This is a genomic window from Cryobacterium sp. Hh38 (assembly GCF_004403235.1).
Classification (GTDB): Bacteria; Actinomycetota; Actinomycetes; order Actinomycetales; family Microbacteriaceae; genus Cryobacterium; species Cryobacterium levicorallinum.
The window spans coordinates 173,015-229,616 of record NZ_SOHD01000042.1 but is presented as its reverse complement, the minus strand read 5'-3'; the positions used below and the strand labels follow the sequence as shown (position 1 = coordinate 229,616).

Below are 56,602 nucleotides of genomic sequence, written 5' to 3'. Positions count from 1 at the left end.
ACCACCCGAGAGCCGTCCGGCCTCCATATCGCTGCCCTGCGATCGAATGTCGAACTCCGCAATTTTCTCGGCGGCGAACCTCGCTCGAAACCCCAGCTGCAGGTTGCCCGCCTTCACGAACGGCGCTCCGGAGCTGCGGTCGAGCATGAGATTCTCGGCGATGCTGAAGTCGGCGATGAGGCCGTCTTCGGTGCGGTCTTCGGGCACGAAACCGACTCCGGAATCGAGGATGTGCCGCACGCTGTAGCCGCGCAACGGCTTGCCGTCGAGTTGGATCGACCCGGTGACGTGCTGCTGTAGTCCAAGCAGCGCTTCGGTGAGTTCGGTTTGGCCGTTGCCTTGGACGCCGGCGATGGCAAGTACTTCACCAGCCTGGACGTCGAAGCTCACGTTGTTGACGACGATCTGGTTGCGGGCATCGATCACCGAGAGGTTTTTCACCGACAGGGCGGTTCCACGCAACTCTGGCGCGTTCTTGTGTACGGTCAACTCGACAGCGCGCCCGACCATGAGCGAGGCCAACTCCGCGTTAGTCGCGGCCGGCGACGCCTCACCGACGACGGTTCCCAAGCGGATGACCGTGATACGGTCCGCGACGGCGCGCACCTCCCGCAGTTTGTGCGTGATGAACACGATCGAGGTGCCAGACTCGGCGAGCTGGCGCATGATGGTCATGAGCTCATCGGTCTCCTGCGGGGTGAGCACCGCCGTCGGTTCGTCGAACACCAGCACCTTGGCGTCCTGGGACAGTGCCTTGATGATCTCGACGCGCTGCTGCACGCCGACCGGCAGGTCTTCAATGACGGCATCCGGGTCGATGTCGAAGCCGAACCGGTCAGAGATCTCCCGCACCTTGGCTCGGGCCGCACTGAGGTCGAGGCGGCCGCCGAAGGTGGTCTGTTCGTGGCCGAGAACGACATTCTCAGCAACGGTGAACACCGGAACGAGCATGAAATGCTGGTGCACCATACCGATCCCGGCTTTCATGGCGTCGCCCGGACCGGCGAATTTCTGCACCACGTTATCGAGCAGGACCTCGCCCTCTTCGGCGACGTACAGGCCATACAGCACGTTCATGAGCGTGGACTTACCAGCGCCGTTCTCGCCCAGGAGGGCATGAATTTCACCCGACTCGACGACGAGCGAAATGTTGTTGTTGGCGACCAGCGCACCAAAGCGCTTTGTGATGCCTCGAAGTTCGAGCTTCATTGATCCTGAATTCCTGGGTCGAGCGCGACGGGGGAAAAGCGCGGGGGAACTGAAATGGGGAGGCCGACAATCCGGCCTCCCCAGGTCACTACAGCGTATTACTGCTTCGGCGAGGAAGGCGATTCGACCGTGATCGAACCGTCGATGATTCCTGCTCTGATGGCGTCGAGCTCGTCGGCCAGGGTCGCGGGGACCTTGGATTCGAAGTCGTGGAACGAGGCAATGCCCACGCCGTCGTTGTCCAGAGTTCCGATGTACGGGGTGGCGTCGAAGGTGTCGTCGGCCGCGCCGGAAACGACGTCGAAGACGCTGACCTTGATCCCCTTGAGGATGCTGGTGAGGAACAGACTCTTGTTCGTCGCGTCGGTCTCATAGAGGTCAGCGTCAACGCCCAACATGGCGATGTCCTTGCCCGAGCTCTTGATCGCTTCAATCGCGCTCAAAAAGATCGGTCCACCAACGGGCAGCAGCACGTCGGCATTCTGGTCGATGAGGCCTTGCGCATTGGCAAGCGATTCGACGCCGGCGGCGAAGCCACCCGTGAACGAACCGGTCTGCGAGGCGACGTCCCAGCCGATGGTCTTGACGGAGGTGCCGTTCTGCTCGTTGTAGTACGCAACGCCGTCAGCGAAGCCATCCATGAAGATGGTGACGGTCGGAAATTGCATTCCGCCGTAGGTTCCAACGACGCCGGTCTTGCTGTAGCCGGCTGCCGCATAGCCGGCCATGAAGGCGGCCGGGGCGGTGTCGAAGATGATCGGCTTGATGTTCGGGGCGTCGACCTTGCCGTCGAAGTCGAGGTCGGCATCATTGTCAATGATGGCGAAGTTGACTTCGGGGTTAGCCAAGGCAGACTCAACGGTCGCCGCGGCGAGGTTGAATCCGACGGTCACGATGAGGTTGCAGCCCTGGTCGACAAGGTTCTGCACGTTGGACTGGTAGTCGGTCTCGGACGTTGACTCCACGGTTTTCGGCGTCACACTGAGTTCGGCCGCAGCCTCAGTGAGGCCCTCGAAGCCGAGCTGGTTGAACGACTTGTCGTCGAATCCACCGGCGTCCGACACCATGCAGGGCAGAAAGTCGCTCGCGGCGGCGGAGCTGGTGTCGTCGGTCGTTGCGGGTGCCTGAGCACAAGCGGCGAGCATCGCCACGGTACCGAACATTGCAAGACCGGCAAGTACGGTCTTACGGGTCGAAATTGTCAAGATGACCTCCAGGGTGCTGCCCAGCGAGATCGCACGGGCGTGGTGCGATCCACGTTACCCAATGAGACGCTGCGCAGATGAGCATTGTGCGTGCGCGACCGAGTCGTTACCAAGCCGCGACATTGGCGAAACAAATTTTCCCTATTGGGGTGAACTGGGGCCGGTCACTGTGATGATCCCCGCTATAATCGCGGCACGAATCTGTTCGAGTTCGTCCACCAATTCGGCTGAGACCAGGGCGGACTGATCGTGGAAATCGGCGATCTCGACGCCGCCGTTCTTGAGCGTGCCGACGAAGGCCTCGTTGTCAAAGCTGCCCTCGAGGTCAGCCCCGATCGTCTCGACGACCGCCGCTGACGTGTTTTTCAGCACGCTGGTGAGCACGACCGACTGAAACTGGGCCGGCAGGGTGACATACCCGTCGTTGTCGACCCAGATGATCGATACGCCCGGGTTCTCGATGGCAGCGGCCGCCGCGCCCTGGCCGACCTGACCGGCCACCGGCAGAATGATGTCCGCGCCCTGATCGATCAGCGTCTGGGTCAACGACTTGCCCTTGTTCACGTCCTCAAAGTCGCCGGTGAAGGAGCCGTCCTGGGTGTCCTTGTTCCAGCCGAGTACCTCAACCGTCGTCTCGTGCTTGTCGTTGTACATGGCTACACCATCGACGAAACCGTCCATGAACAGCGTGACCGGTGGCTGGTTGCCGCCGCCGAATGTTCCAACCTTGCCGGTTTTGGTGACGCCGGCCGCGAGGTACCCGGCTAGGAACGAGGCCTGGGCGGTATCAAACACGATCGGCTTCACGTTCGGCGCGTCAACGAACTCGTCAACGATCGCAAAGTGCACATCGGGATTTTTGGTGGCTTCGGCGAGGGTCGCATCGGCGAGCTCGAAACCGACGGTGAGCACGAACTGGCATCCGGTCGCTACGGCCTGGCTCACGTTCGGTGCGAGGTCGGTCTCCGCCGTCGACACGATCGCGTCGGTGTCAATGTTGTACTTCGTCGCCGCTTCCTGCAGCCCCTCCCAGGTGGACTGGTTGAAGGAGCGGTCGTCGAGACCGCCCGAGTTTGTGACCATGCGCGCGCAGTACTCCGGCTCCGTCACATCCGGTGTCGCGGTCGGTGTCGGTGCGGGCGCGCAGCCGACCAGCAGCACAGCGGATGACACGAGGGCAAAAACGGCAATCAAGCGGCGCATAGACACTTCCTTTAGCATGAACTGGAATTCTAGTCAGGTTGGGCCTAGAGCACGTCGCTCGAACCCGACAGCTTGAGCGCGTCGACGACCGCCTTGACCTTCTGGGCATTGGCACTCGTCGTCACCAGCAGGGCGTCGGGGGTGTCGACGACGACGATGTCCTCGACGCCGATCAGCGCGATCATGCGCCCGGTGTGGCTGACCACGATGCCGCTCGACGAGTCGGCGAGCACCCGGGCACCCTCACCCAGGATGGCGAGGTTGGCTTTGCGTCCGCCGGAGTGCAGCTTGGCGATCGAGGCGAAGTCGCCCACGTCGTCCCAGTCGAACTGGCCGGGAATGACGACGAGTTTGCCGGCGGCGGCGGCGGGTTCGGCCACCGAGTAGTCGATGGCGATCTTCTTCAGGCGTGGCCAGACCTGGTCGACGACGGCGCCGCGGGCCGGTGTGTCCCAGGCCTCGGCGAGTTGTATGAGGCCGGCGTGCAGTTCCGGCTCTGCCGCTTCGATTTCCGCGAGCAACCGGTCGGCGCGGGCAATAAAGATGCCGGCGTTCCAGAGGTAGTTGCCCTCGGCGAGGTAGCCTTCGGCGATATAGGGGCTGGGCTTCTCCACGAAGGAGTCGACGGCGAGAGCGGTCGACGCACCTTCAATATCGAGCGAGGCTGCGCTCTTGATATAGCCGAAGCCGATTGCAGCCTCGGTCGGCTGAATGCCGATGGTGACGATGTAACCGGCGTCCGCCGCGGCGACAGCCTCGGTCACAGCCGACCGGAACTGGGCATCGCCCTTGATGACGTGGTCAGCCGGAAACGACCCGATGATGACGCCGGGTTCGCGCAGCTGCAAAATCGCGGCCGCGAGGCCGATCGCAGCGGTCGAGTCGCGCGGTTCGCTCTCCAGCACAACATTCGGGTCGGCCAGTTCGGGCAGCTGCAGCTCGACGGCGGCGCGGTGGGCGCGCCCGGTGACGACCATGATGCGCTGCTCCGTGGAGAGCGGAACGAGGCGATCCCAGGTATCGCGCAGCAGGGTATGACCGGAACCGGTGAGGTCATGCAGAAATTTCGGGGCATCCGCTCGTGACAGCGGCCAGAGCCGGGAACCGATGCCGCCGGCGGGGATCACGCTGTACAGGCGATCGAGGGGCTCACTGGACGTAATCATCGCCCCAGACTATCGCTGAGGTCGCTACGACTGTTCACCCACCGGCCACCCGACGGCAACGCCCGCGGCCTACTTTCGAACCATGCGGATCGCAGTCATCAGCGAAAGTTTCCTCCCCACCATCAGCGGGGTGACCACGAGCGTCTGCAAGGTGCTCGAGCACCTCGCGGCCACCGGGCACGAGGCTATGGTGATCGCACCCTACGGCGCCCCGGCGGAATACGCGGGCTTTCCCGTGCACACCGTTTCAGCGCTCAACTACCGCCAGTTTCCGGTCGGTATCCCCAGTCCCCAGGTGCAGAAACTGCTCGCCGATTTTCGGCCGGACGTGCTGCACGCGGCCTCCCCCTTTCTGCTCGGAGCACAGGGCATCAGCGCCGCGAATCGGCTCGACATTCCCTCGGTCGCGATTTTTCAAACGGATGTCGCCGGTTACGCCCACCGCAATCACCTCGGCCCGGCCACCGCGCTCGCCTGGCGCTTCGTGAAGTGGGTGCACGAGGGCGCCACTCGAACTTTGGTGCCGTCGTCGTCGTCGATGGCCGCCCTGCTGCGGCTCGGCGTACCACGCCTGGCGATGTGGACCCGTGGCGTTGACCTCAACGGGTTCCACCCGAACGTCAAGAACGACCCGGCCGTCGCGGCGCTGCGCGAACGCATTTCGCCAACGCCCCCCATCGGCGCACGGCGCGACGTGATAGTCGGCTACGTCGGTCGGATGGCTCCGGAGAAACAGGTCGAGCGGTTGCGCGCCCTGCGCGGGCTGCCGGGCATCCGTTTGGCGCTGGTCGGTGACGGGCCGAGCGTACCGTCTATAGGTCGAGCGCTGGCCGGCATGTCCGTGACCTGGCTGGGCCGGCTCTCGGGCGCAGAGCTGGCCGTTGCCTACGCGAGCTTCGACCTGTTCGTGCATGCCGGTACCGAAGAGACCTTCGGGCAAACCATCCAGGAGGCCCACGCCGCCGGGCTGCCGGTGGTCGCGCCCTACGCCGGTGGGCCGATCGACCTGGTCGCCCACGGAGAAAACGGCTACCTGTTTCGGCCGGACGACGACCGGGACCTGAGACACTGGGTATCTCAGCTGGTCGGCGACCCGGCGCTGCGGGCGCGCATGGGGGAAGCCGGGCGCCGCGCCGTGCTCGGACGCTCCTGGCCGACGGTCTGCGCGGACCTGGTCGACTACTACGAACAAGCCATTGACGAGCGTCGTGCGGTGCGGGCCCACACGCATGTACCCCCGTCTATGCAGCGTTAGGGTAACCTAACCGGCACGATGTGGCGGCGCACTTGTAGACTAACGCTATGTGCTCACAGCACATTCTCGGTCTCACTAAAGAGCCATAATTCAGCCAGGGAGGGTTGTTCATGCCACAGAAGGCAGGAACCCTAGATTCTCAGCAGAAGACGACATCACGTCGCCCCGCCGGCACCCTGTATCGGGGTAACACGGGCATGTGGTCTTGGGTCTTACACCGCATCACCGGTGTCGCGATCTTCTTCTTTCTGCTCGTCCATATTCTCGACACGGCACTCGTGCGGGTCAGCCCCGAAGCGTACAACGCGGTCATCGGGCAGTACCAGACGCCGATCATGGGTCTCGGTGAGGTCGCACTCGTCGGCGCCATCGTGTTCCACGCCTTCAACGGGCTGCGCATCATTCTGATCGACTTCTGGAACGCCAAGTACCAGCGCGTACTGTTCTACGTCGTCATCGGCCTGTGGGTCGTCACCATGCTGGCCTTCGTGCCGCGCCACCTCATCAACGTGTTCAGCCACTAGGGGGCGATCGACATGACTTCAACAATCGAAGCTCCCCGCAGCCCGTACACCCGTTCTACCAGGAAGAGCGGCGTCAACTGGGAAAAGTGGGGCTGGATCTACATGCGCGTTTCCGGCGTCGTGCTGGTCGTGCTCATCTTCGGCCACCTGTTCGTCAACCTCATGATCGGTGAGGGCGTCAGCGCCCTGAACTTCGCGTTCGTCGCCGGTAAACTGACCAACCCGTTCTGGATGGTCTGGGACATCATCATGCTGTGGCTCGCCCTAATTCACGGCGGCAACGGCATGCGCACCCTCGTCAATGACTACGCGACGTCACGGATCAGCCGCGGCATCCTGAAAGTCGCGATCCTGGTCAGTGTTGTTTCGCTGATCGTGCTGGGCACCCTCGTGGTGTTCACCTTCGATCCCTGCCCCGCCGGTGCGCCTGCCGACCTCGTGGCCTCGTTCTGTAAGTCCCTATAGGAGCTGCACACAAAAAAATGACATCCTCCACAGCACCCGCCGGCGCAAACCCGGAGTCCACCGTCGTAGACGGTGTGCACTACCACCAGCACGACATCGTCATTGTGGGAGCGGGTGGAGCTGGCATGCGCGCCGCCATCGAAGCCGGCCCCCATGCCAGCACGGCTGTCATCTCCAAGCTCTACCCGACGCGTTCGCACACCGGTGCGGCCCAGGGCGGCATGGCCGCGGCGCTGGCCAACGTCGAGGAAGACAACTGGGAATGGCACACCTTCGACACGATCAAGGGTGGCGACTACCTGGTTGACCAGGATGCCGCCGAGATCCTGGCCAAGGAAGCCATCGACGCGGTCATCGACCTCGAGAACATGGGCCTGCCGTTCAACCGCACCCCAGAGGGCAAGATCGACCAGCGGCGTTTCGGTGGCCACACCCGCGACCACGGCAAGAGCCCGGTGCGCCGGGCCTGCTACGCCGCGGACCGCACCGGCCACATGATTCTGCAGACGCTGTACCAGAACTGCGTCAAGCGCGGCATCAACTTCTTCAACGAGTACTACGTGCTGGACCTCGTCATGACCAACGTCGACGGCGTCGACCAGCCGTCGGCCGTGGTCGCCCTCGACCTGTCAAGCGGCGAGCTGCACGTGTTCCAGGGCAAGGCGTTCATTTTCGCCACCGGTGGTTTCGGAAAGATCTACAAAACCACCTCGAACGCCCACACCCTCACCGGTGACGGTGTCGGTATCGTCTGGCGCAAGGGCCTGCCGCTGGAGGACATGGAGTTCTTCCAGTTCCACCCGACCGGCCTGGCCGGGCTGGGCATCCTCCTTACCGAGGGCGCCCGCGGTGAGGGAGCAATCCTCCGCAACGCCTCCGGTGAACGCTTCATGGAACGCTACGCGCCGACCATCAAGGACCTCGCCCCGCGTGACATCGTCTCACGCTGTATGCTCAAGGAGGTCGCGGAGGGTCGCGGTGCCGGTCCGGAGAAGGACTACCTCTACCTGGATTGCACCCACCTCGGCAAGGAACTGCTCGAGACCAAGCTGCCCGACATCACCGAGTTCGCCCGCACGTACCTCGGCGTCGACCCGGTCACCGAGCCTGTCCCGGTCATGCCGACCGCGCACTACGCGATGGGCGGCATCCCGACCAATGTGAAGGCCGAAGTCTGGCGCAACAACGAGGTCGTCGTCCCCGGGCTGTACGCCGCCGGCGAATGCGCCTGCGTCTCGGTGCACGGCTCCAACCGCCTCGGCACCAACTCGCTGCTAGACATCAACGTGTTCGGCAAGCGCGCCGGTATCAATGCGGTCGAGTATGTGAAGACGGCGTCATTCGTTCCGCTGCCGACAGACCCGGCCGGGGAAGTGCGCGAACTGCTGGAAGGCATCCGTTCATCGACCGGAACCGAACGCATCGCCGTGCTGCGCAAGATTCTGCAGGAGGAGATGGACAAGAAGGCTCAGGTGTTCCGCACCGACGAGTCCCTGGCCGAGGTCACCGAGACCATCCACCTGCTGCGTCAGCGCTACAAGAACATCGGTGTGCAGGACAAGGGCCGCCGCTTCAATACCGACCTGCTCGAGGCCGTCGAACTCGGCTTTCTGCTCGACCTGGCCGAAGTTGTCGTCTATTCCGCCCGCAACCGCAAGGAAAGCCGCGGCGGCCACCAGCGTGAAGATTACCTCGTTCGCGATGACGAGAATTATCTGAAGCACACCATGGCGTACCTCAAGGGTGACGCGATGTCGGCGGACGCCGCCGACCACATCAAACTCGACTGGAAACCGGTTGTCATCACCCGTTACCAGCCGATGGAGAGGAAGTACTAGTGAGTACCGCCACGATCGACAACAAGCCCATCGTTCCCGAAGAGATCAAGTCGTTCACCGCCACGATAATCGTGCGTCGGTTCAACCCCGAGGTCGACGACGAACCGCACTGGCAGGACTTCGACGTGCAGCTCTACCCGACCGACCGGGTGCTCGACGCGCTGCATAAGATCAAGTGGGAGCAGGATGGTTCACTGACCTTCCGTCGTTCCTGCGCGCACGGGGTCTGCGGTTCGGATGCGATGCGCATCAACGGCCGCAACCGCCTGGCCTGCAAGACGCTCATGAAGGACCTCGACGTCACGAAGCCGATCTACGTGGAGGCCATCAAGGGCCTTCCGCTGGAGAAGGACCTCATCGTTGACATGGAGCCGTTCTTCGCGTCGTTCAAAGAGGTGCAGCCGTTCCTCATGAACAGCGTCACCCCGGTCAAGGGCAAGGAACGCATTCAGACCGTCGCCCAGCGCGCGCGCTTCGACGACACGACGAAATGTATTCTCTGCGCCGCCTGCACCTCGGCCTGCCCGGTGTTCTGGACCGACGGCCAGTACTTCGGCCCAGCCGCCATCGTGAACGCCCACCGCTTCATCTTCGATTCGCGGGACGATGGCGCCCAGGTGCGCCTCGACATCCTCAATGACAAAGAGGGCGTGTGGCGTTGCCGCACGACCTTCAACTGCACGGATGCCTGCCCTCGCGGCATCCAGGTGACCCAGGCTATCGCCGAGGTCAAGCAGGCCATCATGCGCGGCAAGGCTTAACTGCCTTCTTATAGGAAAGACACCCCCGTCACTTCGACGGGGGTGTCTTTGGTTAAGCTGACACTGTGAAAGAGCTTGTAGCCCGCATCCTCACCTGGCGACCCGTGCGGGTGGTGACCCACTTCAACAACGTGGGTGGCAGCATCCTCGCCGCTGGAATGTCCTATCAGGCGATCTTCGCCATTTTCGCGGCTGTCTGGGTGGGCTTTTCGATTGCGGGGCTCTTTCTGACCGCGAATCAGGGTCTGCTGAACGCGCTCTACGCGATCATCAACCAGTCGATTCCGGGACTGATCGGCACCGACGGCATTATCGACCCCGAGCTACTCGCCACCGCCGGCATTCTCACCTGGACCGGAGCAATCGCCCTGGTCGGACTGCTGCTGACCGCGCTCGGCTGGCTGTCGGCGACGGCGCAGGCGGTGCGCACCGTCTTTGACATGCCGCAGCAGACGACGTTCTTTTTGCTGGTCAAGCTGCGCGAGCTCGGCCTCGGGCTGGTCTTCGGCCTGGCCCTCGTGTTGTCGGCGATCGTCTCGCTCGCGAGCACCGCGCTGCTCGGCCTGCTCTTTGGCATCTTTCAGATACCGCAGGACTCGTTCTTCTACGAAGCCTCGGCCCGCGCCATCGGCCTGGCCGTCGTGCTCGTCATCGATACTTTCACCCTAGCGGCCCTGTTCCGGGTGTTGTCGCGGGTACGCATTCCGGTACGGCGGTTGTTCGCCGGCGCGCTGCTGGGCGGGTTGGCGCTCGGCCTACTCAAAATTCTCGGTGGTGCGCTACTCGGCGGCGCCAGCCGCAACCCGCTGCTGGCGACCTTTGCGGTAATCATCGGGCTACTGATCTGGTTCAACCTGGTGAGCACGGTCACGTTGATCGCGGCGTCGTGGATTGCGGTGGGGATGGACGATGCGGGGATTCCGCCCCACACGCTCAGCGCCGATGAGGCGGCGGAAGACCAAGCGCAGCGGATGCACGATGCCCTGAGGCTGACCGCGCAGGCCGAGCTCACCGCCGCCAGAGCGGATCGCGATGCCTCGCCCTGGTATGCCCGGTGGGGTGCCCGGCGGCGGCTCAGGGCTGCCGAAGCTGTCGTCGAAGGCTTTGCCCGGGCAGATGCGGCGGACACCCCAAACTAGACTTGACCCATGTCTGCAGCCAAACCTCTCCGCATTGCCAGCATCAACACGAACGGGGTACGAGCCGCGTACCGCAAGGGAATGGGCGACTGGCTGAATGCCCGTGACATCGACATTCTGGCCATCCAAGAGGTGCGTGCCTCCACCGAAGACCTCGAGGGGCTACTCGGTCCGGACTGGAATATTCTGCACGACGCCGCCACCGCCAAGGGCCGCGCCGGGGTTGCCCTGGCAAGCCGCGCGGGGGCATCCATTCATCGCGTTGCCCTCGGTGCTGAGGAATTCGACAGCGCCGGCCGCTGGCTCGAAGCCGACTACGAGGTCAACGGCCAGATCATCACCGTGGTGAGCACGTATGTGCACTCCGGCGAGACGGACACTCCCAAGCAGGTGGAGAAGTACAAGTTTCTGGACGCCATGATCGCTCGGCTGCCGGAGCTGAGCACGCACAGCCCGCTCGCGCTCGTGCTCGGCGATCTCAACGTCGGGCACCGCACGCTCGACATTAAGAACTGGCGCGGCAACAAGAAGCATGCCGGTTTTCTGCCGGAGGAGCGTGAGTATTTCGACCGTATTCTCGGCGCTGAAGGCGACGATTTGTACAACGCGGGCGCCGGACTCGGCTGGGTGGACGTCGGACGCAAGTGGGCCGGCGAGGTTGAGGGTCCATACACCTGGTGGTCTCAGCGCGGCCAGGCATTCGACAACGACACCGGATGGCGATTGGACTACCACCTGGCCAGCCCGGAGCTGGCGGCATCCGTGGTGTCGTATGCGGTCGACCGGGCCGCAGCGTACGACCAGCGTTGGAGCGACCACTCCCCCGTCGTTGTCGACTATGACCTTTCTGGAGCGTTGAACTCATGACCAAACCCCGCCTCTATTCGGGCATGCAGCCCTCCGCCGAGTCCCTGCAGATCGGCAACTACATTGGCGCGCTGCTGAACTGGAAGTCGCTGCAGCAGACCCACGACGCGTTCTTCAGCATCGTCGACCTGCACGCGATCACCGTCGCGCAGGAGCCTTTGAAGCTGCGGGAGAACACCCGCGGCACGGCGGCGCAATACATTGCGGCCGGGATCGACCCGTCGGCGTCGACGCTGTATGTGCAGTCGCATGTCGCGGCGCACGCGCAGCTGGCCTGGGTACTGAACACCATCACCGGGTTCGGTGAGGCCAGCCGCATGACCCAGTTCAAGGACAAGTCCGCGCGGCACGGCGCCGACGCGACGACGGTGGGCCTGTTCGCCTACCCGACACTGATGGCGGCGGATATTCTGCTCTACCAGACCACGGTGGTGCCGGTCGGAGAGGACCAGCGCCAGCACGTTGAACTCACCCGCGACCTCGCGCTGCGCTTCAACTCACGGTTCGGCGACACCTTCACGATTCCCGAGGTGGCGATCGTGAAGGAGACCGCGAAGATCTACGACCTGCAGAATCCCACGTCGAAAATGTCGAAGTCGGCCGAGTCGCACGCCGGAGTGATCTGGCTGCTCGACGAGCCCGGGGTCACCAGGAAGAAGATCATGCGGGCCGTGACGGATGCCGACGGCGGCGTGGTCTTCGACCGCGAGAACAAGCCGGGCGTGGCGAACCTGCTCACGATTTACTCCGTGTTGGCCTCCCGCACGATCGAGTCGCTGGAGAACGAGTACGCCGGGCGAGGCTACGGCGATCTGAAGAAAAGTCTCGTCGAAGTTGTACTCGGCACCTTCGACCCGATTCGCGAGCGCGTCGCCGAGCTGCTCGGCGACCCGGCCGAACTCGACCGGGTGCTGGCGTCGAACGCCGCCCGGGCTGACGCTGTTGCGAACGAAACCCTGGCCACCGTCTACGACCGCGTCGGCTTCCTCCCCCGCCGCTGATGCCCGTCCCGAGCTCTGCGCCTGCTGGCGAGAGCGCAAAAAGTGCCCGATTGGACCCGTCAAATGGGCACTTTTTGCGCTCTCGGCGACCTGGGGTGGTGCTGTTCGACCTCGACGATACCCTGTTCGAGCACCGCGGAGCTGTTGCAGCGGGAATCCTGCTGCACCTCGACCGGATCGGCGGTGCATTCGCGACCGGCGACCGCAATGCAGCAATCGTGCTCTGGGACGCGCTCGAGGAGGAGCATTACCACTCCTACCTCGCCGGCGCTCTGGACTTTGCCGGCCAGCGGCGCGCCCGGGCCCAGGACTTCGCCGCATCGTTCGACATCTCGCTGACCGACGCCGAGGCCGACGCCTGGTTTGACGAGTACTTTCTGAGCTACCGGGCCAGTTGGCGGCTGCACGACGACGCGCTCCCCTGCCTCGACGCGCTGGCGGAGGTTCTGCCCGGGGTGCGCTTTGGCCTCATCACGAACGGCGACCCGGTGTTTCAGGGCGAGAAGATTCGGCGGGTCGGGCTGACCCACCGGTTCGAGCACGTCGTCACCTCCGGTGCTCTCGGCTTCGCCAAGCCGGACGCGCGCATCTTTCAGCACGCCTGCGCGCTGTTCGACATTCCGGTGGAGGGGGCGGTGTACGTGGGCGATCGGCTTCGCACGGATGCCGTGGGCGCGGCCGCTGCGGGGCTGACGGGTGTCTGGCTGGACCGCGCCGGCGCATCCGCTGCCCCCGTTGGAATCCTCCGTATCGAATCCCTCCACGACCTTCCGCCCCTATTGGCACAGTAACGCGAGAGCGCAAAAAGAGCCCGCTTGGATAGTCCAATCGGGCACTTTTTGCGCTCTCGCGAGAAGAGCTAGCGCACGTCTTCGTCTACCCAGTCGAGGGTCTTCGTTACGGCCTTCTTCCAGTTGCGCAGGAGGCGATCGGCCTCGTCCTTGTCCATGGACGGCTCCCAGCGGGAGTCCTCCTGCCAGTTGGCGCGGAGGTCGTCGAGGCCACTCCAGAAGCCGACGGCCAGGCCGGCCGCATACGCGGCGCCCAGGGCGGTGGTCTCGGCGACGACCGGGCGCACGACGGGCACGCCAATAATGTCGGCCTGGAACTGCATGAGCAGGTCGTTGGCCGTGGCACCACCGTCGACCTTGAGTTCGGTCAGCGGAACCCCGGAGTCGGCGTTGACCGCATCGAGCACCTCCCGCGTCTGGTACGCGATGGCCTCGAGCGCGGCGCGGGCGATGTGGCCCTTGTTCACGTAGCGGGTGAGACCGACCAGGGCGCCACGGGCATCCGACCGCCAGTACGGTGCGAACAGACCCGAGAAGGCCGGCACGAAGTACGCCCCGCCGTTGTCCTTGACCGTCTTGGCGAGGTCTTCGATCTCGGAGGCGTTCTTGATGATGCCGAGCTGGTCCCGCATCCACTGCACGAGCGAACCGGTCACGGCGATCGATCCCTCGAGCGCGTAATGCACGGGGGCGTCGCCGAGCTTGTAGCCCACGGTCGTGAGCAGGCCGTTCTTGGAGTGGATGATCTCGGTGCCGGTGTTGAAGATCAGAAAGTTTCCGGTGCCGTAGGTGTTCTTGGCCTCGCCCTGGTCGAACGCGGCCTGGCCGAAGGTCGCGGCCTGCTGGTCACCCAGGATGCCCGCAATCGGCACCTCGCGCAGCAGGCTGTGCCCGCTCGCGATGCCGTAGACCTCGGACGAGCTCTTGATCTCGGGCAGCATCGACTTGGGCACGTCGAAGATGGCCAGGATCTCGTCGTTCCACTGCAGGGTTTCGAGGTCCATGAACATCGTGCGGCTGGCGTTGGTGACGTCGGTCGCGTGCACGCCACCCTCGATGCCGCCGGTCAGGTTCCAGAGGACCCAGGAGTCGGTGGTACCGAACAGGAGGTCGCCGGCATCCGCTTTCGCGCGGGCGCCCTCGACGTTCTCGAGGATCCAGACGATCTTGGTGCCGGAAAAATAGGTGGCCAGCGGCAAGCCGACCTTCTGCTTGAAACGCTCGACACCGCCGTCGGCCGCGAGGCGGTCGACGATTGCCTGGGTGCGGGTGTCCTGCCAGACGATGGCGTTGTAGACGGGCACGCCGGTGTTCTTGTCCCAGACGACAGCGGTTTCGCGCTGATTGGTGATGCCGATGGCCTCGATGTCGTGCCGGGTGATGTTCGCTTTGGACAGCGCCTGGCCGATGGCCTCACGGGTGTTGTCCCAGATTTCTTTCGGGTCGTGCTCGACCCAGCCGGCCTGCGGCAGAATCTGCTCGTGCTCAAGCTGACCGGTCGAAATGATCGACCCGGCCTTATCGAAGATGATCGCGCGGGAGCTCGTGGTTCCCTGGTCGATGGCGAGAACGTACTTGGCCATTTGTAACTCCTTTGTTGTTCCAGGTGGGATGAATCAGTTTAAAGCGGATGCTGCAGAATGCGTCGACAGGGTTAGCCCAGGATGGGCAGCAGCACACCAGAGGAGGCACCGGCGAGCACGCCGCCGATGATCGGGCCGACGACGGGTACCCAGGAATACGACCAGTCGCTTGAGCCCTTGCCCTTGATCGGCAGCAGGAAGTGCGCGATGCGGGGGCCGAGGTCACGCGCCGGGTTGATGGCGTAGCCGGTGGGCCCACCGAGCGAGGCGCCGATCGCGATCACGAGCAGGGCCACCGGCAGTGCTCCGAGGGCCGCGAGCCCGCCGCCGTCGCCGTTGCGGCCGAAGCCGATGACGACGAAAACCAGCACGAAGGTGCCGATGATTTCGGTGACCAGGTTCCAACCGTAGGAGCGGATGGCCGGCCCGGTCGAGAAGACACCGAGCTTGTTGGCGGCTTCCGGCTCCTGATCGAAGTGCTGCTTGTAGGCAAGCCAGACCACGACAGCACCGAGGATCGCGCCGATCATCTGCGCGCCGATATAGGTCATGATCGACACGAAGTTGACCGGAACGCCGGAGCCGAACGTGTCGGCGCCGCTCGCGACAAGGCCGAGCGTGACGGCCGGGTTCAGGTGCGCGCCCGAGTTGTACGCGGCGATGACACCGGCGTAGACCGCGAGGCCCCAGCCGATGGTGACCATGAGAAAACCGCCGCCAAAGCCCTTGTTCTTGGCGAGCGCGACGTTGGCGACCACGCCACAGCCGAGGAGTACGAGGATGGCCGTTCCCACGACCTCTGACATAAATACGACACCGAGATTGTCCACATTGACCTTTCAGATGGGGTGCTGCCGACTGACCTAATTGTCGAGTGCGACGGTCGTGCTGTTTGTTACCTGTGTAAAAACGTATCGGCGCCCGGCCCGGCGATGGTCGCTTTGAGCTGCACGTTTGTGCAGATTGTCGGCAATCGCCGGCCAGGGCCGAACGCGTCAGGCGACGCGAATGGGAGTTTGGTTGACCGGGGCCAGCGTGACCCCGTGCACGTCGCTCAGGATGCTGCGGGCCAGCTCGATCTCTTCGGCCAGCCGCCCAGCATCCCACCCCAAAACCGGGGCGACGACACCGCTGAGCTCCTCGATCAGCGGCGTGGTGACGTATCCGACGAAGGCCATGCTGGTGCGACGCAGCAGCACGTCGATCAGGCGCACGACACTCTCGGTTGAGGCCAAAAACTCGATCTCGCGCCGGCTATAGGCGGAGTTTTGTACGAGCGGGGCATCCGCTGGAGCGGTCGGGTCGGTGAGAAAGTCGATGACCTCGCTCGCGCGGGTGCCGTACCGGGCGAGCAGGGCTGCGGCGCGGTCTGCGCCCACTTCGTCACCGTGGGCGGTGACCCAGACCTGGTGGGCGGCATCCGTTGCAGGGAAGTTGCGTCCGCCGCCGATGGCCAGGCCCTCGGTGGAGACGGTGCGCGGCAGGCCGAGCAGCTTCAGGATGTCGGTACTCAGGTGCTCGGCCAGGGCGCGGAAGGTGGTCCATTTGCCGCCGACCAGGCTGAGCAGGGTGCCGTCTTCGGTACCGGCGCGGGGCAGCGGACGCGACTCGATGCGGTAGTCGCGGGAGACGAATCCGGGGGCTTCTTCGTCGTGGCGCGGGAGCGGGCGTACGCCGGCGAAGCGGAACACGATGTGCGAACGGTCGACCTTCACGGTTGGGAAAACGTGCGCGACCAGGTCGAAGAAGTAGTCGATCTCGTCTTCGGTGCAGCGAATCGGCTTGCTCATGTCGTGTTCGAGGTCGGTGGTGCCGACCAGAACGCGGCCCTTGAGCGGGTAGATCAGCACGATGCGGCCGTCTTCGTGTTCGAAGAAGATCTCGCGGCCACCGGTCGCCGCGAGCAGCTCCGGGTTGTCGAGGACGATATGGGAGCCCTTGGTGCCGCCCATGAACGTGCTCGGCTGCCCGAGAGCGGTGTTGGTCAGGTCGGTCCATGGCCCGCTCGTGTTGACGACGACATCTGCTGTGAAGGTGAACTCTTCGCCGGTGATGCTGTTGCGCAGCAGCACGCCGTTCTCACTCATGCCCGCGGCTTCGACGTAGTTGGCGGCGCGAGCATGCGGGCCAGCGTCGAGGCCGTCGCGCAGCACGTCGAGGGCGAGGCGCTCAGGGTCGTGCATCGCGGCGTCGTAGTACGTTGCCGTGTACTTGAGGCCGGGGTTCAGCAGCGGCAGAGCGGCGAGCGCCTGACCGCGACCCTTGAACTCGTGACGCGGCACCGAACCGCCGTCGCGGGAGAAGGCGTCGTAGATCATCATGCCGAGTTTGATCAGCAGGGCGCCACGCTCCACGTGCTTGGAACCCTGCTTGTGGGTGAGGAAACGCAGCGGCGCGGCCATCACTCCGGAGAAGGTGGAAAAGATGGGGATGGTGGTCTGCAGCGGCTTGACGTAGTGCGGCGCGATCTTGAGCAGGCCGTTGCGCTCGGTCACCGACTCCTTGACCAGGCGGAACTCGCCGTTTTCGAGATAACGCACCCCGCCGTGGATCATGTGCGAGCTCGCCGACGAGGCGCCGGAGACGAAGTCGTTCTTCTCGACGATGACCACGTCAACGCCCTGCAGGGCCAGATCGCGGAAGGTTGCGATGCCATTGATGCCGGCGCCGATAATGAGCACCTGGGCGTTGGGACGATCGTTGAGTGCCGACGAAGTTTGTGAGTTTAAGAACGACATTGTTGTCACCTCTGTCTGGGGCTTGCATTGCGACAAGCCATATGAATAGATACAGTCTGACAGTCCGACACAATTTCTCAACCGGATTGAACATACGTGCAAGGAGCCGTTGTGACCCTCGATATTGATCCCGTGCAGTCCGATCGCAGCCGCGACGCCCTCACCGCGGCGCACCTGTACTATCTGCAGGACCTCACCATGGATGCCATCGCTCGGGAGCTGCACACCTCCCGCTCCTCCGTCTCTCGCCTGCTCAGCCATGCTCGGGAGACCGGCTTGGTCGACATCCAAATCAAGTCGCCATTGGATGCCCCGAGTCACCTCGAGCAGCAGCTCGAGGCTCGATTTCGGATCGAAGCGCACGTCGTTCCGGTGCCAGACAGCGCGAGCGACGTCGATCGCCTAGAGCGCGTAGCCCTGTCTGTTGCACGGATTCTCGGTCAATACTTCGACTCGAACATGACCATGGGCATCGCCTGGGGCTCCACCATGAACGCGATCAGCCGACACGTGACGCCCAAACAAACCCACAACTCGCAGATCGTGCAGCTCAACGGTGCCGGAAACATGCGCACGACCGGCCTCGGCTACGCGAGTGAAATTCTCGGACGCTTCGGCACGGCGTTCGGCGCACACATTCAACAGTTTCCGGTGCCGGCGTTCTTCGACGACCCGGCCACCAAGAAGGCGCTGTGGCGGGAGCGCAGCATAAGCCGCCTGATCGACATGCAAGCCACCATGGATATCGCCCTGTTCGGCCTCGGCTCTCCGTTTTCCGGTGTGATCAGCCGTGTCTACGCCGGTGGCTACCTGGAAAAAGCCGAATTCGATGCACTCAGCGCCGCTCAGGTGGTCGGCGACGTGGCCACCGTGTTTTACCGCGCCGACGGTTCGACAGACGGCATTGCTCTGAACGAGCGTTCAACCGGCCCGGAATTCACCGTATTGCGCCGCACCCCGCGCCGCATCTGCGTCGTGGCCGGCCGCTCCAAGCTCGCGAGCCTGCGCGGGGCCCTCGCCGCCCGGCTGATCACCGACTTGTTCGTCGACGAAAGCACGGCCCGGGCCCTGGTCGAGGTCTCCTGAGCCCCTGACCGGAACAGCGGATGTCGCCGGGAATAGTACTGCGCGCGGACTGTTGCACTATAACTAGAAGTAGTACACGTGCTCCGGGGTCGGTGTGATTCCGAACCGGCGGTTAAAGTCCGCGACCCGTTAGCCCCTCGAGAGAGAGGCGAAACGGTTGAGCTGGTGAAACTCCAGCACCGACGGTCAAAGTCCGGACGGGAGGCGCACGAGTCGGTTGGCCCCTACGGTCGACCGGCGGGTTTGTGCAGGTCTGCACCCCCATACCCCCGGAGCTCGTCCAATACGGATGAGGGCGGGATGACCAACAACGCGGCAGTGCACACCCTGCACAGCGCCATGCGTCGCGCGCTCGAACTTGCCGCCCAGGGTCCGTCCACCGGCGTCAACCCCCGGGTCGGCTGCGTCATTGTGAACGCTGAGGGCGACACCCTCGCCGAAGGCTGGCACCGCGGAGCCGGCAGCAAGCACGCCGAGGTCGACGCGCTGTCCCAGCTCGCCCCCGGCGCTGCGCGCGGCAGCACCGTCGTGGTCACCCTGGAACCCTGTAACCATGTCGGCCGCACGGGACCCTGCGCCGAGGCCCTGATCGAGGCCGGCGTCGCTCGCGTCGTTTACTCGGTGACCGACTCCGGCGAACGTTCCTGCGGCGGAGCCGACCGGCTGCGCGCTGCCGGAGTCGACGTGCAGGGCAGCCTGCTCGTGGCGGAGGGCGAAGAATTCCTGGGCGACTGGCTCGTTGCCGCCCGCCTCGGGCGCCCGTTCGTCACGCTCAAGTGGGCGTCGAGCCTCGACGGTCGTGCGGCAGCGGCCGACGGCTCCAGCCGTTGGATCACCGGCGGCGCAGCCCGCGTCGACGTGCACCAACGGCGTGGTGCCGCCGCCGCGATCCTGGTCGGCACCGGGACCGTGCTCGCCGACGATCCGGCCCTGACCGCGCGCGACGCCGATGGCGCGCTGCTCAAGCAGCAACCGGTGCCCGTGGTGCTGGGCCGACGTCCGCTGCCGGCATCCACTGCCCTGATCAACCACCCGCAGTCACCGCTGTTTTTTGACGGACGCGACCTTCCCGGCGTTCTCGCCGACCTGCACGGCCGAGGTCTGCGCAGCGTGTTCATCGAGGGTGGACCGACCGTGGCGAGCGCCTTCGTCGCCGCCGGGCTGGTCGACGAATACCTCATCTACCTGGCTCCGACGCTCATCGGCGGCCCCCGGCTCGCCCTCACCGACATCGGTGTGGCCGCGATCGGTGAGCAGCGCCGCCTCGCCATTCTTTCCCTCGACCGCCTCGGTGACGATGTTCTCATCGTCGCCCGACCGCAGACTAACTAAGGAACCCATGTTCACCGGAATCATCGAGGAGCTCGGCCAAATCGTGCGCATCGAGCAGACAGCGGATGCCGCCCGCCTCACCATCCGCGGCCCGCTCGTGATCGACGGCGCGCTGCGAGGCGACTCCATCGCCGTGCAGGGCGTCTGTCTCACCGTGGTCGAGCGCACCGCCGAAACCTTCACCGCCGACGTGATGGCGCAGACCCTGTCGATGTCGACACTGTCCGCGGCCCTCGTCGGCTCCCCGGTCAACCTCGAACGCGCCGCCCTCGTCGGTGGACGCCTCGGCGGCCACATCGTGCAGGGCCACATTGACGGCACCAGCACGGTGCTTAGCCTCACGCCCGGTGATGCCTGGCGAGTGCTGCGGTTCAGCCTCAGCGCCGAACTCGCGCCGCTCGTCGTCGGCAAGGGTTCGATCGCCATCGACGGCGTCTCCCTCACGGTGAGCAACATCAGCCCCGCCACCGAGACGGATCAGTGGTTTGAGGTGTCGCTCATTCCCGAGACCCTCACGGTGACCACCCTCGGCGAGCGCGCCGTCGGCGACCGAGTCAACATTGAGACGGACATTCTGGCCCGCCACGTTGAACGGATGCTCGCCCTGACGGCGACCCACAATTCCCAGCACGTCACCACCCCAAGGAGCGCATCATGAGCCTCGCCGATATTCCCTCCGCACTCGACGCCCTACGCCTCGGTCGACCGGTCATCGTCGCCGACGACGAGGGCCGCGAAAACGAGGGAGACGTCATCATCTCGGCCCAGCTCGCCACGCAGGAATGGATCGCCTGGACCGTGCGCTACTCTTCCGGCTTCATCTGCGCGCCGATGACGAATGAGATCGCTGACCAGCTCGACCTGCCGGTGATGGTCTTGAACAACGAAGACCCGCTCGGTACCAACTACACCGTGAGCGTCGACGCGGCCGATCGGCTGTCGACCGGGATCAGCGCCGCCGACCGGGCCCACACCTTGCGAGTTCTGGCCGATCCGGCGTCGGCACCGGCCAGCCTGCACCGCCCCGGCCACATCCTGCCGCTGCGCGCCCGCGACGGCGGTGTGCGCGAGCGCAGCGGCCACACCGAAGCCGGCGTCGACCTGATGAAACTAGCCGGTCTGGTTCCGGTCGCGGCGATCGCTGAGATCGTCGCCGAAGACGGCGAGATGATGCGACTGCCCGGCCTGCTCGAACTCGGCGAGCGCGAGGGGCTGCACGTCATCACGATTAAAGACCTGATCAGCTACCTCGACGAGTTCCACCCCAACGCAGCGCTGCCGACGATCGCGCCACTGATCGAGGCGCCGCGGGTCGACTTCGAGGTGGAGACCACCGTCCCCACCCGGCACGGCCTCTTTCGGGTGCGCGCCTACCGAGACCGTTCCACCGGCGCCGACCACGTCGCCTTCGTCGCCGGCAACCCGGCCAATGGCGCCATCGTGCGGGTTCACTCCGAGTGCCTCACCGGCGAAGCGTTCGGCTCACTCAAGTGCGAGTGCGGACCACAGCTCGACGCCTCACTCGACATCATCCAGGAGGAAGGCGGCGTGGTCGTCTACCTGCGCGGCCAGGAGGGGCGCGGCATCGGCCTTATCAATAAGCTGCGCGCCTACGAGCTGCAGGAAGACGGCCTCGACACCCTCGACGCCAACGTGGCGCTGGGTCTGCCCGTCGATAGCCGCGAGTACGGCGCGGCCACCAGCATCCTGCACCAACTAGGGTTGAGTTCGGTGCGGCTGCTCACCAACAACCCCGAGAAGGTACGTCAACTCGAACTGCACGGCGTCGCTGTGACCGAGCGCGTGCCACTCGTCGTGGGGATCGGCGAATACAACGAGGAATACCTCGCCACCAAGCGCGACCGCATGGGGCACCACATCACCGACACCGAAATCATGAACGGAATCGCCTAATGGCCGGCACAGGACCCACCCTCAGCGTTGACGGCACCGGCTTGCGCGTCGTCATCGTCGCGGGCCTCTGGCACGACGTGATCACCGACGGCCTCATCGCCGGCGCAACCCGCGTGCTCGAAGCGAGCGGAGCCTCCTGGTCGCTCGTGCGCGTACCGGGCAGCTTCGAACTGCCCGTTGCCTGCAAGGTCGCGCTCGAAAACGGGGCCGACGCGGCCGTCGCCCTCGGCGTGATCATCCGGGGCGGCACTCCACACTTCGAGTTCGTCTCCAATGCGGCAACGGATGGTCTCACTCGCGTTGCGCTCGACACCGGCAAGCCCGTGGGCTTCGGCGTGCTGACCCTCGACGACGAACAGCAGGGCCTCGACCGGGCCGGACTGCCCGGATCGAAGGAAGACAAGGGCGAGGAGGCGGCATCCGCTGCCCTGGCCACCGCAATTCTGCTGCGCGAGCTGCGCAGCTAGCTTGTAGCGCATCGTCGTCACCTAGGCTGAACGCATGGACCTTCTGCGCAATATTCTGCTCATTCTGCACTTCGTCGGCCTCGCCTCGCTACTCGGCGGCTTTCTGGTGCAGATCAAGGCGATCATTGCCGGCAAGGGCACGATCGTCGCCGCCATGTTCCACGGTGCGCTGACCCAGCTGGTCACCGGCCTGCTCCTCGTCGGCGTCATCCAGGTGGGTACCCTCGGTCACATCGACAACACCAAAATCGGCATCAAGCTGCTCGTGCTCATCGTGATCACCGTGCTGGTCATCGTGAACCGCAAGAAGCCGAGCGTCTCATCGCTCGTGCTCTGGGCCATTGGAGCCCTCACCCTGGTCAACGTGGTCATCGCGGTACTCTGGAAATAGCTTTTTCTCCGCGAAAGTCGGCACACCAGTGCTTCACGCGTAGTATCCGCTGTCGCGCGTTGACCCAGACCCCCCGGGGGTAGGGTAATTGGTGACCTCTACACGCGGCCACACCATCATTCGTGCGTAAACGCTACCGCGGGAAGTCCGATCGACTTGCGGGTTTCGTTGGCGCTCAGCCATCCCACCGGAGCGTTCCACCCCCATGTCAACAACCACAGCGTCAATTCCGACGCCGACCACACCGCTCAATCCGAAGAGCCGCGTCATCATGGCGAGCCTCATCGGCACGACCATTGAGTTCTACGACTTCTACGTTTACGCCACCGCCGCCGTCCTCGTGTTTCCGCACCTGTTCTTTCCCACCGGCAACGAGACCACCGCGTTGCTCGCCTCCTTCGCCGTGTTCGGCGCCGCCATGGTCGCCCGCCCGATCGGCGCCCTGTTCTTCGGCCACTTCGGTGACCGCAAGGGACGCAAGGCCACCCTGGTCGGTGCACTGCTCACCATGGGCATCGCGACGTTTTTGATCGGCCTACTGCCGACCTACGACATGATCGGCTGGTGGGCACCGTTCATGCTCGTCATTCTGCGCCTGGCCCAGGGCTTCGCCCTCGGCGGGGAATGGAGCGGCGCTGCACTCGTGGCAACCGAAAACGCCCCGGTCGGCAAGCGTGCCTGGTACGGCACCTTCCCCCAGGTCGGCGCCCCGCTCGGCTTCATCATCGCCAACAGCCTATTTCTCGGCCTCGCGCTCGCACTGCCGTCGACCGACCCGACCCGCCCGTCCGAGGCATTCCTCGAATGGGCCTGGCGCATCCCCTTCCTGTTCTCGGCCGTCATGGTCATCGTCGGACTCTGGGTGCGTCTGCGCCTGGTCGAAAGCGAGGTCTTCACGAAGGTCGTCCAGGCCAAGCGTGTCGAGAAGCTGCCGCTCGCTGCGGTATTCAAGTCGAACTGGCGCGAACTCATCCTCGGCACGTTCATCATGCTCGCCACCTACGTGCTGTTCTACCTGATGACCACGTTCACTCTCAGTTACGGCCGTGCCGCAACGGATGCCGCACTGCCGGGGCTCGGATTCAGCTACAACACCTTCATCCTCATGATGATTCTCGGCGTGGTGTTCTTCGGAATTTTCACCCTCGCCTCCGGCCCGTGGGCCGACAAGCACGGGCGCCGCAAGACGCTCATCATCGTGACCATGTTCATCATCGTGTTCGGGTTTCTCTTCGTGCCCCTGCTCGGTGCCGGCGACCTCAGCGTCATGCTGTTCCTCATCGTCGGATTCTCACTCATGGGCATGACCTTCGGGCCGATGGGCGCGCTGCTGCCCGAGCTGTTCCCGACCAGCGTGCGCTACACCGGCTCCGCGTTCGCCTACAACATGAGCTCCATTCTCGGCGCGGCCGTCGCCCCGTTCATCGCCGTCTGGCTGTGGACAATCGGCGAGGGCAGCCCGTTCTGGGTCGGCATCTACCTCTCGATCATGGGCACCATCACCCTGATCGCGCTGATCCTGAGCCGCGAAACGAAGGACCTCGACCTGCACCGGTAGGTCCAGCCGCACCAGCATCCGCTCCCCCTTGCCGCTGGCGAGGGGGAGCGTTGTCTAAGTCAGGAACAGGGCTTTCAGGCGACGGGTGGTCATGACCACGCCGATCACGATCATGACGGCGTAGTAGAGCACGTGCCAGAGCAGGCCAGCATCCACCTGGCCGGTGGTCAGGCCGCGCACGAGCTCGACACCATGCCAGAGCGGCAGCGCCTGAATCACATACTGAACGCCCGGCGGATACACGCTCAGCGGGTAGAACGTGGCCGAGAACAAAAACATCGGTAGCAGCACGAAGGTGATCCAGTCCATCTGCTGGAACGTCTTCATATAACTGGTCACCGCCATGCCGACGGATGCGAATCCAAACGCGATCAGCAGCACCGCCGGCAGCGCGAGCAGCGCCCACCAGGACAGGTTCAGGCCGAGCGCCTGCATCACGAGCAGGAATCCGGTCGCGTAGAGCAGCCCCCGCGCCAGGGCGAGCGAGATCTCGCCGAAGGCCACGTCGAGCGGGCCAAGCGAGGTGGCCAGCATCCCCTCGTAGAGTTTGGCGAATTGCATCTTGAAGAAGACGTTCCAGGTCGAATCGTAGATGGCACCGTTCATCGCGGCGACGGCGAGCAGCGCCGGGGCGATGAAAGCGGCGTACGGCACGCTCTGGCCGCCGTCGGTCTGTACCTGGCCGATCAGCGCCCCCAGGCCGAGGCCCATCGACAGCAGGTAGAAGATCGGCTCGACCATTCCGCTGAGCACAACGAGCGAGTTGGTGCTGCGCGTCGCACGCCAGCCGCGCGCCATCACGCTGCGCGCATTACCGGCGTAATACTTACCGACACCACGGCTTCCGAACAGCCGTGGCGGGCGAGCAGCAGTGACGAGCGTCGACGAAAACCTCATTTGTTCAACCTCGCGGCCGTGAGGCGACGCGCCCAGATCCAGCCGACAGCGAGCAGGGCGGCCAGATAGAGCGCGTGCAGGACGCTCAGCCAGATCGGTTCCGGTCGGCCATAGGCGAAGACGCGGGACAGTTCGGTGCCGTGCCAGAGCGGTGAGATCCAGCCGAGCCACTGCAGGTAGGTCGGCAGCACGTCGAGCGGAAAGAACGTGCCGGAGAACAGCGTCATCGGCAGAATCACGAAGCGCTGCACCATGGCGAGCTGGCCGGTGTCGTCCTTGAGGGTGGCCGTGTACGCCATCAGGAGCGCGCCGAACGAGAGGCCGGTGAGTAGCGCCACGAGCACCGCCACGGCACCGAGCGGGCCAGGAACCGCACCAAAAATGAGCATGAAGACATAGAAGATGGCGCAGGTGAGCAGCATGCGTGCCGTTACCGAGATGACGATGCCGTTGATGATCTGACCGGGTTGAATCGAACTCGCGTTCATACCGAAGAAGGTCGGGTTCCATTTGAAGCCGAGCATGATCGGGTAGCTGAACTCCTCGGAGGCGACTGCAATCGCGCTGCTCGCGAGCAGCGCCGGTGCGAGAAATTCAAGGTAGCTGACCCCGTTGACGGCGTTGTCGCCGAGATTGCCGTCGACCAGGCTGGCCAGGCCAACGCCCATCGCGTAGAGGTAGACGAGCGAGCTGCCGATCGCGGTGAACAGCACCGTCTGCGCGTACGACCGCATGACCCGAAACCGGTGCTCGGCCACATACCAGGAGCCGTAGCGGCGGGTGCGGGCGGCCGAGACGACAGCCGCCGCGACTGCCTGCGAACGGATGCTGTCGGTCGCCCCGCCAGCATCCCGAGCGTTGTCGAAATCGCCCGCGCTCATTCGATCAGGTTTCGGCCGGTGAGACGGAGGAACACGTCCTCGAGGCTGGAACGGCGTACCAGGCTCGTGATCGGGTGCAGGCCGGCCGCGGTCATCCGCTCTAATTCTCGCTCGCCGCTATCGCTGTAGACCAGAATGCGGTCGGGCAGCACGTCGACCCGTTCGCCGAAACCGCTCCCGCCGAAGCTTTGAAGGCGGTCGGCGACCTCGGCATTCTGGGCTGAGCCGAAGCGCACCTCGAGGACCTCGCGGGAGGAATACCGGCGGATCAGGTCGGCCGGAGAACCCTCGGCCATGATGCGGCCCTTGTCGACGACGATGAGGCGGTCGCAGAGCTGCTCGGCTTCGTCCATGTAGTGGGTGGTGACGAGCAGCGTCGTGCCCTGTTCCTTGAGTCGAAACAGGCGGTCCCAGAGAATGTGGCGTGCCTGCGGGTCGAGTCCGGTGGTCGGCTCGTCGAGCAGCAGGATGCGCGGGTCGTTAATAAGCGCCCGGGCGATGGTGAGGCGCCGTTTCATGCCACCGGAGAGGTCGTCGACCTTGGCTGTGGCCTTGTCCTGGAGCTGGGCGAACTCGAGCAGTTCGTCGGCCCGGCGGGCGACTCGGGCGCGCGGCAGCCCGAAGTAGCGGCCGTAGACCAGCAGATTTTCCCGCACCTTCAGCTCGAGGTCGAGGTTATTCTCCTGCGGCACCACGCCGAGTTGGGAACGAATCTCGGGACCGTACCGGTTCGGGTCGAGGCCGAGCACCGTGAGGTCGCCACTCGTGCGGGTGGACACCGCGCCGATCAAGCGCATCGTCGTGGATTTTCCGGCGCCGTTGGGGCCGAGCAACCCGAAGGACTCCCCCGGGGCCACTTCGAAACTGATCCCGTCGACGGCGACGAAGTTTTTCGAGCCGTTGACGGAATAGCTCTTGACGAGATTTCGGGTGACAATGACAGGTTCCGGCACAGTGCCCCACTGTAGACCGATGGCGGGATTGCGGGGAGGCTCGGACGCCGAACGGTTAAGATGAATCAGTGACCACCGCAACCCGCACGCCCGATTCATCCGCTGCCCAGAAGGCCGTCAAGCCGCCGCGCGGCCGACGCGGCCGGCCAGCCCCGACCGGTCCGCGCGCGAAGTTCAGCCAGCTGCTGCCCTACCTCTTCGAGCACAAGAAGGTGCTCGGCGTCGTCATCGTCCTGAGCGTGCTCGGTGCGGCCGCGAGCCTGGCCCAGCCGCTGCTGGTGAGTCAGGTCATCACGATCGTGCAGGCCGGTGACCCGCTCGGTTCGCTGGTTGGAGTACTCATTGCGCTCGTGGTAATCTCGGGCCTGATCAGCGGGTACCAGCACTACCTGCTTCAGCGCACCGGTGAGGGAGTCGTGCTCTCCAGCCGCCGCAAGCTGGTCGGACGCCTGCTGCGCCTGCCGATCAGCGAATTCGATGCGCGCCGCACCGGCGACCTCGTCTCCCGCGTCGGCAGCGATACCACCCTGCTGCGCGCGGTGCTCACGCAGGGGTTGGTCGAAGCGATCGGCGGCTCGCTCACCTTCATCGGCGCGCTCGTGGCCATGCTCATTATCGACCCGGTTCTGCTCGGGCTGACCGTGCTCGTGATCGCGGTGTCGGTGGTCACCGTCACCCTGTTGTCCCGGCGCATCCGCACCGCGAGCCAGGCCGCGCAGGCGAAGGTCGGTGACCTCGCCGCGAGCGTCGAGCGTGCCATCAGTGCCATTCGCACCGTGCGCGCCGCGAACGCGACCGAGCGTGAGACGTCCGTGATCGAAGAAGATGCCCGCGGCGCCTGGCGCATGGGTATCAAGGTCGCCAAGATCAGTGCCCTCGTCGTGCCGATCGCCGGCATCGCCATGCAGGTGTCTTTCCTGGTCGTGCTGGGCGTCGGCGGTTTTCGCGTTGCGAGCGACGCCATCACCGTGGCCAACCTGGTCGCGTTCATTCTGTTCTTGTTCATGATGATCATGCCGCTCGGCCAGTTCTTCGGCGCGATCACCTCGGTCAACTCGGCTCTCGGAGCGCTCGGCCGCATCCAGGAGATCATCGACCTGCCCACCGAGGATCAATTCGACCGCGACATCGCGCCGCTCGCCATGACCGTCGGCGCCGCCAACGACAAAGTCAACCCGGAAGCCGCCGCGATCAGCTTCGAGAACGTGCACTTCGGCTACGCGGTGGCTCCGGCTGAGGTCGCCGCTGGTTCAGACGCTGCGCCGACAACGGATACTGCCGGCTCGGCCGAAACGGACGCTGATCTCGACGCCGATTCCATCGGGGAGTCTTCCCTGGGCCCGCGCCCGGTGCTCAAGGGAGTCTCGTTCAGCGCTCCGCGCGGGCTGCGCACCGCGCTCGTCGGGCCCAGCGGCGCTGGCAAGAGCACCATCCTCGCCCTGATCGAGCGGTTCTACGATGTCTCGGACGGCACCGTGCGGCTCGGTGGGCTGGATATTCGTTCGCTGGATCGCACCGCGCTGCGCGCGCAGATCGGCTACGTCGAGCAGGACGCCCCGGTCCTGGCCGGTTCGCTGCGCGACAATCTCACGCTCGCCACCCCCGATGCCACCGATGAGGACTGCATCAAGGTGCTGCAGGCGGTCAATCTGGGTGAAGTGCTCGACCGCGACCCAGCCGGGCTCGGCGCGGCGGTCGGCGAATCGGGTGTGAAACTCTCCGGCGGAGAACGCCAGCGGCTCGCAATCGCCCGGGCGCTGCTCGCGGCCCCGCCGATTCTTCTGCTCGATGAATCTACTTCCAGCCTCGACGGCAAGAACGAGCAGATGATGCGCGAAGCCATCGACGCCGTCGCGGTGGACCGCACGCTCATCGTGATCGCGCACCGCCTGTCCACCGTGGTCGACAGCGACCAAATCGTGGTGCTCGACCACGGCGAGGTCGTCGGCGTCGGCACCCACTCCGAACTCGTCGTCTCCACCCCGCTGTACCGCGACCTGGCCAAGCACCAGCTGCTGGTCTAACACCCCGCGAGAGCGCAAAAAGTGCCCGATTGGAACTCTCAATCGGGCACTTTTTGCGCTCTCGCGTTCAATGGATGGAAGGGTAGCGCAGCGTCACGAGCTGGAAGGGGCGCAATTCCAGGGTCAGGACGGCGTCATCCGTCGCAATGATGGCGGCCGGTGCGACTGGGCGCTCGAGCAGGTCCGTCTCGTGTGCTTCGGCTGCGGCGAATGAGCGGATGACCCGGGCCCGGGACCGGGTCCCGTGCGCCTCGTAGATCCGCACGATCACGTCGCCACTGCCGTCTTCGGCGAGCTTGACCGCCTCGATGACCACGGCAGGGTTGTCGACCGTGAAGAGCGGCTCGATCGGCGTAGGGCCGATGCCCGCGACGGTGCGCAGCGGTAGGTTCAGCCGGTAGCCCTCATATACCGCGTCGGGAATACTCGCGCCGACGCGGAGGGCGACGCGGAATTCGTGCTCGCCCTGATCGGCGGTCGGGTCGGGATAGACGGCGGCCCGTAGCAGAGTCAGTGCAACGGTAGTGCCGATGCGGGCCGCCGCTGCGGGCGGGGCCGTATCCGTCACCCGGTCGGGGCTGGCGGTGCTGCCGACGCGGACTTCTCCGTCACGGCTGGAACCCTGGCTGACGCTGGCATCCTCGCCGGGGCTGGAATACCCAGCTGCGTTCGCGTCCTGCCCGGTGCCGGGGTCACGCCGTGGAGCATCCGTTTCGCCTGGAGCAAACGCGGTGCGGATGATCGCGTGGCCATAGGTGGAGTCGTTGGCAACCGCGACGCCGAAACCCGGTTCGCCGACGTGGACCCAGCGGTGGGCGACGGTTTCGAAACGGGCAGTATCCCAGGAGGTGTTCGCATGCGTCGGGCGGAATATGTGCCCGAACTGGATCTCGGAGGAGGCCCGGTCAGCCTTGACGTCGAGCGGAAAGTTCAGTCGCAGCAGCTTCTGCCGCTCATGCCAGTCGATTTTGACGTGCAGGTCGATCGCGCTTGAATCCGACGCGAGAGTCACATCTTCGACGACCGAAGACTCGCCAAATCGTCGTGTGACGCGCACGCCGACCTGGCCGACCGGACGCTGGTCGAGCTGCTCAACCGAGTCGGCATCGGTGAGTGCCTCGAACAGGCGCGCGTGCGGGGTGTCGATGTCCCAGGCATCCCACTGAGTGGGGGTGTCCCGGTGCAGGGTGAGCAGGTTGGCTCGCGCTCCGGCCGGCACGACCTGGCGGTCAACGTGCCGATCGTAAACCGAGGTGAACAGTCCGTCGTCGTCGATCGTGACGGAGACGTGCTCGTTCGTCAGGACCCAGCCGGCCGGAGTGCGTGAGATTATGGCCCCGGCGTGCGCGGCGGCAGCGTCCCCCACCGCAGTCGCGGAAGCGCGCACGGGAGCAGTCTCCCCAGCATCCCGGCCCGTACCCTCCGCGCTCGTCGCCTCGTCACCCGCAGCACCGGCGGCGAGAGCATCGACACCCTGAGTATCGGCGCTCGCGCTGCCGCCGAGCGCCGGCACGCCCGCCCGCGCATAGGGCCCCGCATTGAGCACGACCGCGCCATCGCCCGGCCCGACGAGCGCACGAACGGATGCCACAATCACCCCATCGAGCACGCCAGCGACCCGCACATACTCGCGCTCGGCCTGCGCGTGCACCCAAGCGATCGATGACCCCGGAAGGATGTCGTGAAATTGTTGCAGCAACACCGTCTGCCACGCGTTCTCGAGTGCCGCCCGCGGATACTGCGCCCCCACGCGCACGGCGGCCGTCGTCGCCCACAGTTCCGCCTCCCGCAGCAGGTGCTCGCAGCGCCGATTCCCCTGCTTGGTGCGAGCCTGGGAGGTGAGCGTGCCGCGGTGAAACTCCAGATACAACTCGCCCGACCACACCGGCGGCGCCGCATACTCGGCCTCCGCCGCTTCAAAGAACCGCCGCGGGCTGGACAGTTCGACCGTCGGCGATCCCTCAAGCGACGCGGTACGGTGGGCAGCGGCGATCATCTCCTCGGTCGGACCGCCGCCACCGTCGCCCCAACCGAACGGCACGAGCGAGGTATTGGCCACGCCCTTCTCCGCGAACAACCGCTCGGCCCTGGCCAGTTCCAGACCGGAGAGCTGCGCGTTGTACTCGGCAACCGGTGGAAAGTGCGTGAAGACGCGGCTGCCGTCGAGCCCCTCCCAGAGAAAGCTGTGGTGCGGAAACAGATTCGTGTCGTTCCAGGACAGCTTCTGGGTGAGAAACCAGCGACTGCCGGCGGCACACACGATTTGAGGAAGTGCCGCGGAGTAGCCGAACGAGTCGGGCAGCCAGACTTCGAGCGGTTCCACCCCGAACTCGCGCAGAAAGAACCCCTTGCCGGCCACGAATTGCCGGGCCAGGGCCTCGCCGCCGGGCATATTCGTGTCGGATTCAACCCACATCCCTCCGACCGGAACGAAGTTGCCGGCCGCGACGGCTTTACGCACGCGTTCGAACAGCTCCGGGTAGAACTGCTGGAGCCAGGCATACTGCTGCGCCGACGAGGCCGCGAACACAAAGTCGGGGTGCCGGTCGATCAGGTCGAGCACGTTGGACCAGGTGCGTGCGACCTTGCGCACGGTCTCACGTACCGGCCAGAGCCACGCGCTGTCGATGTGCGCGTGGCCAACCGCGTGCACCCGGTGCGCGCTGGCGTTGGCTGGGCTGGCGAGCACCGGAGCCAGGGCGGCGCGTCCGGCTTCCGCGGTGCCGCCCACATCGTTGGGGTCGAGCAGATCGAGGCAGCGTTCCAGGGCGCGTAGAATGTTCGCCCGCCGCGGCGATGCGGCCGAAAGCTCGCGGCGCAGTCCGTCGAGTGTGAACACGTCCTGGGCGAGCTGCCAGACCTGCGTGTCGCGCTGGGCGACATCCGCTTGGCGAAGCAGGTAGAGCGGTGTGCTGCCGGCGGTGCCAAGATCGCCGAGCAGGGTGGGAGTGAAGCTGAAGTCGGCGGCGATATTAGGGTTGGCGGCGGCCTCGATATAGAGGTCAATGGTGTCGCCGACCACCGTCACGGTGCGATTTAACGATTCCACGCCCTTGAGGACCCGGCCATTCGAGCTATAGGCGGTGCCCTCGGCCTGGAAGCCCGGCACAGCGACGGTGAACCCGAGGTCGACGACGACCTCGATGCGGGTATCGGCCAGGCCGGCCCATTTGGACGGTACCACTCCGGTGAGATGAAACCAGACAGTGCCCCACGGCCTTCCCCACGACTCGCCGACGACGAATGGTTCAAACGGATGCGAGACCGCCTCGGCAAACGAGACCGGCTCCCCCGGCGCGACCCAGGCGGTGACCGTGAGCGGCGCGGTGGCCCGGTAGATCGCTGGCTGCAACCGTTCGCGAACAAAACGGTTCAGCCGGGCCTCGACCAGTGCGCTGTCGTCATGCATGCTGGCATCCTACGACCGCCGCGCGCGGGCCGTTCGGCCGGTTCCCGGCGGGTTCCTGCGCGATGCCGGTCTATGAGGCCCTGGGCCCACCTTGTGACACCCGGCCCACGATAGATCATGGGCCCGCTTTCCGGGCCCGGAAAGTAATGCACGCACGGGAGGAACACGAACGGCCCCGCCACCTGCGTGACGGGGTCGTTCGCACTGCAGGAACTAGTCCTTGAGGTGGTAGCGCACGCTTGCGAGTTCGGCGCGCAGTGCCGGCGGAACCTTGTCGCCGAACTTGTCGAAGTATTCCTCGGTCAGGTCGCACTCGGCGAGCCAGCTGGTCTGGTCGATCGCAAACAGCTGGTCAACGGATTCCTTGGACAGGTCGAGACCGTCCAGGTTCAGCGCACCTTCGGCCGGCAGCAGTCCGATCGGGGTGTCGACGGCGTCGGCGCTGCCCTCGATGCGACGAATCATCCATTCGAGAACCCGCGAGTTCTCGCCGAATCCGGGCCAGATGAAGTCGCCGTCCGGGCCCTTGCGGAACCAGTTCACCTGGAAGATCGCCGGGGCGTTGGTGCCGAGTTCCTTGCCGACCTTGAGCCAGTGGCCCCAGTAGTCGGCCATGTTGTAGCCGCAGAACGGCAGCATCGCGAACGGGTCCCGACGCAGCTCGCCGACGATGCCGTCAGCGGCCGCGGTCTTCTCGGAGGAGATCGTCGCTCCCATGAAGACGCCGTGCTTCCAACTGCGGGCCTGGGCGACCAGCGGAACGTTGGTCGCGCGACGGCCGCCGAAGACGATGGCGTCGATCGGCACGCCGCCGGCCGCTTCCCAGTCGTCGGCGATCGACGGGCACTGGGCGGCCGCAACGGTGAAGCGCGAGTTCGGGTGGGCGGCGGTTCGACCGGAGTCGGGCGTCCAGTCCTTACCCTGCCAGTCGATCAGGTGATCGGGAGCCTTGTCGGTGAGCCCTTCCCACCAGACATCTCCGTCGTCACGCAGGGCGACGTTGGTGAAGATCGTGTTGCCCCACATGGTGGAGACGGCGGTCGGGTTGGTGGTTTCACCGGTTCCGGGGGCGACTCCGAAGAAGCCGGCTTCCGGGTTGATCGCCCAGAGGCGTCCGTCTTCGCCCTGGCGCAGCCACGCGATGTCGTCGCCGATGGTCTCGACCTTCCATCCGGGAATGGTCGGGCGCAGCATCGACAGGTTCGTCTTGCCACAGGCGGAGGGGAAGGCAGCGGCCACGTGGAACACGCCACCCTCGGGTGAGATCAGCTTGATGATCAGCATGTGCTCGGCCAGCCAGCCCTGATCGCGGCCCATCACCGACGCGATGCGCAGCGCAAAGGACTTCTTGGAGAGCAGGGCGTTTCCGCCGTAGCCGGAGCCGTAGGACCAGACCTCGCGGGTATCGGGGAACTGCACGATGTACTTGTCATCGTTGCAGGGCCATTCCACATCGGGACGGGTGATTCCCGATGCGTCGACGAGCGGGTACCCGACGCTGTGCACGGTGTGCACCCACGGGTCGCCGGCTTCGATCATAGTCAGCACGGTCTCGCCCATCCGCGTCATAATGCCCATGTTGAGCACGACATAGGGGGAATCGGTGATCTCAACGCCCAGCTGCGAGATGGGTCCGCCGAGCGGGCCCATCGAGAACGGCACGATGTACATTGTCCGACCGCGCATGCTGCCGGCGAAGACACCACGCAGTTCGGCGCGCATCTTGACCGGTGCGGCCCAGTTATTGGTGGGGCCGGCATCCGCTTCATCGTTGGAGCAGATGAAGGTGCGGTTTTCGACGCGGGCAACGTCTTTCGGGTTGGTGCGGGCGAGAAAGCTGTTGGGGCGCCATTCCGGGTTTAGGCGGATGAGCTGGCCGGAGGCGACGAGCAGTTTGGAGAGCTCGTTGGCCTCGCGCTTGGAGCCGTCGCACCAGACGATCGCGTCGGGCTCGGTCAGGCGGGCAATCTCATCAACCCAGGCCTGCAGGTTGGGGTCGGTGCTGCCCGTGCGCGTCGGGTACGAATCCCCGTTGGTCTGGAGGGAAGATTTGGTGAGAGTCATATGCTGGCCTTTCCGGTCGCCGGGTATCGAGAAAAAGTTGCGAAGTGGTCAAAAACGTCGGGCCCCGTTGCTGTCAGACGCTCTGCAAAACCATAATTTCGTCTTACACACCAACAATGGCCCTGCTTTGAGCCCCAAACCTGCAATATTGCTACTTAAGAAATGTAGTTCTTTAGATATCGTTAAGGAATGTCGCCTCAAGCCTCCGATCTGATCCTGCTCGGCCATCGCATCCGTCACTTTCGGGGGGAGCGCGGTCTCACCCTCGACCAACTGGGTGCGCTCGTTCACCTCGCCGGCAGTCAGCTGTCGCTGATCGAGAACGGCCGTCGCGAGCCGAAGCTGTCGACCCTGCAGGATCTCGCGACGGCCCTCGCTGTAGACCTGGCCGAGCTGCTGCGCCGCGAAGCTCCAAACAATCGGGCGGCGCTCGAGATCGAACTGGACCGTGCCCAGAAAAATCCGCTCTACGGGGCGCTCGGCCTGCCCGTCGTAAAAGTCACTAAGGGGATGCCGCTGCCCGCCATCGAATCGTTGCTCGGCCTGCACCGGGAGCTGTCCCGCCGGGCCAGCGAAGCCATCGCGACGCCGGAAGAGGCGCGGCGAGCCAACACCGAACTGCGCGAGCGGATGCGGGAACAGAGCAACTATTTGCCGGCCATCGAGGAACTGGTCGAGGAACGGGTGCGCGCGAGCGGCCACGTCTCGGGCGCACTCACCCACCGCGAGGTCAGCGTCATGGCCGATCAGCTCGGATTCAGCCTGATCTACGTGAACGATCTGCCCAACTCCACCCGCTCGGTGACAGACCTGGCCAATGGGCGCATCTACCTGCCGCCCGCGTCGATTCCCGGCGGGCACGGCCTGCGGTCGATGGCCCTGCAGGCGATGGGGCACCGGCTGCTCGGGCACGAACGGCCCGGCAGCTACGCGGAGTTCCTCTGGCAGCGGCTCGAGATCAACTACTTCGCGGCGGCCTGTTTGATGCCGCGCGAGGCATCCGTCGCCTTTCTGTCGAATGCCAAGCAGGAGCGCGAGCTGTCGGTGGAGGACTTTCGCGACACCTTCGGCGTGACCCATGAGGCTGCAGCGTTGCGACTGACCAACCTCGCCACCTCGCACCTCGATATGACCCTGCACTTTCTGCGCGTCAACGGCGACGGCGCTCTGCAGAAGGGGTACGAGAACGACGATCTGCCGTTTCCGGTGGACGTGACCGGGTCGATCGAGGGCCAGTACGTCTGCAAGCAGTGGAGCGCCCGCAGCGCCTTCACCCACACCAACCGCACCACCGAGTACTACCAGTACACCGACACCCCGGCCGGTACGTTTTGGTCGGCGACGCAGACCGGGTCAACGGATGCCGGTGAGTTTTCGATCAGCGTCGGCGTGCCGTTTGCGCAGGCGAAGTGGTTTCGCGGGCGGGAGACCACGCAGCGTACGGTGTCGCGCTGTCCCGATGAGTCGTGCTGTCGTCGGCCGAACTCGGATGCGGCCGCACGTTGGGCCGGCCGGGCCTGGCCGAGCGCCCGGCTGCACGCACACGTGCTGTCGCCGCTGCCGTCCGGCACGTTTCCCGGGGTCGACGACTCCGAGGTCTATGCGTTTTTGGAGGCGCACGCGGCAAAGTAGCCGGATTATGTAGATTGGGATCAGGTTTGATCGCTAATAATACCCAGGAGACCGCATGAGACTGATCGAGGCCCCGATTAGCCCCGCCTCGCCCACCCGGGTGCGCGAGCCCGACCGGACTCCCCTGCGCGTCGGTCTCGTGCAGCATCGCTGGCACGCGGACGACGCGACGCTCGAGGCGGAGCTGGCCGAGGGCATCCGTTTGGCGGCTGAGGCTGGCGCCCGCATCGTGTTTCTGCCGGAACTGACCCTTAGCAAATACCCCGGCAATGTACGAGCCACCGGCATTCCCAAAGCGGATGCCGAGCAGCTCCTGGGCGGCCCCACCTTCGCTTTCGCGGCCGAACAGGCACGGCTGCACAGCGTCATCCTGCACGCTTCGCTGTTCGAGCAGCCGGCTGAAGCCGACGAACCGAACGACCCACGCGGTTACAACACGGCCATTCTGGTGTCGCCGGCCGGCGAGCTCCTCGGTCGCACGCGCAAAATGCACATCCCGGTCACGGCCGGGTATTACGAAGACACCTACTTTCGGCCGGGGCCGGCCGAGGACGCGTACCCGGTCTACGACGTGGCCGGTGCGCGCCTGGGGCTACCCACCTGCTGGGACGAGTGGTTTCCCGAGGTCTCCCGGCTGTACGGGCTTGGCGGCGCCGAAATTCTCGCCTACCCGACCGCGATCGGATCGGAACCGCTGTTTCCGAACTTCGACACCCAGCCGATCTGGCAGCAGGTCATCGTGGCCAACGGCATCACGAGCGGACTGTTCGTGGTCGTGCCGAACCGGCACGGCGACGAGGGCGACCTCACTTTTTACGGCTCGTCGTTCATCTCCGACCCGTTCGGACGGGTGCTCGTGCAGGCGCCTCGCGGCGAGTCGGTGGCGCTCGTGGCCGACCTGGACCTGACCCAGCGCGAGGAGTGGCTCGCCCTGTTTCCCTTCCTGATGACTCGACGCCCGGACAGTTATGCCGGGCTGGTCGCGCCGGTCGACCCGGCGCATCCGTTTGGATCGGCGATCGCATGACCTGGCGCATGCCGGCCGAAACTGCGCCGCAGGACCGTGTGTGGATGGCGTTTCCGGTGGGCGGCTACACCCTCGGCTACACTGCGACTGAAGCCCACGAAGCCCGCCGCACCTGGGCCGCCGTCGCCCACGCCGTGGCCGAATTCGAACCCGTGCGCATGGTCGTCGACCCCGCCGAGCGCGCCGTAGCCCGGCGCTATCTGTCGGCCGAGATCGAGGTGCTCGAGGCTCCGCTGAACGACAGCTGGATGCGCGACATCGGTCCGAGTTTCGTGCACGACGACACCGGCCGGCTCGGCGCCGTCGACTGGACCTTCAACGGCTGGGGCGGCCAGGACTGGGCCACCTGGGACCACGATTCGAAGATCAGCCGATTCGTAGCAAATGCCGCCGGTGCGGCAGTCGTGTCGTCCGCGCTCGTGAACGAGGGCGGCGGAATCCACGTCGACGGCGCAGGAACCGTGCTGGCGACGGAGAGCGTGCAACTCGATTCGGGTCGCAACCCCGGCGCCACGCGCGCCTCGGTCGAGGAGGAGCTTCGCCGCACGATCGGCGCGGAGCACGTCGTCTGGCTGCCACGCGGCCTCACCCGCGACCACGAGCGATTCGGCACCCGTGGGCACATCGATATGGTCGCCGCGCTGCCATCGCCGGGCACGATTTTGCTGCACGCCCAGAACGATCCGGGTCACCCCGACTACCCTCTCACCCGCGAATTTCGCGGTCTGCTGGCCGACGCGCACGACGCGGCCGGGCGATCGTTCACAATCATCGACCTGCCGGCGCCCGCTGTGCTGCGCGACGACGAGGGGTTCGTGGACTACAACTACGTCAATCATCTCGTCGTCAACGGCGGCGTCATCGCCTGCAGCTTCGGCGAGGAGCGGTCCGATTCCATGGCCCGCGACGTGCTCGCGGCCGCCTATCCCGGGCGCCGCTTGATGTCGGTCGACGCGCGGCCGTTGTTTGCGCGGGGCGGCGGCATCCACTGCATTACGCAGCAGCAGCCGTCTACGCCGCTGCCAGCCTGATCAGGCTTCGACCGGTCGGCGCCTGTTGCGCCACAGGGCGAAGATCAACGGCAGAACGACGACGATTCCGAACATGAGATAGGCCACAGTGCCCAGCTCGTTGTGCAGTAGCTGGACGCCGAAAACCAGTAGGCCGACGTGGAGAATTCTCCAGCCCAGCATGGGCAGCTTCTGGCGAACCGTGGGATTCACATAGTTTCCCGAGCCTCGATTCTGCCCCGATATTCTCGCAGCTCCTGCCAGACCGAGGGCGGTCGAGATGGCGACGAGAACGGTGCCCAGCAGAAGCTCCATCAGCGCTGTGACCCTCGGGCGACCCGCCCATTGTGCCAGGCGCGAATCACGATGAACGGTCCCAGCACGGCAATGGTGAGCAGCACGAAAGCCCAGGCACCGATCTCCGGCGTCATGAGGTTCGCGCCCCAGATCACCAGCGCGACGGCTCCGACATTCAACAAAACGGATGCCCGTGGCCGGCTCGGTGCGCTGGTGAACATGGGCAGCGGCGTCGTTGGGTTCGCCCAGGCCACGAGCAGTACTCCGTAGACGGCACAGGCGAACCCGGCCAGAACGAGGATCGTGCCGAATATCACTGCCATACGAGGGTTCCCCTAAAGAGTCGTTCCTTCGAACCTACAGCTCTACTTCGGCTGCATCCGAATCGCCCCGTCAAGTCGGATAGTTTCTCCGTTGAGCATGGGATTTTCGATGATATGGCGAACCAGGAATGCGAACTCCTGAGGGTCACCGAGCCGGGACGGATGCGGCACCTGGGCTCCGAGAGAATCCCGCACCGGCTGCGGCAGCCCCTGCAGCATGGGCGTGTCGAAGATGCCGGGCGCGATCGACATCACTCGAATCAGGCTCTGCGCGAATTCGCGGGCGAGCGGAAGCGTCATCGCGGCGACGCCGCCCTTGGACGCGGCATAGGCGGCCTGCCCGATTTGCCCGTCGAAGGCAGCGACCGAGGCGGTGTTGACGATGACGCCGCGTTCGGCGCCGCCCTGGCGGCCCGGGTCTCCGACGGGTTCGGTGAGCTGCATCGCGGCGGCAGCCAGCCGCACGACGTTGAAGGTTCCGATCAGGTTGATGCGAATCGCCCGCTCAAAATCTTCAAGCGGCAGCGGGCCGTCGCGGCCGACCGTGCGGGCGCCGGGCGCGATGCCGGCGCAATTGATCACGATGCGAAGCGGCGCTTGGGCCACCGCCGCGTCGACGGCGGCCTGCACGTCGCCGGCGCTCGTCACGTCGCCCGCCACGAAGCGGGCCCGGTCGCCGAGCTCGGCGGCAATTGCGTCGCCGGGAGCGCCGGGGAGATCCAGCAATACGACGGATGCGCCGGCTTCGTGCAGGGTGCGAACGCAGGCCAGGCCGAGGCCGGAGGCGCCTCCGGTAATGAGGGCGGAGCATCCGTCAATCTGCATCAGAGCCTCTCAATCAAGGTGGCGTTGGCCATGCCGCCGCCCTCGCACATGGCCTGCAGGCCCCAGCGACCGCCGGTCATTTCGAGGTGATTGAGCAGCGTGCCGAGCAGGCGCGTGCCCGAGGAACCGAGCGCGTGGCCGAGGGCGATGGCGCCGCCGCGCGGGTTGAGGCAATCGGGGTCGGCGTGAAGTTCGCGCAGCCAGGCCAGCGGCACGCTCGCGAAGGCCTCGTTGATCTCGTAGGCGTCGATATCGTCGATGCCGAGGCCGGCCCGCGAGAGGATGCGCTGGGTCGCCGGAATCACGCCGGTCAGCATGAGCATAGGGTCGCTTCCCATCACGGTGAAGCTGTGAAACCGGGCGCGGGGGTTCAGACCGAGCTGCGCGGCCCTCTTGGCGCTCATGATCAGGGTCGCCGAGGCGCCATCGGTGAGCGGTGAGGAGTTACCGGCCGTGACGTGCCAGCCGAGCTTCGGAAAGCGTTCCGCGAGCGTGTCGGTACGAAAGGCGGGGCGCAGTCCGGCGAGTGAAGCATGCGAGGTGCCCGGGCGGATGGTCTCGTCCTCGCTGATCACGCTGCCGTCCGGCCGGGTGACGGCCACGATTTCGCCGCCGAAATCACCCCGGTCAGCCGCCGCTGCGGCGAGCCGGTGCGAGCGGGCCGCGTAGTTGTCGAGGGCGTCGCGGCCCAGGTTCCACTTCTGATTGATGAGCTCGGCCGACACCCCCTGGTTGACCAGGCCGTCGGGGTAACGCTCGTGCATGAGCGTGCCGAACGGGTCCTGCCCGCCGGCCGTAGACCCGAGGGGTACCCGACTCATCGACTCGACGCCGCAGGCGATGACCACGTCGGCGTTGCCGCTCATCACGGCCTGGGCGGCGAAAGTGGCGGCCTGCTGGCTCGAGCCGCACTGCCGATCGATCGTCGTACCGGGCACGGTGTGCGGAAAGCCGGCACTCAACAGGGCGGTGCGGGTCACGTTATTGCCTTGCTCGCCGGCCTGGCTGACACAGCCGCCGATCACGTCATCGATCAGTGCCGGGTCGAGGTTGTTGCGGCTGACCAACTCACGCAGCACCGTGGCCAGGAGGTCGGCCGGATGGATGCCGTCCAGGGCTCCACCGGGTTTGCCCCGGCCCGACGGGGTGCGCAGAACGTCGATGATGACAGCTTCATTGCTCATGCCCCCAGCCTAGGCCCGACGGGCTCGGGTGGCAGAAGGGGTTACCCGGACAGCGCCCACATCGCGACGGCACTCGCGGCGGCGACGTTGAGGGAGTCGATGCCGTGCTTCATCGGAATCTGCACGACGGTGTCCGATGCGGCGAGCGCCTTGGGGGTGAGTCCCTCGCCCTCGGCGCCGAGCAACAGGGCCAGACGTTCGTGTGCGGTACCGTCAAAATCGCGCAGGCTGACTGCATCCGGCGTCAGCGCGAGGGCCGCCACATGAAAGCCGTGCCGGGTGAGTAGGGCGCGGGTCTCGGTCCAGTCGCCGGCCCGGGTCCACGGCACCTGCAGCACCGTGCCCATCGAGACCCGGATGGCGCGACGGTAGAACGGGTCGGAACAGCGCGGCGTGACCAGAATGGCATCCGCTCCGATGGCGCCGGCCGAGCGAAAGATGGCGCCGACGTTGGTCGGGTCGGCCACGTTTTCGAGGATGACGATGCGACGCGCATCGGCCAGCAGGCTGTCGACGCTCGGCAGTTCGGGTCGGTGCATCGAGGCGATCAAGCCGCGGTGCAGAATGTAGCCGGTGAGGTCGGCGAGCATTTCGCCGGGGCCGACAAAGACGGGCACCTCGGCCGCGTAATCGCCGAGCACCACGAGCGCCTCATCGGCTGTGTTGCCGAGCGCGAGCACGGATCGTGGAATGTGCCCGGCGCGCAGGGCCCGCTCCAAAACCAGGGCTGATTCGGCGATGTACAACCCGTGTTCGGTGCCGCGGGCCTTCTTGAGGGCCACGTCGGTGAGGTGGGCATAGTCGACCAGTCGCGGGTCGCTCAGGTCGTTGATCGCGATCAAGGGCATCCGCAAAGTCTAGCCAGCGGCGCGGTGCACCCGGCTCGAGCGGCATAACTCCTGCAATTTCACGGACCCGGCCGCGCGGGCCCCGGAAATCCGGGGCCCGCGCCGGGTCGACGCTCAGATTGCAGGAGTTATGCCGGACGAAGCTACTTCGTGGACACCGTCTGCACAGCCAGGGCGAGCGTGCCGTCAGCGAGGCTGCCCCAGGCGTAGACGATGGTGTTGGTGCGCGGGGCGATCGTGACTTCCGCCGGGCCGAGCAGCGGCGCGGTCGTTCCGGCGGCGGCCACGACGGCGCTGATCGTGCCGACCGGCAGATCGAGCACGGCCTGCGACGGATTGGTCAGGCCGGCGACGGCAACGGCGCCGTTGGCGAGAACGTCAACGGCCGGAGCGGCCACAACGTGGCGCACGGTGAGGCGGCCCTGTCCGGCGGCCAGCGGCTTGGTGTCATCGTTGTACAGGGTGGCGGCGGGAAGGCCGGCATCCGTGAGGTGGGCAACCGCCGTGAAACTGCGATTGGCCGTGACCGTGACTGTCGTCGAGCCGCTCACGGCGATCGACGGAAGTAGCGAGCCGTTGGCGCTGCCGCCGACTTCGAGGGAATCTGCCGCGGAGATTCCGACGGTGTGGGTGCCGGCCGTGAGCTTCAGCGGGCCGAGCAGGGTTCCAGGCATGAAATCGGCGACGACGACGCGACCGTCGACCGAGATGTCGAGGGTCAGTCAGGGAATGGCGTGCAGCACCGACACGGATGCCATACCCGGTGAAGCGGATGCCGCGGGCACGGCCGCCTGCGCCGGCGCGAGCCCGGCGAGTGCGACGAGAAGGGCGGCGGAAATTCCGACGGCGATGGACTTGCGCATTGCTACCTCCAGGTTGGTCGTTACGGAAGGCGGCTGTGCCTCCCTGGGAACAACTTCTCCGGTCGGGCGCGTTTCGGATGCACCACGGCGACTTATTTAGAGAAACGGCTCAGAGCGGGTGTAATTCGCCGCGCACGATTGAGTCGCCGGAGTGTGCCGGGTCGCCGTCGGCGGGTTCGGCGGACACGTCCACCAGTGGGTATTGGGCGAGGTCAACGCTCGCGGGGATAGTGAAACGACCGAAGGAACCGTCGAGGAATCCGATGCTGACCAGGCCGGACGCATCCGCTTTGAGCAGCCAGACCTCGCGCAGGCCGGTGCCCGGCGGATTCGGCGCGTCGAGGTCGACGACGACCGAGCGGCGGCCGTCGGCGGTTTGCTCGACCCGGACGGACCCGCTCGCGGCCCATCCCGGCAGGGCGTCGAGGGCGCCTTCGGCCACGACTTGCTCGGGTGGCGGGCCGGCGGTGCTCGCCACGCCGATGGCGATGCCGCCGATCATGCCGGCGGCTGCCGCGAACGGGACCCAGCGGCGGAGGGACAGCAGACGCACGGGTGCTGGTTCGACCGACGACTCGGCCGTCGGTTCGGCCGCCGCCGGGTCGGCGACCGGCGAAGCAGGTGCCTGGGGCGGGGCCGCAGCATCCGTCGCGTCAGAGGTTTTCGTGAAGGGGGGTGGTGTGTGCACCGCGTTGCTCAGCCCGAGTTCGGCCTGGATGCCTGCCCAGACGCCCGCAGGCGGGGTGAGCCGCGAATCGAACCCGACGGAACGACCGAGTTGCACGACCTGCCACAGGGCGAGGTATTCCCCAGGGCACTCGGCGCAGGCGGCGAGGTGGGCCCGTTCCGCCGCGCTCGCGTCGACCTCGGCCAGCGCGAGCAGGTGCAGGTCGTCCGCGGCGATGTGGGTGCCATCAAGAGGAGTCATCGGACACCTCCAACCGGGTGCGGAGGCGGGTCAGGCTGCGCCGCATGTGGCTCTTGACCTTGCCGAGCCCCAGCCCCAGCCCCAGCCCCAGCCCCAGCCCCAGCCCCAGGCTATCGGCGATCTGCACCTGGGTGAGATCATCGAAGAAGGCGAGGCGCACCACCTGCCGGGGCACGGGTTCGAGCCGGTCGATTTCGTCGCCGACCAGCACCCGGTTGACGACACTCAAACTGTCATCGACGCGGTGTGCCGGGATGGTCGCGGCGAGTGAGTCTTCGAGCCGCCGCTGGCGACTGCGTGCCTCGTGGGTGTCGGCAATCACGTGCCTCGTAATGCCGATCAGCCACGCCAGCAGCCGGGAACGGGCCGGGTCGAACCCACCGCGCCCCCGCCAGGCGGCAATGAAAACCTTCTGGGTGACGTCTTCGGCGTCGGACGCATTGGCGAGCGAGCGCACGGCGATCGTAAATACCAACGGTGACCAGCGGTCATACGCCGCGGCCAGGGCGCGCTCATCACCGTCCTGAAAGGCGCGGTCGAGGGACGCGTCATCGTCGGTAGGTGCGCTCACGTGAGGGTGGGTCCTTCGGGCCGAAACACATACCGGGCAGGGGCACGGTGATCGCACTGTGAGAGTGACAACCTCCGCGCGCACCAGCATAGTGAGTTTCCTTCGACTCGGTTGCAGTTCCCCCTGCCAGCAGAAGGGGCCACAGCAGCAAACCCGACGTCGCGTGCTGCGGCCCTCCCCTGGGCGGGAAACCACTTACTTATCTATTTCTCTCCTCGAGGGCGAAACGGATGCGCCCTGCGGCAATTTGCCGCTTTAGGGCGTCGGCGTGAGTGTGTACTTCGTCGACAGATACTCGTGAATGCCCTCGAGCCCGCCCTCGCGACCGAGGCCGGACTGCTTGACGCCGCCGAACGGTGCGGCCGCGTTGGAGACAACGCCGGTATTCAGGCCCATCATGCCGGTCTGCAGCTTGTCGATCATGCGCTGGCCACGGGCCAGATCGGTCGTGAACACGTAGCTGATCAGGCCGAACTCGGTGTCGTTGGCGAGGCGCACGGCATCCGCTTCGTCGGTGAAGGTACTGATCGCGAGCACCGGGCCGAAGATTTCGTCGCGCAGAATGTCGCTGCCGGCCTTGACGTCGGTGAGCACGGTGGGTGCGTAGAAGGTGCCCTCGCGCTCGATTGCGGCGCCGCCGGTGAGCAGGGTCGCGCCGCGGGTGAGCGCATCTTGTACGAGCGAGTCAGCCTTGGCGACGGCTTTGCCGTCGATCAGCGGGCCGATGGTGATGCCAGCCTCTGTGCCGCGGCCGATCTGGAACGCTTCGACCCGCTCGGTGACCCGGCGGGCGAATTCTGCGGCGATGGACTCGTGCACAATGAAGCGGTTGGCGGCGGTGCAGGCCTGCCCGATGTTGCGGAACTTGGCGATGAGCGCGCCGTCGACAGCCTTGTCGAGGTCGGCGTCGGCGAACACGACGAACGGGGCGTTACCACCAAGTTCCATCGAGGTGCGCAGCACGTTCTCGGCGGAGAGCTTGATGAGCGACTTGCCGACCGCGGTCGACCCGGTGAAGCTGAGTTTGCGGAGGCGTCGGTCGGCGATGATCGGCTCGGAGACCGCGCCGGACTGCGACGTCGTGATGACGTTGACGACGCCGGCGGGCAGGCCGGCCTCTTCGAGCAGGGCCACGAAGTGCAGGGTGGTCAGCGGGGTGAGCGCGGCCGGCTTGACGACGACGGTGCAGCCCGCGGCGAGCGCCGGGGCGATCTTGCGGGTCGCCATGGCGAGCGGAAAGTTCCACGGGGTGATCAGAAAGCAGGGTCCGACCGGCTGCTGGGTGACGATCATGCGACCGGTGCCCTCGGGGTTGGCACCGTAGCGGCCGCTGATGCGCACGGCTTCTTCGCTGAACCAACGCAGGAACTCGCCGCCGTAGGCGACTTCGCCGAGCGCCTCGGGCAGCGGCTTGCCCATTTCGATGGTCATCAACAGGGCAAACTCCTGCTTGCGTTCCTGCAGCAGATCGAATGCGCGGCGCAGAATTTCGCCCCGCACGCGAGCCGGGGTCGCCGCCCAGTCGGCCTGGGCAGCGTCGGCCGCATCGAGGGCAGCGGTACCGTCGGCCACGCTCGCATCGGCGATGGTCTTGATGACGCGGCCGGTGGCCGGGTCTGTGACATCGAGGGTGCGGCCGCCGGTGGCGGCAACCCACTTGCCGTTGATGTAGAGCTGGTTCGGCACGCGAGCGAGCAGCTCGGCTTCGTTCGTGTTCGTGTCTGTAACAACCGTCATTGGTTCTCCCCTACTTTGCCTGCCCGTCGATCTGACGGTATTAGCCTAGCTGCGCCCGCCGACAGGGCGGCTGGCTAACCGAGAGGACCTGGCCGAGTGCGAGAATACCAGCGTGTCGATTCCAGAATTCGCGGACCCCAAGGCTGCACCCGCCCACTCGCAAACCCTGTCGCGCGGCATCCGCATGCTGGAGATTCTCGCCGACACCGACAAACCCATGACGATCGTCGAACTCGCCGCCGCCCTCGACGTGCACCGCTCGATCGCCTATCGCATTCTGCGCACCCTGGAAGATCACGGTCTCGTTGTTCGCGACCCGGCGGGACTGGTACGGCTCGGCGCGCGACTGGCTGCCCTGGCGCGCGGGGTGTCCCGCGATCTGCAGGCCACTGCCCGGCCTGTGCTCACCCGCATCGCCAACGAGCTCGGCATGACCGCCTTCGTCGCGGTACTCGACCAGGGCGAGATCTTCACGCTCGTGAGTATCGAGCCGCGGCAGGCCCACGCGACGGTCGCACAGCAGCCTGGCACGCGGCATCCGCTGCACATGGGTGCACCGGGAATCGCGATCCAGTCAGGCCTGAGCGCGGCGCAATGGGCCGCGCTTGGCCACCCGGAAACCCGCCGCAGCGAGGCCGGGGAGGTCGTTGCTCTCGGCTACGCCTCGAGCCACAACGAGGTCATTCCGGGCCTGTCGTCGATTGCCGTTCCGTTGCTCGTGCCCGGGGAATCACCCGCCTCCCTCGCCGTCGTGTACATCTCGAGCCTGCACTCCCCCACCGACATCGGTGCTGTGCTCACCGCGGCCGCCCGCACGATCGTCGCAGAGCTCAGCTAGTCACCCCGCGACCGGAAAAACAACAATACTGACCAAAAGGTAGGTAATCGTAAAAAATCCTGCCATACTGCCGCAGTGCCGGTTTTCTCCGCACGATCCACAGACTTTGCAGCACCACCCGCCCAGCACCGCAGTGAGATACGAGGGAGTATTCCATGACTATTACGACCGAGCGCACGCCAACGGCCAGCGCCAAACGCAGTGAGGAACGGCGGGTTCTCGCCGGCACCATGGTGGGTACCACCATCGAGTGGTACGACTTCTTCATCTACGCCCAGGCCGCCGGACTCGTGCTTGCCGGCCTGTTCTTCGCCCCGCTCGCCGGCGAGAACGCTCCGCTGGCCCAGCTGATCGCCTGGGCCTCGCTCGGCATCAGCTTTCTGTTTCGCCCGCTCGGCGCTATCGTCGCCGGACACCTCGGGGACCGCCTGGGCCGCAAGGCGATGCTGGTCTTCACGCTCGTCATGATGGGCGCCGCCACAGCGCTCATAGGTCTGCTGCCCACCTTTGACCAGATCGGCGTCTGGGCACCGATCCTGTTGATCGTGCTGCGCATCCTTCAGGGCTTCTCTGCCGGCGGCGAATGGGGCGGTGCGGCACTGATGAGCGTCGAGCACGCACCGATCAAAAAGCGCGGCTTCTTCGGTGCCTACCCGCAGATCGGCGTTCCGGTCGGCCTCATTCTCGCCACCGGAGTCATGATCGCCGTGACCACCTCAATGAGCCCGGAGGACTTCCTCGCCTGGGGCTGGCGAATCCCGTTCCTCGTCTCCGTGCTGCTCATCGTCGTCGGCTGGGTCATCCGCCGCGCGGTCGCCGAGAGCCCCGTCTTCAAGGAGATGCAGACGCGCAAGAAGGAATCTGCGGCACCGCTCAAGCTACTGTTCAAGAACCACTCGCGCCAGGTCATCCTCACCGCACTCATCTTCATCGCCAACAACGCGGCCGGCTACATGCTTATCGCGTTCTTCAACTCCTACGCCACCAAGCCCGCTGAAGCTGGCGGACTCGGCATGGAGCGCACCCCGGTGCTCATCGCGAGCACCGTCGCCGCGTTCTTCTGGCTGGCATCGACGATGATGGGGGGCATCCTCTCCGACAAAATCGGTCGCGTGCGCACATTCCAGCTCGGCTACGCCTTCCTGTTCCTCTGGGCCATTCCGATGTTCCTGCTGATCGACACCGGCGACATCGTCTGGTTCTCGACGGCTCTCATCGTGCTGGCGGCCGGGCTCGGCTTCTCCTACGGCCCGCAGGCCGCGCTCTACGCCGAGATGTTCCCGGCCCAGGTGCGCTACTCGGGCGTGTCCATCGGCTACGCCCTCGGCGCTATTCTCGGTGGCGCCTTCGCCCCGCTCATCGCCCAGCTGCTGCTCGATGAGACCGGATCCACCACCTCAATCGGCATCTACCTCATGGGCCTCGCCGCGATTTCCTTCGTCGCGGTCACCCTCGTGAAGGAGACCCGCGGAATTCCGCTGGGCATCAGCACCCACGAGTAGGCAGTTCAGTTTCAGACCGTGCCGCCCGAGTTTCGACCCGGGCGGCACGGTTTTTCTCTGCCCATCTCAGGCAAAACGAACCCTCGACATCCGCTCTCGAATCGTATATGGTTTCATATATAACCACCTGCAACGACGCGATTGGACGCTTATGACTCCCGAATCCCTGCCCGAACTGGGCCGGCCCGGCAAAGTGATCGCCGTGCACATCAATTACCCGTCCCGGGCCGCCCAGCGCGGGCGCACCCCCGAGCAGCCGTCCTACTTTCTCAAGCCCTCGACCAGCGTCGCGGCCAGCGGCGACACCATCGTTCGTCCAAGCGGATGCGAACTGCTCGCCTTCGAAGGCGAAATCGCGCTGGTCATCGGTCGCCGGCTGCGCGGCGTCAGTGTCGAGGAGGGTTGGGCCGGCGTCGCCGGGGTCACTGCCGCGAACGACTTCGGCGTCTACGACCTCCGTTACGCCGACAAGGGCTCCAACCTCAAGTCCAAGGGCGGAGACGGCTTCACCCCGCTCGGCCCGCGAGTCCTTGCCGCCGAGACCGTCGACCCGGCCAACCTGCGCATCCGCACCTGGGTCAACTCCGAGCTCGTGCAGAGCGATACCAGCGCTGACCTGCTCTTTAACTTCGGTCGCCTCGTCGCCGACCTCTCCCAGCTGATGACGCTCGAGCGCGGCGATGTCATTCTCACCGGAACACCGGCCGGCGCCTCCGTCGTCGGGCCGGGCGACACTGTCGAGGTCGAGGTTGACGCCCCGACCATGCCCGGCGCGCCGACCACAGGCCGCCTGATCACCCGGGTCGCCGAGGGCACCCAGAAGTTCGGCACGTTCGGCTCCGGCCCGAAGGTGGACGACTTGCAACGGGCCGAAGCCTGGGGCTCGGCCGAAGAGGCCGGCCTCGAACCGGCGTTCGTGCTCACCGATGAACTGAAGGCCCGCATCAACAGCGTCGGCACCGCCACCCTGAGCGCCCAGCTGCGCAAACGCGGCCTGAACAACGTGTCGATCGATGGCCTGCACTCGACCCGCCCGAACGCCCGGCTGGTTGGCCGGGCTCGCACCCTGCGCTTCATTCCCAATCGCGAAGACCTGTTCGATGCTGCCGGCGGCGGCCACAACGCCCAGAAGCGCGCCTTCGACAGCCTCGGCGTCGACGACGTGCTCGTGATCGAAGCCCGCGGAGAAACCGGCACCGGCACCGTCGGCGATATCCTCGCACTGCGCGCCCAGGTGCGCGGCGCCGCCGGCATCGTCACCGACGGCGGAGTGCGCGACCTCGCCGCGGTCAGCGCCCTCGATATGCCCACCTATCACCACGGCGGCCACCCGGCGGTGCTCGGCCGGCGCCACGTTCCGTGGGACTTAGGCCTCACGATCGCCTGTGGCGGGGCATCCGTCCAGCCCGGCGACGTGATCGTCGGCGACGCCGACGGGCTGCTCGTCATTCCGCCGCACCTCATCGATCAGCTCGTCACCGACAGCATCGAGCAGGAACGCGAAGAAACCTTCATCGCCGAGATGGTCGGCGAAGGCTTCAGCGTCGACGGCCTCTACCCGATGAACCCCGCCTGGAAGGAGAGGTACCGCGCATGGCTCGCCAGTCGATAGTGGATGCCGCCCCGCCGACCATCGGCAAGGCCCAGTTCGCCTACGACTGGCTGAAAACCCGCATCAACGATGGCACCTTCGGCCCCGGTTTTCGACTGGTCCTCGACCAGATCGCCCGGGATACATCGATGAGTCCCGTTCCCGTGCGGGAAGCCATCCGCCGCCTCGAAGCCGAGGGTCTGGTGACCTTCGCCCGCAACGTCGGGGCGCAGGTGGCGATGCTCGACCCCACCGAGTACCAGCACACCATGCAGACCCTCGGCCTGGTCGAGGGCGCGGCCACCGCGCTTTCGGCGCCGACGCTGAGCCCGGCAGCGATAGCGCGCGCCCGGCAGATCAACGCGCAGATGCGCGACACGCTGCGCCACTTCGACCCGACCAGATTCACGTCGCTCAACCGTGACTTTCACTCCGAGCTGTACAGCACCTGCCCCAACCCGCACATTCTCGACCTCGTTCACCGCGGCTGGAACCGGTTGTCGGTGCTGCGCGAATCCACCTTCGGCTTCGTGCCGGGGCGCGCGGCCGAATCGGTCGCGGAGCACGACCATATTCTCGACCTGATTGAGCAGCACGCCTCGGCTGCAGAAATCGAACACGCGGCCCGCGACCACCGGCTGGCCACCCTGAACGCGTTTCTTTCATCTCGCAATAAGGAAGGCATTTCATGAAGTTCCGCAGCAACCCGAGCCAGATTCGCGGATCCATCGCCGCATTGATGACCCCGTTTACCGAAGGCGGCGCCGTCGACCATGCGGGCCTGACCAACCTGGTCAACTGGCAGATCGCCTCCGGCTCGCACGGCATCTCGATCGGCGGCTCGACCGGCGAGCCCAGCTCGCAGACCATCGCCGAACGCGCCGCCGCCATTCGCACCGTTGCGACCGCCATCAACGAGCGCGTGCATTTCATGGCCGGAACCGGTTCCACCAAGCTCGACGAGACCCTCGAGCTAACCGCGGCCGGCCGCGACGCCGGCATCGACGCCGCGCTCATCATCACGCCGTACTACGCCCGCCCCACCCAGGAGGCGCTCTACGTCTGGTACAAAACCGTCTGTGAAGAGTTCCCGGATCTGCCGATCGTGGCCTACAACGTGCCGAGCCGGACCGCCGTCGACATCGCGCCCGACACCGTGTACCGCCTCTACCGTGATTTCGATAACTTCGTCGGCGTGAAGGAAACCACGAAGGACTTCGAGCATTTCTCCCGCGTGCTGCACCTCTGCGGCCCGGACCTGCTGGTCTGGAGCGGCCTCGAACTGCTCTGCCTGCCGCTCATGGCCCTCGGCGGCGCCGGCTTCGTCAGCGCCACGAGCAATATCGCGCCTGCCGCCGTCGCGCAGATGTTTGAGGCCTGGGAACAAGGCGATTTCGCCACCGCCCGCAAGATTCACTATGGCCTGCACCCGCTCGTCGACCTGCTATTCGTGGAGACCAACCCGGCGCCGGGCAAGTGGGTCATGGCCCAGCGCGGCCTGATCGAGAGCGGCTTTGTGCGTCCGCCGCTGATCGAACCGACCCCCGGAGGCCTCACCAAGATGCGCATTTTGATGGATGCCGGCTCCGAGTACCTGACATCGACCGCCGGCTTCACCCTGACCGGGGCCTCCAAATAATGACTCATTACGTGCCCGCGGACCTGCCCACCAGCATCCGTCATTTCATCGGTGGAGAATTTGTCGACAGTGTCGGTGGGGAGACCTTCGATGTGCTCGATCCGGTGTCGAACCAGACCTACGCCACCGCAGCCGCCGGCCAGCAGGCCGACATCGACCTGGCCGTCGCCGCCGCGAAAGAAGCATTCGATCACGGACCCTGGCCGCGCCTGCTGCCCCGCGCCCGGGCCCGGGTGCTGCACCGCATCGCCGATGCCGTCGAGGCCCAGGACGCCCGGCTCGCCGAGCTCGAAACCTTCGACACCGGACTGCCGATCACGCAGGCGCTCGGCCAGGCGCAACGCGCGGCCGAGAATTTTCGCTTCTTCGCCGACCTGATCGTGGCGCAGGCGGACGACACCTACAAGGTGCCCGGCAAGCAAATCAACTACGTCAATCGCAAGCCGGTCGGGGTGGCCGGGCTGATCACCCCATGGAACACCCCGTTCATGCTCGAGAGCTGGAAGCTCGCTCCCGCGCTGGCCTCGGGCTGCACCGTCGTGTTGAAGCCGGCCGAATTCACGCCGTTGTCGGCGAGCCTGTGGGCGGAGATCTTCGCCGCCGCGGGGGTGCCCGACGGCGTGTTCAACCTGGTCAACGGTATCGGTGAGGAGGCCGGCGATGCGCTGGTCAAGCATCCGGATGTGCCGCTCATCTCGTTCACCGGCGAGACCACGACCGGCCAGACGATCTACCGCAACTGTGCCGCGAACCTCAAGGGCATGTCGATGGAGCTCGGCGGCAAGTCACCCGCCGTGGTCTTCGCCGACGCCGACCTCGACGCCGCGATCGATTCGACCCTGTTCGGTGTGTTCTCGCTCAACGGCGAGCGCTGCACGGCATCGAGCCGCATCCTGGTCGAACGCTCGATCTACGACGACTTCTGCGCCCGTTACGCCGCCCGCGCCGCGAGCATCGTGGTCGGCGATCCGCACGACCCGGCGACCGAGGTCGGCGCCCTCGTGCACCCCGAGCACTACGCGAAGGTCATGAGCTACGTCGAAATCGGCAAGTCCGAGGGGCGTCTGCTTGCCGGCGGCGGCCGCCCATCCGGCCTGCCGGAGGGTAACTACGTCTCTCCCACCGTCTTCGCCGACGTCGCCCCGACCGCCCGCATCTTTCAGGAGGAGATCTTCGGCCCGGTCGTGGCCATCACCCCCTTCGAAACGGATGCCGACGCGCTCGCGTTGGCCAACGGGGTCAAGTACGGGCTGGCCGCCTACATCTGGACCACCGACCTGACCCGCGCCCACAACTTCGCCCAGTCCGTCGATGCCGGCATGGTCTGGCTGAACTCGCACAACGTGCGAGACCTGCGCACCCCGTTCGGTGGCGTCAAGGCGTCCGGCCTCGGCCACGAGGGCGGCTACCGGTCGATCGACTTCTACACCGACTCCCAGGCCGTGCACATCACCCTCGCCCCCGTGCACACCCCCCGCTTCGGAGCCCACTAGCTCGCCCCTTTGGGGACGGGGCCTGGGCCCAGTCCCCGGGCCCCGTCCCCGGGCCCCGTTTAGAAACTGAGCCCAGGTTCATAAGGTGGGCCCAGCCGCACCGCCCACCGACTCTTGCGGCCTCGAGAACCAGCCGTACGCATCCGCTTGACTCAATGAGGAGAACCCCATGACAATCCCCACCGCCACCCCGCCCGACATCCTGCGCTGCGCCTACATGGACATCGTCGTGACCGACCTGGCGAAGTCGCGCGAGTTCTACGTCGACATTCTCGGCCTCGTCGTCACCGAAGAGAGCGACACCGAGATCTACCTGCGCAGCTTCGAAGAATTCATTCACCACAACCTCGTGCTGCGTCAGGGGCCGATTGCTGCCGTCGCCGCGATGGCTTTTCGGGTGCGCAGCCCCGAAGACGTCGACCTCGCCGAGGCCTACTATAAGGAGCTCGGCTGCCGCACCGAACGTCGCACCGAGGGCTTCGTGAAGGGCATCGGCGACAGCGTGCGCGTCGAAGATCCGCTGGGTTTTCCGTACGAGTTCTTCTACGCCACCACCCACGTTGAACGCCTCGCCTGGCGCTACGACCTGCAGGGCCCGGGCGCGCTCGTGCGGCTCGACCACTTCAACCAGGTCACCCCCGATGTCGGCCGTGGTCGCAAATACCTCGAGGACCTGGGCTTTCGCGTTACCGAAGACATTCAGGACTCCGACGGCGTCACCTACGCGGCCTGGATGCGGCGCAAAGACACCGTGCACGACACCGCCCTCACCGGCGGCAATGGCCCGCGCATGCACCACATCGCGTTCTCGACCCACGAGAAGCACAACATCATCTACATCTGCGACAAGCTCGGCGCCCTACGCAAGAGCGATCTGATCGAGCGGGGACCTGGCCGCCACGGCGTCTCGAACGCGTTCTACCTCTACCTGCGCGACCCCGACGGGCACCGCATCGAGATCTACACACAGGACTATTACACCGGCGACCCCGACAACCCCGTCGTCACCTGGGACGTGCATGACAACCAGCGCCGCGACTGGTGGGGCAACCCCGTCGTACCCAGCTGGTACACCGACGCCTCACTCGTGCTCGACCTCGACGGCAACCCGCAGCCGGTGATCGAGCGCACCGAGCCTCGCGAAATGGCCGTGACCGTCGGCGCCGACGGCTTCTCCTACACCCGCAAGGACGATGCCCTGGCTGGCTTCAAGCTCGGCACGACCCTCTGATTCCGACCGGGCCCGGGCCCGGAAAGCGGGCCCATGATTGATCATGGGCCCGCTTCCTTAAGGTGGGCCCGCTCCGCCCAGATGGCCCGAGGTCCGCACGGTGGCGGATTCAGGATGGAGGTCGTGGCCGGGACGATACCGCCGCGTGTTTTCGCGGGGTGGGCGCACGCATCCGTTCTCGTTACCTGAATTCGCCACCGACCGGTGAGGAAACCGACACCGGAATGGGCCCCGCCGAAGCGAGAACCCGTGCCCGAAGACCCCACACCGCCGAACGGGGCATTGGCCTCGTCGGCAACGGTCTACGCAGGTCGCGGCTCAGACCAGAAACTCCAGCGCGGCCTGCTTGAACGCACGCGCACTCAGCGCGTTCAGGTGGGTGCAACCGGGCAGCTCGAGGTACTGCGCGCCGCGTTCGGCAGCGAGAGCCGCCACCCCGGCCGGAATCGAGTCGGCACCACCGGCTACAAACAGCTGCGGGATGCCCGCGGGCACGTCGAGCGTGCAGCCCGCGACCCCCTGCACGCACGCCAACAGCGCCTGGCGGTCGGCACCGGCGGCGATGGAGGGGCCGAGCACCCCGGCAATAGTCGGATCCGCGGGAAGCGCGCCCGAAACGACGAACCGGTTGACCTCGTCAAGGTCCCAGGTCTCGAACAGCTCGACCGGACCGGCCCCGCCGAGCACGAGCCGCCGTACCCGTTCGGGCGCCAGCCGAGCCAGGGCTGCCACGACCCGCGACCCCATGGAGTAGCCGATCACGTCGACCCGTTCCAGTTCGAGGGTGTCCAGCACGGCCACGAGGTCGGCGGCCAGCTGGCGCGGGGCGTAGTCGGCCGCCCGATGCGGCTTGTCACTCTGGCCGTGGCCACGCAGGTCGGGCGTGATCGCGCCGCGCCCAACCTCGGCGAATGCCCGCACCCAGCCGGATCCGCCCCAGGTCACCGCGGCGGTCGACGCAAAACCATGCACGAACAGCACCGGTCGCTCCCCCGGCGTGGCCTCGAAGGCGATGCGTATCCCGTCGAGACGCCGAGCGAACCGGGTCATTCGACGGCGTCGCTCGCGGCGAACACCGCGCCGGCGTGCGCCATCTCGGCGAGGGCGGTCTCGGTCGATTGCGCGGCGACTCCGGCGACCAGATCGGTCAGTACCCGCACATGCTGGCCGTGCTCGAGCGCGTCGAGGGTGGAAGCGCGCACGCAGTAATCGGTGGCGAGACCCACCACGTCGATCTCGGTCACCCCGTGCTCGGTCAGCAGCGACCCCACGGTCTGTCCGGCCTCGGTGGTGCCCTCGAAGATGGAGTACGCGGGCTTGCCCTGGCCCTTACGAATGTGAAAGGTCACGGCATCCGTTGTGAGAGCCTGGTGATATTCGGCGCCCGCGGTGCCGGCCACGCAGTGCACCGGCCAGGTCGTGACGTAGTCGGGTGCCGTGTCGCGGGCAAAATGGCCACCGTTGTCATTGCCGATATCGTGCCAGTCGCGCGACGCGAAGACGTATTTATAGGCAAGCGGATGCTGCGCGAGCAGCGCGCTCACGCCGGCTGCGACGGTCGCCCCGCCGTCAACGCCCAGGGCACCGCCCTCGGTGAAATCATTCTGAACGTCGATGATGAACAGGGCGCGGGTCACTGTGGCTCCTTTTGGACAGTCAGTTGTTACATGGTCAGTTGTTCGACAGATTATCGCCACAGTGGAAGAAACCGGTGGTCAGTGTGTCGATGGCGATTTTCGCGTTCGAGCTGACGTTGCCGATCGCGTAGATGGCGAAGGTGAGCGGGGTACCGTCGGCGGCGTGGATGATGCCGGAGAGCGTGTAGCCGGTATCGATCCAGCCGGTTTTGGCAAAGATGGCGCCGTCGGCGGCGGAATTCGCACCGGCGAAACGGTCAGCGTAGGAGAGCGATCCGCGCGGCCCACCGGCGATCGGCAGGCCATCGAACAGCATGCCGAGGTTGCCCTCGCGGGCGTTGACCTTGACGAACAGGGCGGTCAGGTAGGCCGGCGACACGGCGTTGTGTGGGCTGAGGCCCGATCCGTCCTTGATGATCATGCCAGTGGTGTCGATGCCGTAGGCGGCGAGTCCGCCGACGATGCCCTGCTGCAGGGCTGAAAAGGAGTTGCCGGCACCGTTTTCGATCGCCACGAGGCGGGCGAGCATCTCGGCCAGGGTGTTGTCGCTCACGATCAGGGACTGCTGAATCAGGGTCGACACCGGCGCGGACTGCACGGCGCCCAGTTGGGCTGCACCGGCCGGGGCGGTGGCCTGGCTGATTTCGAGGCCACCGCCGAGAGCGTCAGCGAAGGCCTGGCCGGCGCGAGCGATCGGGTCTTCGC

Annotated in this window: 52 protein-coding genes and 1 riboswitch (2 of these 53 cut by a window edge); of the genes, 27 read left to right on the top strand and 25 right to left on the bottom strand. The window is 65.8% G+C overall.

From position 1 onward, the window contains the following. From E3T41_RS15220 to E3T41_RS15205, 4 genes are all read right to left on the bottom strand, one after another. Nucleotides 1–1,209, bottom strand: the 5' portion of a protein-coding gene (locus tag E3T41_RS15220) for an ABC transporter ATP-binding protein (protein WP_092448915.1). The gene continues 312 nt to the left of window position 1, outside the view; only the first 1,209 of its 1,521 coding nucleotides appear in the window; its start codon is at nt 1,207–1,209; its stop codon lies off the left edge, out of view. Nucleotides 1,210–1,307: 98 nt separating this feature from the next. Continuing rightward, nucleotides 1,308–2,414, bottom strand: a complete 1,107-nt coding sequence (locus tag E3T41_RS15215; protein WP_092448916.1) for a BMP family protein — start codon at nt 2,412–2,414, stop codon at nt 1,308–1,310. Nucleotides 2,415–2,555: 141 nt separating this feature from the next. Beyond that, complete coding sequence (locus E3T41_RS15210; protein WP_134479281.1) at nt 2,556–3,617, bottom strand: BMP family protein; 1,062 nt, start codon at nt 3,615–3,617, stop codon at nt 2,556–2,558. 44 nt (nt 3,618–3,661) lie between these two features. Next, nucleotides 3,662–4,783 carry a mannose-1-phosphate guanylyltransferase gene (locus E3T41_RS15205; RefSeq protein WP_104133315.1) on the bottom strand — a complete coding sequence of 374 codons (1,122 nt, stop codon included), beginning with the start codon at nt 4,781–4,783 and terminating at the stop codon, nt 3,662–3,664. Nucleotides 4,784–4,865: 82 nt separating this feature from the next. On the opposite strand from E3T41_RS15205, the gene E3T41_RS15200 reads away from it, so the two are divergent. The 9 genes from E3T41_RS15200 to E3T41_RS15160 all read left to right on the top strand — a co-directional run bounded on the left by E3T41_RS15200 (nt 4,866) and on the right by E3T41_RS15160 (nt 13,424). Then, nucleotides 4,866–6,038 (top strand): glycosyltransferase family 1 protein, encoded by a 1,173-nt coding sequence (locus E3T41_RS15200; protein WP_092448919.1) that lies wholly within the window; start codon nt 4,866–4,868, stop codon nt 6,036–6,038. Between the two features lie 110 nt (nt 6,039–6,148). Further along, the gene (gene sdhC / locus E3T41_RS15195; RefSeq protein ID WP_092448920.1) at nt 6,149–6,562 is read left to right on the top strand and encodes a succinate dehydrogenase, cytochrome b556 subunit; all 414 of its coding nucleotides are present in this window, start codon (nt 6,149–6,151) and stop codon (nt 6,560–6,562) included. 12 nt (nt 6,563–6,574) lie between these two features. Continuing rightward, nucleotides 6,575–7,027, top strand: coding sequence for a succinate dehydrogenase hydrophobic membrane anchor subunit (locus tag E3T41_RS15190; RefSeq protein ID WP_092448921.1), 453 nt, complete (start codon nt 6,575–6,577; stop codon nt 7,025–7,027). Between the two features lie 17 nt (nt 7,028–7,044). Continuing rightward, nucleotides 7,045–8,865 carry a succinate dehydrogenase flavoprotein subunit gene (gene sdhA / locus E3T41_RS15185; RefSeq protein ID WP_092448922.1) on the top strand — a complete coding sequence of 607 codons (1,821 nt, stop codon included), beginning with the start codon at nt 7,045–7,047 and terminating at the stop codon, nt 8,863–8,865. Next, nucleotides 8,865–9,626: a succinate dehydrogenase iron-sulfur subunit gene (locus E3T41_RS15180; protein ID WP_092448923.1), complete on the top strand. Its 762-nt coding sequence runs from the start codon at nt 8,865–8,867 to the stop codon at nt 9,624–9,626. Before sdhA ends, E3T41_RS15180 begins: the two co-directional genes overlap by 1 nt. Before the next feature lie 65 nt (nt 9,627–9,691). After that, nucleotides 9,692–10,765: a YihY/virulence factor BrkB family protein gene (locus E3T41_RS15175; protein WP_134479280.1), complete on the top strand. Its 1,074-nt coding sequence runs from the start codon at nt 9,692–9,694 to the stop codon at nt 10,763–10,765. A gap of 9 nt (nt 10,766–10,774) precedes the next feature. Beyond that, nucleotides 10,775–11,632 (top strand): exodeoxyribonuclease III, encoded by an 858-nt coding sequence (locus E3T41_RS15170; protein ID WP_092448925.1) that lies wholly within the window; start codon nt 10,775–10,777, stop codon nt 11,630–11,632. Then, nucleotides 11,629–12,633 carry a tryptophan--tRNA ligase gene (gene trpS, locus E3T41_RS15165; RefSeq protein ID WP_092448926.1) on the top strand — a complete coding sequence of 335 codons (1,005 nt, stop codon included), beginning with the start codon at nt 11,629–11,631 and terminating at the stop codon, nt 12,631–12,633. Before E3T41_RS15170 ends, trpS begins: the two co-directional genes overlap by 4 nt. Nucleotides 12,634–12,728: 95 nt before the next feature. Further along, nucleotides 12,729–13,424, top strand: coding sequence for an HAD family hydrolase (locus tag E3T41_RS15160; RefSeq protein ID WP_233195453.1), 696 nt, complete (start codon nt 12,729–12,731; stop codon nt 13,422–13,424). A gap of 68 nt (nt 13,425–13,492) precedes the next feature. Here E3T41_RS15160 and glpK read toward each other — a convergent pair whose 3' ends face one another. From glpK to E3T41_RS15145, 3 genes are all read right to left on the bottom strand, one after another. After that, the gene (glpK, locus tag E3T41_RS15155; protein ID WP_092448928.1) at nt 13,493–15,007 is read right to left on the bottom strand and encodes a glycerol kinase GlpK; all 1,515 of its coding nucleotides are present in this window, start codon (nt 15,005–15,007) and stop codon (nt 13,493–13,495) included. A 71-nt stretch (nt 15,008–15,078) separates the two neighbouring features. Beyond that, nucleotides 15,079–15,813: an MIP/aquaporin family protein gene (locus E3T41_RS15150; protein ID WP_092448983.1), complete on the bottom strand. Its 735-nt coding sequence runs from the start codon at nt 15,811–15,813 to the stop codon at nt 15,079–15,081. 189 nt (nt 15,814–16,002) lie between these two features. Continuing rightward, on the bottom strand, nt 16,003–17,745 hold the full coding sequence (locus E3T41_RS15145) for a glycerol-3-phosphate dehydrogenase/oxidase (RefSeq protein ID WP_134479279.1): 1,743 nt from the start codon (nt 17,743–17,745) through the stop codon (nt 16,003–16,005). 111 nt (nt 17,746–17,856) lie between these two features. Between E3T41_RS15145 and E3T41_RS15140 the strand changes: the two genes are divergently transcribed. From E3T41_RS15140 to E3T41_RS15110, 7 genes are all read left to right on the top strand, one after another. Then, nucleotides 17,857–18,831, top strand: a complete 975-nt coding sequence (locus tag E3T41_RS15140) for a sugar-binding transcriptional regulator (protein WP_255455294.1) — start codon at nt 17,857–17,859, stop codon at nt 18,829–18,831. Between the two features lie 75 nt (nt 18,832–18,906). Further along, nucleotides 18,907–19,044, top strand: a riboswitch (FMN riboswitch). 87 nt (nt 19,045–19,131) lie between these two features. Continuing rightward, nucleotides 19,132–20,163, top strand: a complete 1,032-nt coding sequence (gene ribD, locus E3T41_RS15135) for a bifunctional diaminohydroxyphosphoribosylaminopyrimidine deaminase/5-amino-6-(5-phosphoribosylamino)uracil reductase RibD (protein WP_241991197.1) — start codon at nt 19,132–19,134, stop codon at nt 20,161–20,163. Nucleotides 20,164–20,170: 7 nt separating this feature from the next. Further along, entirely contained in the window at nt 20,171–20,821 is a 651-nt protein-coding gene (locus E3T41_RS15130; RefSeq protein ID WP_092448930.1) for a riboflavin synthase, read from the top strand. Next, a complete protein-coding gene (gene ribA / locus E3T41_RS15125) occupies nt 20,818–22,077 on the top strand; it encodes a GTP cyclohydrolase II (protein ID WP_092448931.1) in 1,260 nt (419 codons plus the stop codon). Before E3T41_RS15130 ends, ribA begins: the two co-directional genes overlap by 4 nt. Further along, nucleotides 22,077–22,544, top strand: coding sequence for a 6,7-dimethyl-8-ribityllumazine synthase (gene ribH / locus E3T41_RS15120; protein ID WP_092448932.1), 468 nt, complete (start codon nt 22,077–22,079; stop codon nt 22,542–22,544). The genes ribA and ribH overlap by 1 nt, the downstream gene beginning before the upstream one ends. A gap of 34 nt (nt 22,545–22,578) precedes the next feature. Continuing rightward, the gene (locus E3T41_RS15115; protein WP_092448933.1) at nt 22,579–22,935 is read left to right on the top strand and encodes a hypothetical protein; all 357 of its coding nucleotides are present in this window, start codon (nt 22,579–22,581) and stop codon (nt 22,933–22,935) included. 205 nt (nt 22,936–23,140) lie between these two features. Next, the gene (locus E3T41_RS15110) at nt 23,141–24,493 is read left to right on the top strand and encodes an MFS transporter (protein WP_198415525.1); all 1,353 of its coding nucleotides are present in this window, start codon (nt 23,141–23,143) and stop codon (nt 24,491–24,493) included. 54 nt (nt 24,494–24,547) lie between these two features. Here E3T41_RS15110 and E3T41_RS15105 read toward each other — a convergent pair whose 3' ends face one another. Genes E3T41_RS15105 through E3T41_RS15095 form a run of 3 tightly spaced genes read right to left on the bottom strand, consistent with a single transcriptional unit; the run spans nt 24,548 to nt 27,224 of the window. Continuing rightward, on the bottom strand, nt 24,548–25,390 hold the full coding sequence (locus E3T41_RS15105) for an ABC transporter permease (RefSeq protein ID WP_134479278.1): 843 nt from the start codon (nt 25,388–25,390) through the stop codon (nt 24,548–24,550). After that, the gene (locus tag E3T41_RS15100) at nt 25,387–26,271 is read right to left on the bottom strand and encodes an ABC transporter permease (RefSeq protein WP_134479277.1); all 885 of its coding nucleotides are present in this window, start codon (nt 26,269–26,271) and stop codon (nt 25,387–25,389) included. Before E3T41_RS15100 ends, E3T41_RS15105 begins: the two co-directional genes overlap by 4 nt. Beyond that, nucleotides 26,268–27,224 carry an ABC transporter ATP-binding protein gene (locus E3T41_RS15095; protein WP_092448987.1) on the bottom strand — a complete coding sequence of 319 codons (957 nt, stop codon included), beginning with the start codon at nt 27,222–27,224 and terminating at the stop codon, nt 26,268–26,270. The genes E3T41_RS15100 and E3T41_RS15095 overlap by 4 nt, the downstream gene beginning before the upstream one ends. A 68-nt stretch (nt 27,225–27,292) precedes the next feature. Here E3T41_RS15095 and E3T41_RS15090 point away from each other — a divergent pair, with 68 nt between their 5' ends. Beyond that, nucleotides 27,293–29,248 (top strand): ABC transporter ATP-binding protein, encoded by a 1,956-nt coding sequence (locus tag E3T41_RS15090; protein ID WP_104133324.1) that lies wholly within the window; start codon nt 27,293–27,295, stop codon nt 29,246–29,248. A 67-nt stretch (nt 29,249–29,315) separates the two neighbouring features. Here E3T41_RS15090 and E3T41_RS18020 read toward each other — a convergent pair whose 3' ends face one another. Both E3T41_RS18020 and E3T41_RS15075 read right to left on the bottom strand, forming a co-directional pair. Next, a complete protein-coding gene (locus tag E3T41_RS18020) occupies nt 29,316–32,657 on the bottom strand; it encodes a glycoside hydrolase family 38 C-terminal domain-containing protein (RefSeq protein ID WP_166791587.1) in 3,342 nt (1,113 codons plus the stop codon). 213 nt (nt 32,658–32,870) lie between these two features. Then, a complete protein-coding gene (locus E3T41_RS15075; RefSeq protein WP_092448937.1) occupies nt 32,871–34,721 on the bottom strand; it encodes a phosphoenolpyruvate carboxykinase (GTP) in 1,851 nt (616 codons plus the stop codon). A gap of 189 nt (nt 34,722–34,910) precedes the next feature. On the opposite strand from E3T41_RS15075, the gene E3T41_RS15070 reads away from it, so the two are divergent. Genes E3T41_RS15070 through E3T41_RS15060 form a run of 3 tightly spaced genes read left to right on the top strand, consistent with a single transcriptional unit; the run spans nt 34,911 to nt 38,411 of the window. Beyond that, complete coding sequence (locus tag E3T41_RS15070) at nt 34,911–36,353, top strand: helix-turn-helix domain-containing protein (protein ID WP_134479276.1); 1,443 nt, start codon at nt 34,911–34,913, stop codon at nt 36,351–36,353. 55 nt (nt 36,354–36,408) lie between these two features. Continuing rightward, a complete protein-coding gene (locus E3T41_RS15065) occupies nt 36,409–37,380 on the top strand; it encodes a nitrilase-related carbon-nitrogen hydrolase (protein WP_134479275.1) in 972 nt (323 codons plus the stop codon). Continuing rightward, nucleotides 37,377–38,411, top strand: a complete 1,035-nt coding sequence (locus tag E3T41_RS15060) for an agmatine/peptidylarginine deiminase (RefSeq protein ID WP_134479274.1) — start codon at nt 37,377–37,379, stop codon at nt 38,409–38,411. The genes E3T41_RS15065 and E3T41_RS15060 overlap by 4 nt, the downstream gene beginning before the upstream one ends. On the opposite strand, the gene E3T41_RS15055 is transcribed toward E3T41_RS15060, so the two are convergent. The 10 genes from E3T41_RS15055 to E3T41_RS15015 all read right to left on the bottom strand — a co-directional run bounded on the left by E3T41_RS15055 (nt 38,412) and on the right by E3T41_RS15015 (nt 45,966). Further along, complete coding sequence (locus E3T41_RS15055) at nt 38,412–38,705, bottom strand: hypothetical protein (protein ID WP_092448941.1); 294 nt, start codon at nt 38,703–38,705, stop codon at nt 38,412–38,414. It abuts the gene before it with no gap. Beyond that, nucleotides 38,705–39,010 (bottom strand): hypothetical protein, encoded by a 306-nt coding sequence (locus E3T41_RS15050; RefSeq protein WP_092448942.1) that lies wholly within the window; start codon nt 39,008–39,010, stop codon nt 38,705–38,707. Before E3T41_RS15050 ends, E3T41_RS15055 begins: the two co-directional genes overlap by 1 nt. A gap of 42 nt (nt 39,011–39,052) precedes the next feature. Continuing rightward, entirely contained in the window at nt 39,053–39,835 is a 783-nt protein-coding gene (locus E3T41_RS15045) for an SDR family NAD(P)-dependent oxidoreductase (protein WP_092448943.1), read from the bottom strand. Continuing rightward, nucleotides 39,835–41,019 (bottom strand): thiolase family protein, encoded by a 1,185-nt coding sequence (locus E3T41_RS15040; protein WP_104133329.1) that lies wholly within the window; start codon nt 41,017–41,019, stop codon nt 39,835–39,837. The genes E3T41_RS15045 and E3T41_RS15040 overlap by 1 nt, the downstream gene beginning before the upstream one ends. Nucleotides 41,020–41,060: 41 nt before the next feature. Then, nucleotides 41,061–41,867, bottom strand: coding sequence for an RNA methyltransferase (locus E3T41_RS15035; RefSeq protein WP_134479273.1), 807 nt, complete (start codon nt 41,865–41,867; stop codon nt 41,061–41,063). Nucleotides 41,868–42,010: 143 nt separating this feature from the next. Then, nucleotides 42,011–42,577 carry a DUF4397 domain-containing protein gene (locus E3T41_RS15030; protein WP_255455295.1) on the bottom strand — a complete coding sequence of 189 codons (567 nt, stop codon included), beginning with the start codon at nt 42,575–42,577 and terminating at the stop codon, nt 42,011–42,013. 12 nt (nt 42,578–42,589) lie between these two features. Further along, nucleotides 42,590–42,730: a hypothetical protein gene (locus E3T41_RS18015; RefSeq protein ID WP_166791586.1), complete on the bottom strand. Its 141-nt coding sequence runs from the start codon at nt 42,728–42,730 to the stop codon at nt 42,590–42,592. 109 nt (nt 42,731–42,839) lie between these two features. After that, nucleotides 42,840–43,658, bottom strand: a complete 819-nt coding sequence (locus E3T41_RS15025; protein ID WP_134479271.1) for an anti-sigma factor — start codon at nt 43,656–43,658, stop codon at nt 42,840–42,842. Beyond that, nucleotides 43,645–44,229 (bottom strand): RNA polymerase sigma factor, encoded by a 585-nt coding sequence (locus E3T41_RS15020; protein WP_241991196.1) that lies wholly within the window; start codon nt 44,227–44,229, stop codon nt 43,645–43,647. Before E3T41_RS15020 ends, E3T41_RS15025 begins: the two co-directional genes overlap by 14 nt. A gap of 255 nt (nt 44,230–44,484) precedes the next feature. Next, on the bottom strand, nt 44,485–45,966 hold the full coding sequence (locus tag E3T41_RS15015) for an NAD-dependent succinate-semialdehyde dehydrogenase (protein WP_092448949.1): 1,482 nt from the start codon (nt 45,964–45,966) through the stop codon (nt 44,485–44,487). 112 nt (nt 45,967–46,078) lie between these two features. On the opposite strand from E3T41_RS15015, the gene E3T41_RS15010 reads away from it, so the two are divergent. The 7 genes from E3T41_RS15010 to hpaD all read left to right on the top strand — a co-directional run bounded on the left by E3T41_RS15010 (nt 46,079) and on the right by hpaD (nt 54,260). Then, a complete protein-coding gene (locus tag E3T41_RS15010) occupies nt 46,079–46,804 on the top strand; it encodes an IclR family transcriptional regulator (RefSeq protein WP_233195456.1) in 726 nt (241 codons plus the stop codon). Nucleotides 46,805–46,959: 155 nt separating this feature from the next. Then, nucleotides 46,960–48,306 carry an MFS transporter gene (locus E3T41_RS15005; RefSeq protein WP_134479269.1) on the top strand — a complete coding sequence of 449 codons (1,347 nt, stop codon included), beginning with the start codon at nt 46,960–46,962 and terminating at the stop codon, nt 48,304–48,306. 151 nt (nt 48,307–48,457) lie between these two features. After that, on the top strand, nt 48,458–49,918 hold the full coding sequence (locus E3T41_RS15000; protein WP_170851549.1) for a fumarylacetoacetate hydrolase family protein: 1,461 nt from the start codon (nt 48,458–48,460) through the stop codon (nt 49,916–49,918). Next, nucleotides 49,900–50,589 (top strand): GntR family transcriptional regulator, encoded by a 690-nt coding sequence (locus E3T41_RS14995; RefSeq protein WP_092448951.1) that lies wholly within the window; start codon nt 49,900–49,902, stop codon nt 50,587–50,589. Before E3T41_RS15000 ends, E3T41_RS14995 begins: the two co-directional genes overlap by 19 nt. Continuing rightward, nucleotides 50,586–51,536 (top strand): 4-hydroxy-tetrahydrodipicolinate synthase, encoded by a 951-nt coding sequence (dapA, locus tag E3T41_RS14990; RefSeq protein ID WP_092448952.1) that lies wholly within the window; start codon nt 50,586–50,588, stop codon nt 51,534–51,536. Before E3T41_RS14995 ends, dapA begins: the two co-directional genes overlap by 4 nt. Next, nucleotides 51,536–53,029, top strand: a complete 1,494-nt coding sequence (hpaE, locus tag E3T41_RS14985; protein ID WP_104133335.1) for a 5-carboxymethyl-2-hydroxymuconate semialdehyde dehydrogenase — start codon at nt 51,536–51,538, stop codon at nt 53,027–53,029. Before dapA ends, hpaE begins: the two co-directional genes overlap by 1 nt. A 169-nt stretch (nt 53,030–53,198) precedes the next feature. Beyond that, entirely contained in the window at nt 53,199–54,260 is a 1,062-nt protein-coding gene (gene hpaD, locus E3T41_RS14980; RefSeq protein ID WP_104133336.1) for a 3,4-dihydroxyphenylacetate 2,3-dioxygenase, read from the top strand. Nucleotides 54,261–54,578: 318 nt separating this feature from the next. On the opposite strand, the gene E3T41_RS14975 is transcribed toward hpaD, so the two are convergent. The 3 genes in view from E3T41_RS14975 to E3T41_RS14965 are tightly spaced (at most 34 nt apart) and all read right to left on the bottom strand, a layout consistent with a single transcriptional unit that may run on beyond the window. Next, nucleotides 54,579–55,310, bottom strand: coding sequence for an alpha/beta fold hydrolase (locus E3T41_RS14975; RefSeq protein ID WP_092448955.1), 732 nt, complete (start codon nt 55,308–55,310; stop codon nt 54,579–54,581). Next, nucleotides 55,307–55,897 (bottom strand): isochorismatase family protein, encoded by a 591-nt coding sequence (locus E3T41_RS14970; RefSeq protein WP_092448956.1) that lies wholly within the window; start codon nt 55,895–55,897, stop codon nt 55,307–55,309. Before E3T41_RS14970 ends, E3T41_RS14975 begins: the two co-directional genes overlap by 4 nt. 34 nt (nt 55,898–55,931) lie before the next feature. Beyond that, a protein-coding gene (locus E3T41_RS14965) for a D-alanyl-D-alanine carboxypeptidase/D-alanyl-D-alanine-endopeptidase (RefSeq protein ID WP_233195457.1) crosses the window boundary here: on the bottom strand, nt 55,932–56,602 show its final stretch. The gene runs 805 nt beyond the window's last position; only the last 671 of its 1,476 coding nucleotides appear in the window; its start codon lies beyond the right edge, outside the window — the gene reads right to left on this strand; its stop codon occupies nt 55,932–55,934.

What these genes read in the sequence shown, in the direction of transcription:
- E3T41_RS15210 (WP_134479281.1), bottom strand. Translation starts at nt 3,617, where the DNA reads ATGCGCCGCTTGATTGCCGTTTTTGCCCTCGTGTCATCCGCTGTGCTG.
- E3T41_RS15205 (WP_104133315.1), bottom strand. Translation starts at nt 4,783, where the DNA reads ATGATTACGTCCAGTGAGCCCCTCGATCGCCTGTACAGCGTGATCCCC.
- E3T41_RS15200 (WP_092448919.1), top strand. Translation starts at nt 4,866, where the DNA reads ATGCGGATCGCAGTCATCAGCGAAAGTTTCCTCCCCACCATCAGCGGG.
- sdhC (WP_092448920.1), top strand. Translation starts at nt 6,149, where the DNA reads ATGCCACAGAAGGCAGGAACCCTAGATTCTCAGCAGAAGACGACATCA.
- E3T41_RS15190 (WP_092448921.1), top strand. Translation starts at nt 6,575, where the DNA reads ATGACTTCAACAATCGAAGCTCCCCGCAGCCCGTACACCCGTTCTACC.
- sdhA (WP_092448922.1), top strand. Translation starts at nt 7,045, where the DNA reads ATGACATCCTCCACAGCACCCGCCGGCGCAAACCCGGAGTCCACCGTC.
- E3T41_RS15170 (WP_092448925.1), top strand. Translation starts at nt 10,775, where the DNA reads ATGTCTGCAGCCAAACCTCTCCGCATTGCCAGCATCAACACGAACGGG.
- trpS (WP_092448926.1), top strand. Translation starts at nt 11,629, where the DNA reads ATGACCAAACCCCGCCTCTATTCGGGCATGCAGCCCTCCGCCGAGTCC.
- glpK (WP_092448928.1), bottom strand. Translation starts at nt 15,007, where the DNA reads ATGGCCAAGTACGTTCTCGCCATCGACCAGGGAACCACGAGCTCCCGC.
- E3T41_RS15150 (WP_092448983.1), bottom strand. Translation starts at nt 15,813, where the DNA reads ATGTCAGAGGTCGTGGGAACGGCCATCCTCGTACTCCTCGGCTGTGGC.
- E3T41_RS15145 (WP_134479279.1), bottom strand. Translation starts at nt 17,745, where the DNA reads ATGTCGTTCTTAAACTCACAAACTTCGTCGGCACTCAACGATCGTCCC.
- ribD (WP_241991197.1), top strand. Translation starts at nt 19,132, where the DNA reads ATGACCAACAACGCGGCAGTGCACACCCTGCACAGCGCCATGCGTCGC.
- E3T41_RS15130 (WP_092448930.1), top strand. Translation starts at nt 20,171, where the DNA reads ATGTTCACCGGAATCATCGAGGAGCTCGGCCAAATCGTGCGCATCGAG.
- ribA (WP_092448931.1), top strand. Translation starts at nt 20,818, where the DNA reads ATGAGCCTCGCCGATATTCCCTCCGCACTCGACGCCCTACGCCTCGGT.
- ribH (WP_092448932.1), top strand. Translation starts at nt 22,077, where the DNA reads ATGGCCGGCACAGGACCCACCCTCAGCGTTGACGGCACCGGCTTGCGC.
- E3T41_RS15115 (WP_092448933.1), top strand. Translation starts at nt 22,579, where the DNA reads ATGGACCTTCTGCGCAATATTCTGCTCATTCTGCACTTCGTCGGCCTC.
- E3T41_RS15110 (WP_198415525.1), top strand. Translation starts at nt 23,141, where the DNA reads ATGTCAACAACCACAGCGTCAATTCCGACGCCGACCACACCGCTCAAT.
- E3T41_RS15105 (WP_134479278.1), bottom strand. Translation starts at nt 25,390, where the DNA reads ATGAGGTTTTCGTCGACGCTCGTCACTGCTGCTCGCCCGCCACGGCTG.
- E3T41_RS15100 (WP_134479277.1), bottom strand. Translation starts at nt 26,271, where the DNA reads ATGAGCGCGGGCGATTTCGACAACGCTCGGGATGCTGGCGGGGCGACC.
- E3T41_RS18020 (WP_166791587.1), bottom strand. Translation starts at nt 32,657, where the DNA reads ATGCATGACGACAGCGCACTGGTCGAGGCCCGGCTGAACCGTTTTGTT.
- E3T41_RS15075 (WP_092448937.1), bottom strand. Translation starts at nt 34,721, where the DNA reads ATGACTCTCACCAAATCTTCCCTCCAGACCAACGGGGATTCGTACCCG.
- E3T41_RS15070 (WP_134479276.1), top strand. Translation starts at nt 34,911, where the DNA reads ATGTCGCCTCAAGCCTCCGATCTGATCCTGCTCGGCCATCGCATCCGT.
- E3T41_RS15065 (WP_134479275.1), top strand. Translation starts at nt 36,409, where the DNA reads ATGAGACTGATCGAGGCCCCGATTAGCCCCGCCTCGCCCACCCGGGTG.
- E3T41_RS15060 (WP_134479274.1), top strand. Translation starts at nt 37,377, where the DNA reads ATGACCTGGCGCATGCCGGCCGAAACTGCGCCGCAGGACCGTGTGTGG.
- E3T41_RS15055 (WP_092448941.1), bottom strand. Translation starts at nt 38,705, where the DNA reads ATGGAGCTTCTGCTGGGCACCGTTCTCGTCGCCATCTCGACCGCCCTC.
- E3T41_RS15050 (WP_092448942.1), bottom strand. Translation starts at nt 39,010, where the DNA reads ATGGCAGTGATATTCGGCACGATCCTCGTTCTGGCCGGGTTCGCCTGT.
- E3T41_RS15045 (WP_092448943.1), bottom strand. Translation starts at nt 39,835, where the DNA reads ATGCAGATTGACGGATGCTCCGCCCTCATTACCGGAGGCGCCTCCGGC.
- E3T41_RS15040 (WP_104133329.1), bottom strand. Translation starts at nt 41,019, where the DNA reads ATGAGCAATGAAGCTGTCATCATCGACGTTCTGCGCACCCCGTCGGGC.
- E3T41_RS15035 (WP_134479273.1), bottom strand. Translation starts at nt 41,867, where the DNA reads ATGCCCTTGATCGCGATCAACGACCTGAGCGACCCGCGACTGGTCGAC.
- E3T41_RS18015 (WP_166791586.1), bottom strand. Translation starts at nt 42,730, where the DNA reads ATGCGCAAGTCCATCGCCGTCGGAATTTCCGCCGCCCTTCTCGTCGCA.
- E3T41_RS15025 (WP_134479271.1), bottom strand. Translation starts at nt 43,658, where the DNA reads ATGACTCCTCTTGATGGCACCCACATCGCCGCGGACGACCTGCACCTG.
- E3T41_RS15015 (WP_092448949.1), bottom strand. Translation starts at nt 45,966, where the DNA reads ATGACGGTTGTTACAGACACGAACACGAACGAAGCCGAGCTGCTCGCT.
- E3T41_RS15005 (WP_134479269.1), top strand. Translation starts at nt 46,960, where the DNA reads ATGACTATTACGACCGAGCGCACGCCAACGGCCAGCGCCAAACGCAGT.
- E3T41_RS15000 (WP_170851549.1), top strand. Translation starts at nt 48,458, where the DNA reads ATGACTCCCGAATCCCTGCCCGAACTGGGCCGGCCCGGCAAAGTGATC.
- E3T41_RS14995 (WP_092448951.1), top strand. Translation starts at nt 49,900, where the DNA reads ATGGCTCGCCAGTCGATAGTGGATGCCGCCCCGCCGACCATCGGCAAG.
- dapA (WP_092448952.1), top strand. Translation starts at nt 50,586, where the DNA reads ATGAAGTTCCGCAGCAACCCGAGCCAGATTCGCGGATCCATCGCCGCA.
- hpaE (WP_104133335.1), top strand. Translation starts at nt 51,536, where the DNA reads ATGACTCATTACGTGCCCGCGGACCTGCCCACCAGCATCCGTCATTTC.
- hpaD (WP_104133336.1), top strand. Translation starts at nt 53,199, where the DNA reads ATGACAATCCCCACCGCCACCCCGCCCGACATCCTGCGCTGCGCCTAC.
- E3T41_RS14975 (WP_092448955.1), bottom strand. Translation starts at nt 55,310, where the DNA reads ATGACCCGGTTCGCTCGGCGTCTCGACGGGATACGCATCGCCTTCGAG.